General features: G+C 70.5%; 51 protein-coding genes and 4 pseudogenes (1 of these 55 running past the window's edge). 33 read left to right on the top strand and 22 right to left on the bottom strand.

Going from position 1 to position 56,651, the window contains the following annotated elements; genetic code table 11:
- The 5 genes from AB0B14_RS34195 to AB0B14_RS34175 all read left to right on the top strand — a co-directional run.
- Positions 1-328: the final stretch of a dipeptide ABC transporter ATP-binding protein gene (locus AB0B14_RS34195; RefSeq protein ID WP_357067776.1), read on the top strand. It extends 683 nt beyond the left edge of the window; the window shows 328 of its 1,011 coding nt (coding positions 684-1,011); its start codon lies off the left edge, out of view; the stop codon is at positions 326-328.
- On the top strand, positions 325-1,332 hold the full coding sequence (locus tag AB0B14_RS34190) for an ABC transporter permease (protein ID WP_357067778.1): 1,008 nt from the start codon (positions 325-327) through the stop codon (positions 1,330-1,332). Before AB0B14_RS34195 ends, AB0B14_RS34190 begins: the two co-directional genes overlap by 4 nt.
- Positions 1,333-1,342: 10 nt before the next feature.
- The gene (locus AB0B14_RS34185) at positions 1,343-2,329 is read left to right on the top strand and encodes an ABC transporter permease (RefSeq protein WP_357526204.1); all 987 of its coding nucleotides are present in this window, start codon (positions 1,343-1,345) and stop codon (positions 2,327-2,329) included.
- Between the two features lie 141 nt (positions 2,330-2,470).
- Entirely contained in the window at positions 2,471-4,213 is a 1,743-nt protein-coding gene (locus AB0B14_RS34180) for an ABC transporter substrate-binding protein (RefSeq protein ID WP_357526202.1), read from the top strand.
- Positions 4,214-4,484: 271 nt separating this feature from the next.
- A complete protein-coding gene (locus AB0B14_RS34175; RefSeq protein ID WP_357067784.1) occupies positions 4,485-4,856 on the top strand; it encodes a DUF805 domain-containing protein in 372 nt (123 codons plus the stop codon).
- 247 nt (positions 4,857-5,103) lie between these two features.
- On the opposite strand, the gene AB0B14_RS34170 is transcribed toward AB0B14_RS34175, so the two are convergent.
- The gene (locus tag AB0B14_RS34170; RefSeq protein WP_357526200.1) at positions 5,104-5,910 is read right to left on the bottom strand and encodes a class I SAM-dependent methyltransferase; all 807 of its coding nucleotides are present in this window, start codon (positions 5,908-5,910) and stop codon (positions 5,104-5,106) included.
- Entirely contained in the window at positions 5,910-7,115 is a 1,206-nt protein-coding gene (locus AB0B14_RS34165; protein ID WP_357526198.1) for an NYN domain-containing protein, read from the bottom strand. Before AB0B14_RS34165 ends, AB0B14_RS34170 begins: the two co-directional genes overlap by 1 nt.
- Before the next feature lie 159 nt (positions 7,116-7,274).
- Here AB0B14_RS34165 and AB0B14_RS34160 point away from each other — a divergent pair, with 159 nt between their 5' ends.
- Together AB0B14_RS34160 and AB0B14_RS34155 are read left to right on the top strand one after the other, a co-directional pair.
- Entirely contained in the window at positions 7,275-8,246 is a 972-nt protein-coding gene (locus tag AB0B14_RS34160) for a histidine kinase (RefSeq protein ID WP_357526196.1), read from the top strand.
- Positions 8,243-8,887: a response regulator transcription factor gene (locus tag AB0B14_RS34155; RefSeq protein ID WP_357526194.1), complete on the top strand. Its 645-nt coding sequence runs from the start codon at positions 8,243-8,245 to the stop codon at positions 8,885-8,887. Before AB0B14_RS34160 ends, AB0B14_RS34155 begins: the two co-directional genes overlap by 4 nt.
- Positions 8,888-8,977: 90 nt before the next feature.
- Here AB0B14_RS34155 and AB0B14_RS34150 read toward each other — a convergent pair whose 3' ends face one another.
- Positions 8,978-9,352, bottom strand: a complete 375-nt coding sequence (locus tag AB0B14_RS34150; RefSeq protein ID WP_357067792.1) for a helix-turn-helix domain-containing protein — start codon at positions 9,350-9,352, stop codon at positions 8,978-8,980.
- Positions 9,353-9,437: 85 nt separating this feature from the next.
- Between AB0B14_RS34150 and AB0B14_RS34145 the strand changes: the two genes are divergently transcribed.
- Positions 9,438-10,091: an NAD(P)-binding domain-containing protein gene (locus AB0B14_RS34145; RefSeq protein ID WP_357526192.1), complete on the top strand. Its 654-nt coding sequence runs from the start codon at positions 9,438-9,440 to the stop codon at positions 10,089-10,091.
- Positions 10,092-10,175: 84 nt separating this feature from the next.
- Here AB0B14_RS34145 and AB0B14_RS34140 read toward each other — a convergent pair whose 3' ends face one another.
- Complete coding sequence (locus AB0B14_RS34140) at positions 10,176-10,538, bottom strand: helix-turn-helix domain-containing protein (protein ID WP_357067796.1); 363 nt, start codon at positions 10,536-10,538, stop codon at positions 10,176-10,178.
- 108 nt (positions 10,539-10,646) lie between these two features.
- On the opposite strand from AB0B14_RS34140, the gene AB0B14_RS34135 reads away from it, so the two are divergent.
- Complete coding sequence (locus AB0B14_RS34135; protein WP_357526190.1) at positions 10,647-11,486, top strand: NAD(P)H-binding protein; 840 nt, start codon at positions 10,647-10,649, stop codon at positions 11,484-11,486.
- A gap of 153 nt (positions 11,487-11,639) precedes the next feature.
- Here AB0B14_RS34135 and AB0B14_RS34130 read toward each other — a convergent pair whose 3' ends face one another.
- The 3 genes from AB0B14_RS34130 to AB0B14_RS34120 form a co-directional block, all read right to left on the bottom strand.
- A complete protein-coding gene (locus tag AB0B14_RS34130) occupies positions 11,640-12,146 on the bottom strand; it encodes a CPBP family intramembrane glutamic endopeptidase (RefSeq protein ID WP_357526188.1) in 507 nt (168 codons plus the stop codon).
- A 21-nt stretch (positions 12,147-12,167) separates the two neighbouring features.
- Complete coding sequence (locus tag AB0B14_RS34125; RefSeq protein WP_357526186.1) at positions 12,168-12,524, bottom strand: hypothetical protein; 357 nt, start codon at positions 12,522-12,524, stop codon at positions 12,168-12,170.
- A 217-nt stretch (positions 12,525-12,741) separates the two neighbouring features.
- Entirely contained in the window at positions 12,742-13,671 is a 930-nt protein-coding gene (locus AB0B14_RS34120) for a helix-turn-helix transcriptional regulator (RefSeq protein WP_357067802.1), read from the bottom strand.
- Here AB0B14_RS34120 and AB0B14_RS34115 point away from each other — a divergent pair.
- The 4 genes and pseudogenes from AB0B14_RS34115 to AB0B14_RS34100 form a co-directional block, all read left to right on the top strand.
- Entirely contained in the window at positions 13,661-14,083 is a 423-nt protein-coding gene (locus AB0B14_RS34115) for a hypothetical protein (RefSeq protein WP_357526183.1), read from the top strand. The two genes, AB0B14_RS34120 and AB0B14_RS34115, sit on opposite strands and share 11 nt — an antisense overlap.
- A complete protein-coding gene (locus AB0B14_RS34110; RefSeq protein WP_357526181.1) occupies positions 14,080-15,117 on the top strand; it encodes an NAD(P)-dependent alcohol dehydrogenase in 1,038 nt (345 codons plus the stop codon). The genes AB0B14_RS34115 and AB0B14_RS34110 overlap by 4 nt, the downstream gene beginning before the upstream one ends.
- An 88-nt stretch (positions 15,118-15,205) precedes the next feature.
- Positions 15,206-15,850: an alpha/beta hydrolase gene (locus tag AB0B14_RS34105; RefSeq protein WP_357067808.1), complete on the top strand. Its 645-nt coding sequence runs from the start codon at positions 15,206-15,208 to the stop codon at positions 15,848-15,850.
- Between the two features lie 114 nt (positions 15,851-15,964).
- Positions 15,965-16,510 (top strand): annotated as a pseudogene (locus tag AB0B14_RS34100) (ATP-binding protein); the annotation flags it as partial.
- A gap of 76 nt (positions 16,511-16,586) precedes the next feature.
- Here AB0B14_RS34100 and AB0B14_RS34095 read toward each other — a convergent pair.
- The 3 genes from AB0B14_RS34095 to AB0B14_RS34085 form a co-directional block, all read right to left on the bottom strand.
- Entirely contained in the window at positions 16,587-16,793 is a 207-nt protein-coding gene (locus tag AB0B14_RS34095; protein WP_357526179.1) for a hypothetical protein, read from the bottom strand.
- Positions 16,794-16,962: 169 nt separating this feature from the next.
- A complete protein-coding gene (locus AB0B14_RS34090) occupies positions 16,963-17,517 on the bottom strand; it encodes a hypothetical protein (RefSeq protein WP_357526177.1) in 555 nt (184 codons plus the stop codon).
- Positions 17,518-17,576: 59 nt separating this feature from the next.
- Complete coding sequence (locus tag AB0B14_RS34085; RefSeq protein WP_357526175.1) at positions 17,577-18,044, bottom strand: nuclear transport factor 2 family protein; 468 nt, start codon at positions 18,042-18,044, stop codon at positions 17,577-17,579.
- A gap of 289 nt (positions 18,045-18,333) precedes the next feature.
- Between AB0B14_RS34085 and AB0B14_RS34080 the strand changes: the two are divergent.
- A pseudogene (locus tag AB0B14_RS34080) lies at positions 18,334-18,915 on the top strand (transcriptional regulator); the annotation flags it as partial.
- Between the two features lie 100 nt (positions 18,916-19,015).
- On the opposite strand, the gene AB0B14_RS34075 reads toward AB0B14_RS34080, so the two are convergent.
- Together AB0B14_RS34075 and AB0B14_RS34070 are read right to left on the bottom strand one after the other, a co-directional pair.
- The gene (locus AB0B14_RS34075) at positions 19,016-19,603 is read right to left on the bottom strand and encodes a hypothetical protein (protein WP_357526173.1); all 588 of its coding nucleotides are present in this window, start codon (positions 19,601-19,603) and stop codon (positions 19,016-19,018) included.
- Positions 19,600-22,356 carry an ATP-binding protein gene (locus AB0B14_RS34070; RefSeq protein WP_357526171.1) on the bottom strand — a complete coding sequence of 919 codons (2,757 nt, stop codon included), beginning with the start codon at positions 22,354-22,356 and terminating at the stop codon, positions 19,600-19,602. Before AB0B14_RS34070 ends, AB0B14_RS34075 begins: the two co-directional genes overlap by 4 nt.
- 404 nt (positions 22,357-22,760) lie before the next feature.
- Here AB0B14_RS34070 and AB0B14_RS34065 point away from each other — a divergent pair.
- Both AB0B14_RS34065 and AB0B14_RS34060 read left to right on the top strand, forming a co-directional pair.
- Positions 22,761-22,892: pseudogene (locus AB0B14_RS34065) on the top strand (transcriptional regulator); the annotation flags it as partial.
- A 369-nt stretch (positions 22,893-23,261) separates the two neighbouring features.
- Positions 23,262-23,405, top strand: a pseudogene (locus AB0B14_RS34060) (helix-turn-helix transcriptional regulator); the annotation flags it as partial.
- A 131-nt stretch (positions 23,406-23,536) separates the two neighbouring features.
- Here AB0B14_RS34060 and AB0B14_RS34055 read toward each other — a convergent pair.
- The gene (locus AB0B14_RS34055; RefSeq protein WP_357526169.1) at positions 23,537-23,992 is read right to left on the bottom strand and encodes an SgcJ/EcaC family oxidoreductase; all 456 of its coding nucleotides are present in this window, start codon (positions 23,990-23,992) and stop codon (positions 23,537-23,539) included.
- 117 nt (positions 23,993-24,109) lie between these two features.
- On the opposite strand from AB0B14_RS34055, the gene AB0B14_RS34050 reads away from it, so the two are divergent.
- Entirely contained in the window at positions 24,110-24,598 is a 489-nt protein-coding gene (locus AB0B14_RS34050; RefSeq protein WP_357067823.1) for a MarR family transcriptional regulator, read from the top strand.
- Between the two features lie 63 nt (positions 24,599-24,661).
- On the opposite strand, the gene AB0B14_RS34045 is transcribed toward AB0B14_RS34050, so the two are convergent.
- From AB0B14_RS34045 to AB0B14_RS34025, 5 genes are all read right to left on the bottom strand, one after another.
- Positions 24,662-25,648 (bottom strand): MerR family transcriptional regulator, encoded by a 987-nt coding sequence (locus AB0B14_RS34045; RefSeq protein ID WP_357067825.1) that lies wholly within the window; start codon positions 25,646-25,648, stop codon positions 24,662-24,664.
- Positions 25,649-25,721: 73 nt separating this feature from the next.
- A complete protein-coding gene (locus AB0B14_RS34040; protein WP_357526216.1) occupies positions 25,722-25,805 on the bottom strand; it encodes a hypothetical protein in 84 nt (27 codons plus the stop codon).
- Between the two features lie 156 nt (positions 25,806-25,961).
- Entirely contained in the window at positions 25,962-26,186 is a 225-nt protein-coding gene (locus AB0B14_RS34035; protein WP_357526167.1) for a DUF1737 domain-containing protein, read from the bottom strand.
- Between the two features lie 60 nt (positions 26,187-26,246).
- Positions 26,247-27,167 (bottom strand): alpha/beta hydrolase, encoded by a 921-nt coding sequence (locus AB0B14_RS34030; RefSeq protein WP_357526165.1) that lies wholly within the window; start codon positions 27,165-27,167, stop codon positions 26,247-26,249.
- Positions 27,168-27,293: 126 nt separating this feature from the next.
- Entirely contained in the window at positions 27,294-29,438 is a 2,145-nt protein-coding gene (locus AB0B14_RS34025; RefSeq protein ID WP_357067829.1) for a prolyl oligopeptidase family serine peptidase, read from the bottom strand.
- 86 nt (positions 29,439-29,524) lie between these two features.
- Between AB0B14_RS34025 and mshB the strand changes: the two genes are divergently transcribed.
- From mshB to AB0B14_RS34010, 3 genes are all read left to right on the top strand, one after another.
- Positions 29,525-30,601, top strand: coding sequence for an N-acetyl-1-D-myo-inositol-2-amino-2-deoxy-alpha-D-glucopyranoside deacetylase (gene mshB, locus AB0B14_RS34020; RefSeq protein ID WP_357067831.1), 1,077 nt, complete (start codon positions 29,525-29,527; stop codon positions 30,599-30,601).
- Positions 30,602-30,615: 14 nt separating this feature from the next.
- Positions 30,616-31,065 (top strand): hypothetical protein, encoded by a 450-nt coding sequence (locus tag AB0B14_RS34015; RefSeq protein WP_357067833.1) that lies wholly within the window; start codon positions 30,616-30,618, stop codon positions 31,063-31,065.
- 65 nt (positions 31,066-31,130) lie between these two features.
- Positions 31,131-31,595, top strand: coding sequence for a hypothetical protein (locus AB0B14_RS34010; protein WP_357067835.1), 465 nt, complete (start codon positions 31,131-31,133; stop codon positions 31,593-31,595).
- A gap of 411 nt (positions 31,596-32,006) precedes the next feature.
- Here AB0B14_RS34010 and AB0B14_RS34005 read toward each other — a convergent pair whose 3' ends face one another.
- A complete protein-coding gene (locus AB0B14_RS34005) occupies positions 32,007-33,056 on the bottom strand; it encodes a GNAT family N-acetyltransferase (protein WP_357067837.1) in 1,050 nt (349 codons plus the stop codon).
- 79 nt (positions 33,057-33,135) lie between these two features.
- Between AB0B14_RS34005 and fdxA the strand changes: the two genes are divergently transcribed.
- Both fdxA and dapC read left to right on the top strand, forming a co-directional pair.
- The gene (gene fdxA, locus AB0B14_RS34000; RefSeq protein WP_091422126.1) at positions 33,136-33,462 is read left to right on the top strand and encodes a ferredoxin; all 327 of its coding nucleotides are present in this window, start codon (positions 33,136-33,138) and stop codon (positions 33,460-33,462) included.
- Entirely contained in the window at positions 33,459-34,568 is a 1,110-nt protein-coding gene (gene dapC / locus AB0B14_RS33995; protein ID WP_357067897.1) for a succinyldiaminopimelate transaminase, read from the top strand. The genes fdxA and dapC overlap by 4 nt, the downstream gene beginning before the upstream one ends.
- 44 nt (positions 34,569-34,612) lie before the next feature.
- On the opposite strand, the gene AB0B14_RS33990 is transcribed toward dapC, so the two are convergent.
- A complete protein-coding gene (locus AB0B14_RS33990) occupies positions 34,613-36,454 on the bottom strand; it encodes a M48 family metallopeptidase (RefSeq protein WP_357526163.1) in 1,842 nt (613 codons plus the stop codon).
- 252 nt (positions 36,455-36,706) lie between these two features.
- On the opposite strand from AB0B14_RS33990, the gene AB0B14_RS33985 reads away from it, so the two are divergent.
- From AB0B14_RS33985 to AB0B14_RS33975, 3 genes are read left to right on the top strand one after another with little or no spacing between them, the layout of a single operon-like run.
- Positions 36,707-37,726 carry a prephenate dehydrogenase/arogenate dehydrogenase family protein gene (locus tag AB0B14_RS33985; RefSeq protein ID WP_357067842.1) on the top strand — a complete coding sequence of 340 codons (1,020 nt, stop codon included), beginning with the start codon at positions 36,707-36,709 and terminating at the stop codon, positions 37,724-37,726.
- A gap of 10 nt (positions 37,727-37,736) precedes the next feature.
- Complete coding sequence (locus AB0B14_RS33980) at positions 37,737-38,384, top strand: SIMPL domain-containing protein (protein ID WP_357067844.1); 648 nt, start codon at positions 37,737-37,739, stop codon at positions 38,382-38,384.
- On the top strand, positions 38,384-39,046 hold the full coding sequence (locus AB0B14_RS33975; protein ID WP_357067846.1) for a nucleoside/nucleotide kinase family protein: 663 nt from the start codon (positions 38,384-38,386) through the stop codon (positions 39,044-39,046). The genes AB0B14_RS33980 and AB0B14_RS33975 overlap by 1 nt, the downstream gene beginning before the upstream one ends.
- Positions 39,047-39,085: 39 nt before the next feature.
- On the opposite strand, the gene AB0B14_RS33970 is transcribed toward AB0B14_RS33975, so the two are convergent.
- Entirely contained in the window at positions 39,086-39,643 is a 558-nt protein-coding gene (locus tag AB0B14_RS33970) for a sugar O-acetyltransferase (RefSeq protein ID WP_357067848.1), read from the bottom strand.
- A gap of 216 nt (positions 39,644-39,859) precedes the next feature.
- On the opposite strand from AB0B14_RS33970, the gene AB0B14_RS33965 reads away from it, so the two are divergent.
- Complete coding sequence (locus AB0B14_RS33965) at positions 39,860-43,141, top strand: S8 family serine peptidase (protein ID WP_357526214.1); 3,282 nt, start codon at positions 39,860-39,862, stop codon at positions 43,139-43,141.
- A gap of 51 nt (positions 43,142-43,192) precedes the next feature.
- Here AB0B14_RS33965 and dapD read toward each other — a convergent pair whose 3' ends face one another.
- Positions 43,193-44,152: a 2,3,4,5-tetrahydropyridine-2,6-dicarboxylate N-succinyltransferase gene (gene dapD / locus AB0B14_RS33960; RefSeq protein ID WP_357067850.1), complete on the bottom strand. Its 960-nt coding sequence runs from the start codon at positions 44,150-44,152 to the stop codon at positions 43,193-43,195.
- Between the two features lie 78 nt (positions 44,153-44,230).
- Here dapD and dapE point away from each other — a divergent pair, with 78 nt between their 5' ends.
- The 7 genes from dapE (at position 44,231) to AB0B14_RS33925 (ending at position 56,359) form a co-directional block, all read left to right on the top strand.
- Positions 44,231-45,304 (top strand): succinyl-diaminopimelate desuccinylase, encoded by a 1,074-nt coding sequence (gene dapE, locus AB0B14_RS33955; protein ID WP_357067852.1) that lies wholly within the window; start codon positions 44,231-44,233, stop codon positions 45,302-45,304.
- A 375-nt stretch (positions 45,305-45,679) separates the two neighbouring features.
- The gene (locus AB0B14_RS33950) at positions 45,680-46,543 is read left to right on the top strand and encodes a TIGR00730 family Rossman fold protein (protein WP_357067854.1); all 864 of its coding nucleotides are present in this window, start codon (positions 45,680-45,682) and stop codon (positions 46,541-46,543) included.
- A complete protein-coding gene (locus tag AB0B14_RS33945) occupies positions 46,543-47,088 on the top strand; it encodes a TIGR00730 family Rossman fold protein (protein WP_357067856.1) in 546 nt (181 codons plus the stop codon). Before AB0B14_RS33950 ends, AB0B14_RS33945 begins: the two co-directional genes overlap by 1 nt.
- Before the next feature lie 208 nt (positions 47,089-47,296).
- The gene (locus AB0B14_RS33940; protein ID WP_357526161.1) at positions 47,297-50,932 is read left to right on the top strand and encodes an ATP-dependent DNA helicase; all 3,636 of its coding nucleotides are present in this window, start codon (positions 47,297-47,299) and stop codon (positions 50,930-50,932) included.
- Between the two features lie 9 nt (positions 50,933-50,941).
- On the top strand, positions 50,942-54,391 hold the full coding sequence (locus tag AB0B14_RS33935; RefSeq protein WP_357526159.1) for a UvrD-helicase domain-containing protein: 3,450 nt from the start codon (positions 50,942-50,944) through the stop codon (positions 54,389-54,391).
- A 226-nt stretch (positions 54,392-54,617) separates the two neighbouring features.
- The gene (locus AB0B14_RS33930; RefSeq protein WP_101369720.1) at positions 54,618-54,821 is read left to right on the top strand and encodes a cold-shock protein; all 204 of its coding nucleotides are present in this window, start codon (positions 54,618-54,620) and stop codon (positions 54,819-54,821) included.
- Positions 54,822-55,045: 224 nt separating this feature from the next.
- Positions 55,046-56,359, top strand: coding sequence for a DEAD/DEAH box helicase (locus AB0B14_RS33925; protein WP_357066577.1), 1,314 nt, complete (start codon positions 55,046-55,048; stop codon positions 56,357-56,359).
- Positions 56,360-56,651 lie beyond the last annotated feature (292 nt).

Raw genomic sequence — 56,651 nt, 5'->3', positions numbered from 1 at the left:
GTATCTGGGCCGGATCGTGGAGATCGGCGACCGGGCGGACATCTACGAGCGTCCGCAGCACCCGTACACCCGGGCGTTGCTCTCGGCGATCCCGGACGTCACCCAGCTCGGCCCGGCGGGCCGGATCCGGCTCAGCGGCGACGTGCCCACTCCGCTGGACCCGCCGTCGGGCTGCCGCTTCCGCACCCGCTGCTGGAAGGCGCAGGACGTCTGCGCCACCGAGGAGCCCGCGCTGGTCCCGCGCGACGGCGGCCGGCAGGCCACCGCGTGTCACTTTCCCGAGGTTGCGGGGTCGATCACCCAGGTCGTCGAGGAGGTGCCGTCGTGAGCCTGTCCCCGGTGGAGGGTGTGGCGCTGGCCGAGATCGAGTCCGACCCGGACGCGACCACGCCCGCGGCGAAGGGTGTCGTCGGGCGTTCGCCAGGTCAGCTCGCCTGGCTGCGGCTGCGCCGGGACCGGACGGCGATGGTCAGCGGCGTACTCCTGGTGTTCTTCATGCTTGTGGGGTTGGCGGCTCCGCTGATCGAGATGGCCTACGGCGTGGGTCCGCGGGAGCAGTTCCAGAACCTGCTGGACGGCTTCGGCATGCCCCTGGGTTATGCCGGCGGGGTCACCGGGGAGCACTGGTTCGGCCTGGAGCCGGGGCTGGGGAGGGACATCTTCATCCGGCTGATCTACGGGCTGCGGACGTCGTTGTTCATCGCGTTCGCCGCCGCGTTGATCACCGCGACGATCGGGATCGTGCTCGGCGCGCTCGCGGGCTACCTCGGCGGCTGGCTCGACGCGGTGATCAACTGGATCACCGACCTGACCCTCGCGATGCCGTTCCTGATCATCGCGCTGGCCCTCACCCCCACCATCACGCTGCGGTTCTACGGCGAGCGGGGGCAGGTGTCGTCCGCCTTCGGGGTGGGCGTGCTGATCGCCGTGTTCGCCATCTTCGGCTGGACCAGCACGGCACGGCTGGTTCGCGGGCAGGTGATCGCGCTGCGCGAGCGCGAGTTCGTGGAGGCGGCCAAGGCCAGCGGGGCCGGGCTGGGGCACATCATCTTCCGGCAACTGCTGCCAAACATCTGGGCGCCGATCCTGGTCTCGTTCTCGCTGGCGGTCCCGCAGTTCATCACCAGCGAGGCGGCGCTGTCGTTCATCGGTGTCGGCCTCAGCGACGAGACCCCGAGCTTCGGTCGGATGATCTACGACAGTCTGGACTTCCTCCAGACCGACCCGGCCTACGTGTTCTTCCCGGGCATCATGATCTTCGCGCTGGTGTTCGCCTTCAACCTCTTCGGCGACGCGTTGCGGGACGCGCTCGACCCGAAGTCGTCCCGGTAGGGGTGGGCTCATGTTCCGGTTCCTGATCAAGCGGCTCTTCTCGGCCACGCTGACCCTCTTCGCGGTGAGCGTGCTGACCTTCCTGATGTTCTTCGCCCTGCCCCGCGACCCGGTCAGCAGCATCTGCTCGAAGAACTGCAACCCGGAGCGGCTGGAGCGGGTCCGCGACGACCTGGGTCTCAACGACCCGCTGGTCAGCCAGTACGCCGGTTACATGAAGGGCATCGTCACCGGCCGCGACCTCGGCAGCGCCCAGGGTGGCCGGTGTGACGCGCCGTGCCTGGGCTGGTCGTACGTCAGCAACGAGGCCGTCTCGGACACCATCGCCCGGGTGCTGCCGGTGACGCTGAGCATCGTGATCCCGGCGGCCATCCTCTGGTTGCTGCTCGGGGTGGGCCTCGGCATGGTCTCCGCGTTGCGGCGCGGCACCTGGCTCGACCGGGCGGCCATCGGGTTCTCGCTGACCGGTGCGTCGTTGCAGCTCTACTTCGTGGGCGCGGTGCTGCTGCTGGTCTTCGTCTACAACCTGCGGTTGCTGCCGGTGCCCAGCTACACCTCGATCTTCGACAACCCGGCGAAGTGGGCAAGTGGGCTGGTGCTGGCCTGGGTGGCGCTGGCCTTCCTCTTCTCGGCCATCTACGCCCGGCTGTCCCGGGCGCAGATGCTGGAGACCCTGTCCGAGGACTTCGTCCGGACCGCGCGGGCCAAGGGCCTGGCCAAACCCACGGTGTACGGGCGACACGCGCTGCGCGCGGCGATCACCCCGGTGGTGACCATCGCCGGCCTGGACGTGGGCGGGGCGCTGGGCGGGACGGTGATCACCGAGACGACGTTCGGCATCCAGGGGCTGGGGCGTACGGCGGTCGACGCGGTGCGCGCGGGGGACCTGCCCACCATCATGGCGACAGTGCTGATCGCGGCCGTCTTCGTGGTGCTGGCGAACGTGCTTGTCGACCTGCTCTACGCGGCCATCGACCCACGGGTGCGGTTGCGCTGAGCCAGATGTGAAGCGCGTGGTCGGTGGCGAAATTTATCGACAACTGTTACACAACTTGTAGTTTTTCTTCCTTACGATCCTCGGGACGTCGGCGGTTCTCGCCCCGACGAAACGCACGGCACATGGGTGAAGGGGGTATTCATGAGACCACGCGTGGTGGCCGCCGCGGGCGGCGCGATCGCTCTGGTGGTGGCATTGGGTGCGTGCTCGAAGAACACGGGCGAGGGCACCACCGTGGACACCGACCGGCAGCAGACCGGGGTCATCGCGACCGACCCCAAGGACTCGCAGGGGCCGGCGGCCGAGGTGAGCGGCGCGGCGAAGGGCGGCACGTTCACCATCATCCGGGAGTCGCCGATCTCCCACCTGGACCCGCAGCGGACGTACTCGTTCGCCGGTCTGATGACCAACCCGCTCTTCGCGCGCTACCTGACCACCTGGAAGGACGACGGCAAGGGCGGCCTGGTCCTGGTGGGCGACCTGGCCGAGACGCCGGGCAAGAACGTCAACAACGACTGCAAGGTCTGGGAATTCACGATCAAGGACGGGGTGAAGTTCGAGGACGGCCGACCGATCACCGCCAAGGAGATCGCGTACGGCATCGCCCGCTCCTTCGACCCGGACCTGTCCGGCGGCCCGACCTACATCCAGGAGTGGCTGGCCGACACCCCGCAGTTCGACACCAAGTGGGACTTCAAGAAGAACAAGACGTCGCTGCCGCCCGGCCTGAGCACGCCGGACGCCAAGACGCTGCGCTTCGAGTTCGCCAAGCCGCGCTGTGACCTGCCGTTCGCGGTCTCGCTGCCGACCACCGCGCCGCTGCCCGCCGACAAGGACACCGGCGTCGACCTGGACAAGCAGCCGTTCTCGTCCGGCCCGTACAAGGTCGCCAAGAACCAGGTCGGCGTGCAGATCACCCTGGACCGCAACCCCAACTGGGACCCGAAGACCGACCCGGTCCGGCACCAGTACCCGGACCAGTTCGTCTGGAGCTTCGGCCCGACCGCGGACGCCGCCAACAACCGGGTGATCGCCGACAACGGCGCCGACCAGAGCGCGCTCGCCTTCAACACCGTGCCCGCCTCGCTGGTCGCCAAGGTGGCCGGTGACGCCGCGCTCAAGCCCCGGACGATTCTCTCGCCGACCCCGAGCGCCAACCAGCTCGTCATCAACAACCAGCGGGTCACCGACCTGAAGGTCCGCCAGGCCCTCAACTACGCCATCGACCGTGAGGGCTTCATCAAGGCGATGGGTGGACAGACCGTCGCCGCGCCGCTGACCACCCTGATGCCGTCGGCCACCATCGGCTACAAGGCGTACGACGCGTACCCGGCGGGCGCCAACGGCAACGTCGACAAGGCCAAGGAACTGCTCGGCGGAAAGACGCCCGAGCTGGTCCTCGGTGTCGCCGACAACTCGACCGAGCAGCAGCAGGGCGCCCAGCTCAAGGCCAACCTGGAGCGCGCCGGCTTCAAGATCACGCTGCGGAACATCTCCGACGACGCGAAGCTCGACGAGATCAAGAAGAAGGACAACCCCTGGGACCTGTACATCGGTAACTGGGCGGCGGACTGGCCGAGCGGGGCGTCGATCCTGCCGGTGCTCTACGACGGCCGCACCATCAAGGCCGAGGGCAACAGCAACCAGTCCTACTTCAACGACCCGACGATCAACGCCGAGATGGACCGCATCCAGGCCATGCCCGCCGCCGACCAGGGCCCGGAGTGGGCCAAGCTCGACGAGCGGATCATGAAGGAGCACGCACCGGTGGTGCCGCTCTTCGTCGACGTGGCCTACAACGTGCACGGGTCCAAGGCCGGCGGGATCTTCATCTCCAGCGTCTTCGGCTACCCGTCGTTCGTGAACGCGTACGTGAAGCCGTAGGTCGAACCCCAGGCCAGAAGGGCCCCCTCCCGACAGTGTCGTCGGGCGGGGGCCCTTCTGTTCTTGCCGGGCAGATCGCTTGGCGATCCCGCATCGCCCCCTGTGTGCACGGGTCGACACGACAGGCACCTTGCCGGCCCGGACAAGCGGTGGACAGCGGCAGATACGTGCGAAGAAGATCGTGCCTAATTAGCCGTTGACCCCGCGACATCGATCTGTTTGGCTGCCCTCGCGATGACCTTGAGAACCCCTCAAATAACGGGAGATAGTTGTGTCCTTCGGTGCCGCAATCAAATCGGTTCTTAGCCAGTACGTCGGCTTCTCGGGTCGGGCCCGCCGGTCTGAGTACTGGTGGTTCGCCCTGTTCACCCTGCTTGTCAGCATTGTCGCCGCCATCCTGGACAGCGCGCTGGGATTGACCTTCGAGGGCTCGTCGACCGGCGTCATCGGTCTTATCGCCTCGCTGGTGCTGCTGCTGCCGTCGCTGGCGGTCGCGGTGCGACGCCTGCACGACACCGACCGGACGGGGTGGTGGTTGCTGATCGCCCTGGTGCCGATCGTGGGCGCCATCGTCCTGATCGTGTTCTTTGTTATGGACAGCACGCCCGGATCGAACCGCTTCGGCCCCAGCCCCAAGGGCTGACCGCTGGTCCCCGCCCAGCAACGGATGAACATCCCGAACGCGTACGTCAGGCCGTAGCTCGATCACAGGCAGGCAAGGGTCCCTTCCCGACATTACTGACGGGAAGGGGCCCCTTCCGTTGTTTGCGGAACAGCAGGAGGAAGTCCAGCTCCAGGAGGAGCAGGCGACCAACGCGACCTGAAGGTGGAGCACGTCGGCAAGCGGCAGTTCCCGGTCAGGCTCGGCATGGTTCCCAGATCCGCTCGCGTCATGCTGTCGCCGCCGATGCCGGTGCGGCCGTCACGAGTAGATACTCGAGTTCCAGCCGGAAGCGGTCGCCGTCGGCCACTCCACGGTCACCGACGAACGAGCGCAGGTCGGCGCGCAATGCGTCCCACCGGGACTCCGCCCTGAGTCGATCCCGTTCGGCGACGACGTGTCCGGCGGTGTCGATCAACAGGTTGGTCGCCGCGTCGGCGCTGGGAAAGCCCAAGCCCAACCGGTGAACGGCCGCCGACGTGATCCGCAGATCGGCGGCTGCCAGGTACCGATCGAGCAGCTCGCGGTCGCCCCACCGGCTCGGCGGGGCGCCTCCGGCCGGGGGCGGCGGTAGGTAGCCGCCCAGGACCTGGCCCATGGCCGGCATCAGACTGCCCGGTGTCCAGGCCGCCAGCAGGACCCGGCCGGACGGGGCACACACCCGGCTCAGCTCTCGGGCCGCCGCATCATGGTCGTTCGCGTACATCACCCCGAAGACGGACAGGACCACGTCGGCCGAGTCGTCCGGAAGGGGCAACCGGCTCGCGTCACCAACCCGCCAGTCGATCGCCAGGCCGGCATCCGCGGCCCGCCGCCGGGCCAACTCCACAAGGGCCGGTTCCAGATCGACCCCGACGGTACGGGCTCCGCGCTGTGCGGCAAGTACCGCCGCGTTGCCCGTACCGGTGGCCACATCGACCACCCGGTCATCGGGCCGTATCGCGGCGGCTTCCACCACCGCTTCGGCGACCGGCGCCAACAGTCGTGCCATGGCCGGATAGTCACCGGCCGCCCACGTGGTCACCGCTGCACTCATCACGCCTCCCTCGTCGCGGAAGGCGCCCTTGGATCCGATGGTTGCGGGTGAGCGTGGCGGACCCGGTCCGTCGCAGCGCCTCTCACTCCGGGCATCGCCGACCGTAGATGGTCGGAGTCAGCTCCGGCAACCCCGCCGTCCGGCTCGCAGTGTGGGCAGGTGCCGCGCCGGCGGAGGTGGTAGGTGACGGTGGCCGCGCCGAGCGCGACGCCCCAGAGCACCCAGGGCACGCTGGGAAGACGCAGGCCCCACCCCTCGTGGATGTCGAGGTCCCAGAGCATCATCAGCCCGGCCGGGACGAGGACGACGGCGACGAGGGACGCCGGAACGATCGCGAGTGCCGGCGGCACCGGTCTTCCGGCCTTGAACCAGATCCACCGGGGGTAGACCTCGCCCCACCGGCTGACCAGACCGTGCGTGAGCACGCCACCCAGCATCGAGGCGATGGCGCAGCCCAGCCCGATCCAGAGCATGCCGTCGGTGTCCTGCATCATCGTGAGAAAGTCCCGGCTGATGCCCAGAGGGTGGCCGAAGAACCAGGCCACTCTGGTGATCTCGTAGGGCAGCGGCGCCAGGCAGGCGATCACGACAGCCCAACGCCCCCACCGCAGCAGCGTCTGCGGGGATGGTCCGTCGCCGGTCGACCCGTGCCGACGGCCGCAGTGCTGGCATGCCGCACGCCTGCGGCGTTGGTAGGCCAGCGTGGCCACGGCCCACAGCAGCCCACCCGCGAACAGGATGATCAGGTTGTTTCGGTGCCAGTACAGGATGTCACCGATGCCGCCCTGCGGGCCGGGCACGCCGGTGAAGGCGAACACCAGCAGCAGTGGGGCGAACGCCAGCACGGCGATCATGGTGTAGTCCGGGATGAGCATGGTGAGGCTGGCCGCCGCGATCCAGCCGAACGCGATCATCGCCGCCGACTGACGGCGAGAACCAGCGCCTCGCGCCATCGCCAGCCCGACCACAGCACCGAGCAGGCCGAGCGCCGCCATGAGTGGCGCGCTGACGTCCACCGGGACGCCCTCCAGAATCGAGCCCGTCCTGTGGTCGTCGTCGACCGGCGCGAACGGGAACCCGTCACCGCCGGCCGTCCAGTACACGCCGAGCATGGCGTACGCCAGTGACCAGCCGGCCGCCGCGTACCCCGACCACGTCGGCCAGCGCTGCCACCACCTGATCCCGTTCTTTACCCCTTCAGACATGTCACTCCCCGTGAGAGCGCGGCGTCCGATCGCCGCTGCCTCACCAGCCTTGGCCACGCCGGGTGTACGCCACCATCTGCCGACGGGGCGAGGTGGAGCACGACCGCGGCGCTGTCCTACGCCGATCGTCATACGGCGATGCCCACCTAGGATCAGGTGATGATGCGACGGCACCTTGGCCGGATCAGCATGGCGGCCAGCGTCTGCACGCTGGGCGTGACGTTCGTGAGCGACCTCGGCGGTCCTTTCTTCCTGGTGATGGCCACCCTCGCGGTGCTGTTGGCCATCGCGGTGCGGTGGGGACCACACCGGCACATCGCTCCTGCTGCCGGGCTCGCCGGGGTGGCGATGGCCCTGGTCCTCTGGTCGTTCACCGACGGCATGGCCACCGCGGAACGGATCGGCGCGGCAGCGGTCTGGACGACACCGGCACTTGTCGCGGTCGTCGGCGGTGGCTACCCACGGCTGATGCTGCACCGGCGGGCACTGGCCGTGGAGCAGGCCCAGCGTGCTCAGCGCCTACAGATGGCGCGTGACCTGCACGATTTCGTCGCCCACGACATCAGCGGGATCGTGGCGCAGGCCCAGGCGGCCCGCTTCGTCGCGGCCAGCCAGCCGGAGGCGGCCGGTCCGGCCCTGGAGCGTATCGAGGCCGCGGGTCTGGCGGCGCTGGCCACCATGGATCAGGTGGTCGGCATGCTGCACGGACCTGATGCCGGCACCGTTCGGCCGCTGCCCACACTGGACGACCTGCCGGGCCTGGTGGATCGGTTCCGCGCGGCGGGTCACCTCGACGCGCGCCTCGTCCAGGATCTCGCATCGGGCGAGGTGTCCCGCGACAGCGCCGCTGTGGCGTACCGGATCGTGGTCGAGGCCCTGACCAACGTCCGGCGGCACGCGTCGACGTCGACCCGGGTCGACGTGTCGGTGACCCGCGATGCCGCCGGCATCACGGTGCGGGTCCACAACGACACGCCGCTGCCGCCACCCCGCCAGCGGCGCGACAGGCACGGCGGGAGGGGCCTCGCCGGCCTCCGGGAGCAGGTCGCCGCACGTGGCGGCACGCTGTCGGCCGGCCCATGCGAGCGTGGCTGGGAAGTCGTCGCCGTCATCCCGTCGGTGCCGGCATGAACAGCACCCGCGTCCTGCTCGCCGACGACCAGCCGGACGTACGCAGCGGCTTCCGCCTCGTTCTGGACTCCCAGCCCGACATCACGGTCATCGGCGAGGCCGTCGACGGGACCGCGGCCCTGGCCCTGGCGAACAGGCTGCGGCCGGACGTCGTGCTCACCGACATCCGGATGCCCGGCATCGACGGCCTGGAACTGACCCGGCTGCTCACCGCTGCGGGCATGCGGGTGGTCGTGGTCACCACCTTCGACCTCGACGAGTACGTGGACGCCGCACTGCGCAACGGCGCCTGCGGTTTCCTGCTCAAACGATCAGGGCCAACGCTGCTGGTCGAGGGAGTCCGTGCGGCGATGGCTGGTGACGCCCTGATCAGCCCCCAGGTCACCATCCGGCTGCTGCGAGCGGCGACAAAGGCCGACCAACCCCCGCTGCCCAACCCCCTGACACACCGCGAGATCGACATCGTACGGCTTGTCGCCCAGGGTCTGACCAACGCGCAGATCGGAGCCGAACTGTTCATCTCCGCCGGCACCGCGAAGACCCACGTCGCGAACATCCAGGCGAAACTGGGGCTCCACAACCGGGTGGGCATCGCGGCCTGGGCATGGCGAGCTGGTCTGGCCGATCCGCACGCCGGATAGGTCGAGAGCCGATACGCGTCACCGCCTGGCAGGCGCCGAAGAGGGCACCAGCACAACCGAGGGCAACAGCAACCAGTCCTACGGGCAGGGTTACGCCAGGCGCATCTGTTCCTGCGCCTCGAAGAGCTCGTCGCCGTAGCGGGTGATCCATTCGGCGAGTGCGCGCATCGGGCCGTCGGCGAAGGTCCGACCGAGAGGTGTCAACGCGTAGTCGACCCTGGGAGGCGACTCGGCGTATGACGTCCGCTCGATCAGGCCGTTGGTGACGAGCCGGTGGAGTGCCTCGGTGAGCGCCTTGTCGCTGATGCCGCCGATCATCGTCCGGAGAGCGCGGCGACGTTGCGGGCCGGCGGCGAGAGCGGCCAGAATCACCGGATCCCAGACATGCGTGAACAGGTCAGTTCCCATTCGCAACCGGCAGTCCGCCACGAAATCCACACAGTCGCCGTCCGTCTGAGGAGACATTCGGTCATCGTGTCACGGCCGATACGCACCTGGTGGTGCGCAACGACCCGATCGGTTCGCATCGAATTTCCTAGAGTCTGACGTCATGCGTATCGGAATTCTCGGCACCGGAACCCTCGCCACGGCGCTGGCCACCGGCTGGACCCGGGCCGGACATGACATCAGCATCGGCGGCCGCTCGCCGGAGCGCGCGGAGATCGCGGCGAAGGCATCCGGAGGTCGTGCTAGGCGGCTACCCGACGTGGTCGCGGACGCCGACGCCGTCCTGCTCTCCGTGCACTGGGAGGGCATCGCCGACATCCTCCCGGCGGCCGGCGCACCCGCCGGGTCGCTCGCCGGCAAGCCGCTCATTGATCCGACCAACGCGGTCGAGCATGGCATCGGTGTGCTGCGGACGCGATCCGGACGCGCGATTGCGCAGCACGTCGCCGAACTCGCCCCCGGCGCTCACGTGGTCAAGGCGTTCCATCTGTTCCCATCGACGCGGTGGACGGCACCCGCGTTGACACCGGCAACTGTCGCGATGTGCGGGGACGACCCCGGAGCGCTGGAGATCGTCGGCTCGCTCGTACGCGACGTCGGAGGCGTTCCTGCCGTACTTGGCGGGCTGGACCGGGCACGGCAGCTGGAGGAGGTCGCCGGGTTCGTCATCGGGCTTGCGTTCGCCGGTGTCGATCCGCAGTCGGCGATCCCGACGGTTCCGTCATCGAGAGCAGACGAAACTCCTCAACAGCCATGAGTCCGGACTTCCGCTTATCGGCCAGCTGCGGACAGGGGTCATGGCCTCTCGGGCCACCACCGCCATGAGCTGGCCGGCGTAGGCTCATCGTTCTGCGTCGTAGGCGTGCCGTGCACGCTCCACCTCGCCGAGGTGGGTGTCGGCCCAGGTGGACAGGTGCGCGAAGAGCGGACCGAGGCTGGCACCCAGCTCGGTGATCTCGTATTCGACCCGGGGTGGCACCTCGGCGTGGTAGGTGCGCGTCACCAGCCCGTCGCGTTCGAGTTGGCGGAGCCGTTGCGTGAGCACCTTCGGGGTGATGCTGGTCAGCCGGCGCTCCAGCTCCACGAATCGCTGCCGACCGTACTCGTGCAGAGCCCACAAAATCGGTGTGGTCCATCGGCTGAACACGATGTCGACGACCGGCGCGACCGGGCAGGCCAGCTCGGGGTTCGCTGACCGTTGCATGTGGCCTCCGTCATAGATCCAATACTATCCTCTAGGTACCTACTATATCGACGCTACTAACGTCTCCTCCAGCCGCGCGAACGACGCGGTCGATCTGGAGGTTGAGACATGTTCGTCGTGACAGGCGCCACCGGGAACGTCGGTCGGAAGCTGTTGTCGATCCTCGCGGCGTCGGGTGTCGCGGCGACGGCGGTGTCCCGTGCACGACGCCCGGTCGTCGTACCGGACGGGGTGCGCCACCATCGCGCGGACCTGGAGCGGCCGGACAGCCTGGGGCCGGCGCTCGCTGGCGCCGAAGCGCTGTTCCTGCTCGTGGAGGGCGCCGGGGCGCATCTCAACATGCCCGAGATCCTGCGGGTCACCACGGCCGCCGGTGTGAAGCGCATCGTGCTGCAATCCTCGCAGGCGGTCGGTACCAGGCCGGCGGCGGCGTCGCACGCACCCCTGCACGCCATCGAAGACCTTGTACGTCGGTCCGGCCTCGGCTGGACGATCCTGCGCCCTGGCGGTTTCGCCTCCAACGCCCTCGCCTGGGCCGGACCGGTTCGCAACCAACGGACGGTGGCCGCACCGTTCGGCGAGGTCGGTCTGCCGGTGATCGACCCCGACGACATCGCCGAGGTGGCGGCTGTCGCCCTTCGCGACGCCACCCACGCCGGCCGCACGTATGAGCTGACCGGTCCGGCGCTGAGCACACCACGTGAACGGGTCGCCGATCTCGCTACCGCGCTCGGCGAACCGATCAACTTTCTCGAGCAGACGCCGGACGAGGCCCGCGAACAGATGCTGCGTTTCATGCCACCACCGGTGGTCGAGGGGACGCTGGCGATCGTGGGCACGCCGACCGCACGGGAGCAGCGGATCAGCCCGGACGTGTCGGAGGTGCTGGGCCGATCGCCACGCCCCTTCGCCGCGTGGGCCGCGCGCAACATCGACTCCTTTCGCTGACGTGCCACGCCCTTGAACCGTCCTTTCCCTCGGACCGATGACCGGCCAGCCATGATCGGCTGTCCGGTCATCGTCAGAGTCATGAGCGTGCACGTGATCGAGGGGGAACGACGCAGAGCACCCCTGTCATCCAGAGCGTGCGGATCATTCCGGTCACGCGTGGTGTCTCGAGGAGGACCATGTCGATACGTCTTGAGGCTTGGCAGACGGCTGGTGTGTCGGGCGTTGTGGCACGGCCCGGTACCGCCCGCTGAGCAGAATCCAGCCGGCCACCGCTGCCATGGGGGCGGTCATCAGCATCGTGGCCGCAATAGCATCGAATGTTTCACCCAGCAGGGTGCCGGTCAGCAGCGACAGGGTCATGTTGTTTCCGGCGTGCGCAACGCTTGTGGTCCAGATGCTGCCGCTGCGCAGCCGCAGCCAGGCAAGGATGATCTCTTGGCACAGGAATGACACCGTCCAGACCAGCAGGCCCAGGGTCACGTTGCTGAACTCGATGTAGCCGAGGAAGGGCAGCGGATAGTGCCAGATCGCCCAGATCAGGCCGGTGGCCAGGGTGGCGGCCAGCGGTCGTCCGGGAAAGATCCGCAGCCGCAGGTAGCTGGTCCAGCCGAACTCCTCGCCCCAGTAGAGCGGGGCCAGTAGCGGTACGAGGAGCATCAGGACAGTCAGGAAGGCCCACTACGGCAGGCCAGGTACCAGATCGTTCACCGGTGCCAGGGTCGGCCGCCACAGCCCCAGGGCCGCTGCGATGCCGACGGCGGCGGCGGCGAATGCCAGCGGTCCGAGCCAGGCCGCAAGGTAGTGGGGCCAAGCCGCGCGCAGTCGCAGCGCCATCCCGGCGTCGGTGAAACCTTCGCGTGTGACCCAGCGGCGAACAATGAAGGCAGCGGCGGCGGGCGCGATCCAGGCGAGGGAGAGGATCTGCACGAGCGGATTTGCCAGCGAGAAGCCCTGCAGGTAGAGCGTGATCTCGACAGTCCAGGTTGCGCCAAAGGTGATGAGTAGGAACGTTCCCACTCCCTTGAATCTCGACATGTCGCCAGGCAACCATTCCACCGAACGAAAACCACTACCCCCAGTTATCGGAACGGCGTAGGGCTAGGTATACCTCGCCCGTAGCGTTAGCCCCAGAGGAGACTGGGGGCACCGCGGACTACCGTGCTGGCCGCCCCGGCCAGACAGTGCCGTAGGGGCCCTCGGCCGGCGTCGGTTTCTGGCCAGCCTCCTCGGATCGGCGCTGGCGGAGTGTTACCTACCACCTGACGAGGTCGGCTAGCGCTGCGCTGGTGGCTTCGTCGGCCGGGAGGAATGCTTCCAGGCGGAGTTCGGCGATGGTGACGTCGGTGGCGGTGCCGAAGTGGGTGAGTGTGGTGATGAGCCGCAGTTCCCGGCTGTCCGGGTTGCTTGTGCGCAGATGCATTGGCACCGCGAACCCGAGGTGATGTGGCGAGAGTTGCCGTGGCCGCGGAGGTGCCAGGTCGACGAGTTCCTCGGCGAGGCGCTGGAGCCGGTCGCTCGGGTTGCGGACGCTTTCAGCTCGGACGCTGTCGATGATGTGCCAGGCCCATTCGTCGAGGTTGACGATGCGGGGTGCGAGACCGCAGGGGTGCAGCAGGACTCGGGGGACGCTCACCGGTGGAGTGAGCAGGTGTGGGTCCACTCCGCGAGTGATCATCTGGAAGCCGGCGTTGGCGGAGATGAGGTCGCCGTGCCGGTCGACGATCACGGCCGGGTACGGCAGGTGGCCCTGCAGGACGCGCTCGAGGGCGGCTCGGACCGGCGCCAGTTGGGGGTCGTCCAGTTCACGCTGTGGGTACGCGGGCGCGAATCCGGCGGCGAGGAGCAGCCCGTTGCGTTCACGGATCGGCACCTCCAGCGATTCGGCCAGCCGTATGATCATCGCCCGGCCAGGCATTGAGCGTCCGCTCTCAATGAAGCTGACGTGCCGTTGCGTGGTGCCGGCCCGCACCGCCAGTTCGAGTTGGCTGACGCGTCGTCGGGTGCGCCATGTGCGTAACGCACCTGCGAGTCCGCCGCTCGCGGATTCGGTGATCATTCTTTCTGTGTACCGGGTGCCGGGCCGGTTGGCGATTCCCTCCGGGGAATTGTCGCGGCGCATCCGGTACAGAACAGTCGTGGTCGCAACGATCATCCACGACCGAAGGATCAGCATGGCTGACATCGACCTGAAGAACCTCACTGACCGCTACGTCGCGGTGTGGAACGAACCCGACCCGGAACGCCGACGAGCCGCCGTCCGCGAGCTGTGGTCCACCGACGGGGTCCATGTCCTGCAGGCGCCTCAGGAAATGCGACAGGCCGCCAAGGGCCTGGGGTTCGGTCGCCTCGTCCTGGAGGCGCGTGGGCACGACGAGCTTCAGGTGCGAGTGACACGCGCGTACGAGGAGTTCGTCGCACCGGGCACCTTCGTGTTCCGTTGCCGTGGGGATGCGGAACGGCTCCACGACATGGTCAAGTTTCGCTGGGAGATGGTGCCTCGCGACGGTGGCGACGTGGGCGGTGTCGGGCTGGAGATCCTTGTGCTCGGCACGGACGGGTGCATCGTCAGCGACTACCAGTTCATCGAGAGATGACCGCGATGAATGTGCTGCCCCCTTCCGTGCGCAGCTACCGTGTGAACAGCGGCGATGGCATTGCTGGCCTGAAGCTGCGTACCCACGAACCGCCCACGCCAGGTGTCGGCGAGGTCGCGGTCGCGGTCCACGCCGTCTCGCTCAGCTTCCGCGACCTGCTGGTGCTGCGGGGGCAGTACGTGCTGCCGGTCAAATCGGACGTCATCCCGGTCGGCGACGGTGCCGGGCAGGTGATTGCCGTGGGGCCAGGTGTCCAACTGGTGCGACCGGGTGACCGGGTCACCGCCGCGCTGTTCCCGCAATGGTTGGACGGCCCCCTGGAACCGTCATACCTGCCACAACTGGGAGGCTCCCTCGACGGCATGCTCACCGAACTCGCCGTCCTGCCGGAGCAAGCCCTCGTCCCGGTCCCCGAACACCTCTCCTACGCCGAAGCCGCGACGCTGCCGTGCGCCGCCGTCACCGCATGGAACGCGCTGACCGGGGACGGTCCCGGGATCCAGCCCGGACACACGGTATTGACCACCGGATCGGGCGGCGTATCACTGTCCGCTGTGCAACTGGCCAAGCTTCTCGGTGCGAGGGTGATCGCCACAACCGGCCAGGTGGAAAAGGAGCGGCGCCTTCGTGACCTGGGCGCTGACGAGGTCGTCAACTATCGGGCCGTTCCCGACTGGCATACCGTGGTCCGCGACATCACCGGCGGGCGAGGGGTCGACCGGGTCGTCGACACTGCCGGCTCACTGGAGCAGTCACTGAAGTCGCTTGCCGTCAACGGGCACGTCGCGTTCGTCGGGTCCCTCTCGGGTGACTGGCCACCACTCGACCCTCGCCTGCTGTTCGGTGTCGCCGCGACGGTCCGGGCGCTGGCGGTCGGAAGTCACGCCCAGTTCACCCAGCTGAACGAGATCATCACCGCGCACCAGCTTCGGCCCGTCACCAGTCGCGCGTTCCCGTTCGAGGAAGCCGGCGCGGCGTTTCGGCACTACGAGTCGGCCAGCCCATTCGGAAAGGTCATCATCGAAGTCCGATAGTCGGTGCGCGTGGCGGCGAAATCCGCCCCGCACGTCTGTCGGCGAATCGGTGAGCTGGATGTCGTACCCGTGCGTCAGGCTTCGGGGCATGGCGACTTTCGTTCTGATCCACGGCGGCGGGGGCAGCGCCTGGGACTGGCATCTCCTTGTCCCCGAGCTGACCAGGCGCGGCCACGACGTGGTGGTCCCGGAGCTGCCGATCGAGGACAGCTCGGCGGGGTTCACCGAGTTCTGCCAGACGGTCGTCGACGCGATCGGCGACCGGCGCGACCTCGTGGTCGTCGGGCACTCGTACGGTGCGTTCACCGCGCCGCTGATTGCCGACAAGCTGCCGGTGCGGCTGATCGTCCTGCTCACACCGATGGTCCCGAAGCCCGGTGAGAGGCCCGGTGACTGGTGGGCCAACACCGGTTACCGCGGCACGGAAGGGCTCAGCGAGGAGCAGCAGTTCTACAACGGCGTGCCCGCCGACATCGTCGCGGCGGCACCCGCACACAGCCGGGGCCAGGTCAGCGCGGAAGGGGACGAGCCGTGGCCCCTGGACACCTGGCCAGAGGTGCCGACGAGGGTGCTCATCGCACGCGAGGACCGGTTCTTCCCGGCGGACTTCCAGCGCCGGGTGGCCGCCGACCGACTAGGCGTCGTCCCGGACGAGATGGACGGCGGCCACGCAGTGGCGCTCAGCCACCCGACGCAACTCGCCGACCGTCTGACCGCGTACCCGCTGCCCTGAGGGGCGGGGCCACGGCCGTCCCGGTCGGAACGAGCATCTCAGGGCGACGGAGCTGGTTGCGACCTCCCGGCGGCGTGAGCGGCTGTCAGCGATGATGGGGCGTTCGGGCGGAAGCGGGTGATGATGAGGCAACCAACACTGTTCCTGACCGTCGGGCTCCCCTGCACGGGGAAGACCACAGCCGCTCGGCGGATCGAGGCCGAGCAGAGAGCACTTCGACTCACCAAGGACGAGTGGGTGAAGGCTCTCTACGGGCAGGAGAATCCGCCATCGGCTCAGGACGTGATCGAAGGACGGCTCATCCAGATCGGGCTGCGCGCCCTCGACCTCGGCAACAACGTCGTGATCGACTTCGGCCTCTGGAGTCGGGACGAGCGCTCCGCGCTGCGGCAGGCAGCAGCGGACCTCGGCGCGACGGTGGAGCTGCGCTACTTCGCACTCACCCCAGCCGAGCAGCGCAGACGACTCGATCAGCGCCAGGCCGAAGCGCCACACACGACCTGGCCCATGTCCGACGAGGAACTCGCCGAGTGGGCTGCCAGCATCGAGATCCCGACGCCGGGCGAGCTTGACGGCAGCGAACCCATCGATGACCCACCGGCTGGATTCGCGACCTGGGACGAGTGGCGCACACACCGCTGGCCGCCGTCGGTCTCTTGACGCCCGCTCCTCGCAGCGGCGGCAGATCAGTGGATCTGACCCGGTCCGTCGCCCACACGTACCTCATCTGTCCTGGTCAGCGGTCTTCCAGTGCGTCGGCCTGCCTGCGTAGCTCTGCCGCGAGGTCGTCCCAATCGGGACCGTGCAGGTACAGGCTGGCGGCCGCCTCGCGCATGAGCGCCGGCTGGTTCGGCCGCTGCAGGAGCACAAGCCGGTAAGCCAGATTGCGGACCCAGACCGGCAGAAATCCGTCGGCCAGGTTCGGGCAGAGTTCCCGCAGCATCGCGAGGATGGCTTCCGCGTCCGCGAAGGTCAGTTCTTCGACGAAGTACTGCTCCTGGTGGTCCGGTCCACACTGCGACGCGGACCGGTACTCGTCGCCGTAGAGGCACCGGGCATGCTCGGTCAGGGTGCTCTGTGCATGACCGCAGAGCCTACGTCTGGGATGGGCCTCAGCCAGGCGGGAAGTTCCACCGTGTGGGTAGACGGCCGTCGCACAGGGCGCAGGTGAAGTCGTCGTCGCGCACGATGTTCCGCTCGCCGCAGGTGGGACATCGGCGGAAGATGACCTTGTCGGTGAAGGTGCCAGGATGAGGTACGCCCAGGCGGTCGAGTGCCCTGGTCACTGCGGGCCAGGAGTCCGGATCGGGGCAGTATCCAGTCGACTGATTGGTCACCTCGACAACGCGCCAGCCGGTCTCCGTGGGAGCGAACCTGATCTCCCCGGCGGCGAGGACATCCTGACCCTCGGCAAGGACGACGTGTTCGCTTCGACGGGGCGCCAGCCTGAGCGTGCCGTCGAGAGCAACGACGAACGTGAAGGGCTCGATGACGTCTTCGCGATCTCGCTGGGCGAGCCAGCCGTCGAGCGAGGCAGTTGTGTCGACGGCAACGACGTCGACGACCGCGGCCCCGTGGTCATTCAGCTCCGCCGGACCGACGTAGCGGTACCGTCCGATCTGCCCCACCGCCGGACGGTACCCATCAGACGCCGGGCGGCTCCACACGTTTTGATTGCACCGCGTCGTCACTGTGGGAGGGCTGTCGGTGGAGCAGCCGGAGGGAATCAGGGCTGGGCTGCACCGTCAATCGTGGTGCTTTCCTGCGGACGAAGCGCGGTCAGCAGACTGTCGAGTTGACCCCAGGCCCGCGCACTGGAGATGTGGTCGATGTAGTCACGGGACTCGATGATGAGCCCGTCGCGGATGCGCATCACGAAGACACACGGCACCCGGAACGTCTCGCCTGTCTCGTCGACCCGCCCCTGGTAGGCGAACTCGGCGACGATCACCTCCGGGTCGGCGGTTTCATGGATCGTCACGTCGACCGGCTTACGCTTCAGCGTCCGGGCGACCGGAGGTGGCGCGGTGAAGTGCTCGTGCAGCTCACTGCGGCTGAGCAGCGCAGGCGGGTCGAGCGGGTGGAACGGATGCGTGACATGGGTTTCTTCGGCGTACAGGTCAGCCAAGTCTTCGTACGGACCGTCGCAGACACCGTTCACCAGCCGGAGGAAGGTTTCGCGTGGGCTGCTCATGCCGGGCTTCCTTCGAATCGGTGAATGCCACTTGGTGCATGTCGGGGACTACATCCGGGAATGGCTGGCGTCCCAACGACGGCACCCTACCGACTCAGCCCCGATCTGACTGTCCCGAAGTGCTCTCGTCGGCCGTATCGGGTGCGTTGTCATCGGCAATGAGTGTGCGGCGACGATCCGGCAGGCGCCGCCGGGTGGGTAGCACCTTGGCCGGGTGGGGTGGCCATGGACGACGTGTCCTACTCGGGCGACCTGTTGTACTTGTCGAGCGTCGCCTTGGACGTGGAAGCAGACGCGGGCGTGGGACTCGCTCACCCAGGGCGACTACCGGCGGGCGATGGACCTGTCGCGGCAGGCGCAGCGGGTTGCTCCTCGGGGTAGTTCGGCGTACATCCAGGCGACCGCCCAGGAGGCGCGGGTGTGGGCGCGGTTGGCTGACGTGCGGCGGACGCGTGCGGCGCTGGATCGTCTGGAGCGGTTGACGGCGAACCTGCCAGTGCCGGAGCGGGCCGAGCACCACTACCGGTACGACCCGACGAAGGCATTGGCGTACACCGCCACCACGCTGGCATGGGCGGGGGAACCCGGCTGCCGAGCAGATGGCCCGGGCTGCCTTGGCGGAACTGGATCCGCGCGGCGATGGCGGTGCCCGGCCACGGCGCTCTGCTTCCGCCCGTCTGGATCTCGCCATGGCACTGTTGGCCGCCGGCCAGCCGGACGAGGCCAGTGTCGTCGCCGCCGACGAGGTCCGGTCGGGGCGGGTGGTGTCCTCGAACTGGTGGCGGGCGCGGGAAGTGCTCCGGCGGTCGAGCAAACCGGGACGGCGGAGGCGGCAGCGTTTCGTGAGGTGTACGAGGCGTACCGCCCGTGACTCGATAGCGGGCGGCACGCGCGATCAGCGGACACCCGCCTGCTTGTTCAGCGCATTGCGGCATATCCGGTTACTCGGCGACGACGATGATCTCGTGGCCCTATGCCTTAATGGAAGGAATAATTAACTCCGTCCCGCACCACCACATCATGGCGACCGTTACCGCGATGAAGGCCACGATATAGGTCTCGTACCACCGGTAAAAGTTTCGGAGTCTTGGCGGGGCCCGGAACTCCGGGTGGAGGACCTCAGACAACAACTGGCATTCTTCCTGGCGGTAGTCGAGCCAGGTCAGAACGCCTACGATCACCACCAGGACGGTGAAAGCGGCGATAACAGTCACCAGCCACATGAGAGCGAGAATGCTCGCTCTGGCAGTCTCCGATGTAATGCCCCAGTCGGTGTGGCGAACGAAGATCGCCAACGCTGCTCCGATGAGTGCGGTGGCGAGCGTCTGATAGATGCCAAGAAAGCGGTGAACATTCTCGTTCGCGGCCTGGATCTGCTGCAGTATGTAGCGGTACCGTTCCAACTGGAACTGAACCTGAACGGCCTCGCTTTCCGGGCTCCGGCCCCAGAACATTGCCGGGGGCAAGCGCTCACCGGACTGCCGCGCCACCGGGCGCGAGCCGGCGCGCCGCGCCGCTGGTAGCCGTGCGAAGCTTGCTAGCCGAGGTGGTCGGTTCATGCGTCAACCGCCAGTGCCAGCTGCGACACAACATCTGGGCGCTTCAACTGCACCATTTCTACCAGCTCGGCACCGCCCCCGACGAGCGGCACAGGACACCGCACATCGCCGTCCTCGTCCAGGTGCATCGGTTCCATCAGATCGAGCAGCTCAGCCAGATCAAGGCGCCAAATCTCCGCGATGGTGCGGACCACAATACCGATCGCTCCGTAATTGCCGCTGTCGTACCACCAGCTACGGGCGTTCCACTTTGGTCCCTGAAGCTCTGTGTCAGCGAAGCGTTCGTCCTTGGGGCGTGGCAGCACCTCTTCCGGGTAGAGCCAGTCGGAGTAGAAGCTAACGACCAAACAGTCCCGAGGGAACTGCAACTCGCCCCCGCTGTAGGAAATGAACCACGGGGTATCATCCAGCCTGTGATGCACGTAGAATCGGTCGTCGACCAGGAGTACGCAACTGCGGTCTTCCAGCCACAGTCGCAAGCCTGCTACGTCAAGTGCTCTGTCATTCGACAGCGCACAAGGCAGTTGTGGTGCCACCGCCCCCAACGCCCTTCCCAGGTTCCCTATCATTTGTCGCTGTGCCGAACTCATCGGTGAGCTTCGCCTAACCCTCTCGGCCTGCGACTCCGCCCACTGGGTCAGCTGCTGGGGATTGGCTTCCGGAAACGACCGAAGCCGATCCGCAGTGAGAGGGTTGCCGACGAAGACGCCCATGGTCTCCCGAAGAGTATCGGACCGCAGGCCACCGACGTAAACGTGCGAAAAGCAGGCTATCCAATAACCCGCCCCGCTGATATCCTCCCACATCGACGTCATCATGGCCCTGCCGATCACGCGCCCCTGCTCGTCACGGATCTCCTCCGCACGGTCGAGGAAACGTTGGCGGTAGATATCGAGCCCGAGTCGTTGCCCGTAGGTGTCATCGGGTCGGTGATAGATACGCTCGAACAACTCTGAGTTCGAGATCGTCACCCAGTCATTAGCGTGAACCAAGCGAACTGGCACCGGGTCATCCGGGCCTTGCACATCGATATGTACGCGAGCCAGCGCGCACATCGGCAGCACCATCGCATGCAGGTATTCCGTGTGAGTTAGGCGTTGGCTCGCGTTACGAAACAGGCCATTTGTCGACCGCGGATCAAGCCTGAGTCGCACTCGTATTACAGTTCCGGGCTGCCGGAGCCATTCAGCGCGTTCGGCTGCACGCAGCAATGGTCTCACCGATGCGCCGTTGCTGAATTCAAGGACATGCGTGTCGCGTGCGGCTTCTTCCAGCGCCAGGCTGCGGACGATCACCTCGTCAGCGATCATGAAGACCGAGAAGAAGCCGATGCCGAAGCGGCCGGTGGGCTGGAAACGGCTTAATTCCGGGTACTCGATCAATGAATCGGCGGATCGCCAGCGGGAGAAGCCGAAGTCTGTCAGCGCCGACACCATCGTGTCGGGTTGCATACCGATTCCTTGGTCCGCGACCGTCAGCCACCATGAACCGCCTTCCATTGCAAGCATGATGGTGACGGCACCAGGTGGCGTGCCCTCACGGGCGGAGCGAGCTAGCGTCGCATCAGAAGCATTGGCGACCAGTTCACGCATGGCCACATCCGGCCGATTCCCATACAGTTTCTCACCACCGAGATTGCCGACAACCTTATTGACATCAGTGACCCTGACGCGTGCATCGATGGGACGCCACCTGTCGGTCTGCAAGTGGTTGGCAAGTCGATCGGGAGAGTCGGCCCCAGCGACCGACCGGGCACGGAAACGTGGACGCTTCAAGTCGGCGCAAAGTGCGTCGACACGGCGCAACTCGCCGTCGATCATCTGGATCGTCTCGTAGGCCAGCCACCAGGCAGGTGCTTCTGCACCAGCGAAGCGCCGAGTCGACGTGTAAACGAGCCGGTCGTCATCCAACTGCGGACGAGTCAGTCGCTCCTGGAAGACCCAGTGATCCTCAGCGATGCCAGTCGGACGCCGAAACGCGTGCACATAGCTCGGGGCGCGCCGGCTGTCGATGTGCGCGGCGTCAGCTAAACGCAGGACACAGGCGATCTTTAGTGGGTCCACGGTCCAGGCTGGCGGATGGTCGGGCCGGGAACCTTGCACCCGGTCCAGATTCCGTAAGCGATCCACGTCCCACCAGTGACTCTCGGCGATCTCGCCGATCAGGCTGCCATAGTCGAGTCGAAGGCTTAGGTCGGACAAGAGGTAGTTGTCGCTGCCGTCTGACGCTGTGAAGGGCGTCCGCAGCAACTGCTGGGCTCGCTCGGCGTGGCGCCGACGCAATAGCTCGACGAGCGCCTGCTTTTGCGCCACATCGGCGGCAGCCGCCGGATCAGCAGCGGGCTCCAGGTTCTGTAGCCGCTCTGTCGCGATGGTCAGGAGACCAGGATAGGCAGGATCAGCGATTACTTGATCTACGCCGCCTGGATAGGCGCACAGCCCCATCCCGAGATCGTGCATCAGGAAGGTGCCGCCGAGGACGAAAGCTTCGGCGGGATTGATGGGAAAGTCTTCCCCGCAGACGATAGAGGCGGTATCCCACAGGGCGTCAATGTGGGAGATGGAGTGGTCGGTGAACATTGGCATCGAGAGCACGATCTCGTTGGCGAGCGGCGCCACTGCCGACCGAAACTGTTGATACGCCGCGCGCAACCCCGTCCGGTGCGCTGCCCAGTTGTCCCCTGGAACTTCACCGAGCGTTCGCCGCCAAAGCGGCGAATGCTCGTAAGACACCTGATCTGAAGGGTTGATCATAATGGAAGCTCCTTGGCGCACCGTGTGGGCTGACGGCAACATCCGATCTTCGACATCTCGTACCAGGGCAAGATGGGTAACTAATTGGGGACTTTGCCGGCTACCGACCGGCCGGGTGTCGCGATGCCTGCTCCGGATTGCGTATTTTGGGCTGGTGGCGGTTATGGCATCCCGCGTCCGGGATTGCCCGCTTGAACCACCGGATAGTACTGAGCTACGTACCCCAATTCACGACGCGAGTCGGGAACCGGACGCGAGGAGCGGCAGGGGTTGCCATCACATCACATCTCCCGGGTCGCACGGATGCCTCTCGAGTGGCGCGGACGGTCGCAGCGGGCGCGTCGCATTCCACCCGCGGCCCTGGACGCCTCTGGCCGCTTGAGTATCGACGCCCAGCGCACTCACTGCGAGACCAGGCGCCTGCCTGGCTGCGACAGCAGCGGTATGCCCGTGACATGGTCCAGTCAATCTCCGAGCGGCGTCGGCGGGCGATGTCCAAGGAACTTGCCGAACTGGCCGCCCTGGTTGGCGCGTAGTCGCCCGGGGCGTACGACTTCCTCCGGATTCCGTCTGACCTGGTCTTTCGTGTACCTGGCCGCCCTTCCCTCACCAAGTGAGCAGGTGGCTACAGGGCGTGATCGAGCGGCGGATGTTGCCATCGGTCCTGCTGCGATCCGCGCCCCTCAGTCTTGCGGCAACGGTAGTTCACTCCAGAGCACCGCAGCCGCGACTCCCAGGGAGGTCGCAGGTGGGCCGTACGCAGCCCGAATTGGCACAGGGCCGGGGCGAACAGATCGACGCTGACGAACGCGAAGAGGCGAAACGTCGGTTGCTCGCGCAGGCTGCGGCGGAGCGGATACCGGTGGACGAGACGACTCGGGCCGTGCCGGATCGGCGGTGGCGTGATGGACGGTGAGCCGGTGCCGATCGGTCGTCGGGTGGCGTACCTGCGGGTGCGGCGGAGGTTGTCGCAACAGTCGTTCGCGGATCGGTTGGGGAAGTCGAAGAGCTGGGTGGAAAAGGTTGAGCGTGGGGTTCGGTCCCTGGATCCGCCACCGGCCACCCGCACGGGAGGTGGTCGCCCAGGTCGCCCGGGACCCGGACGCCCCAGCCACGATCACCCACTCGCCATCGGCCTCGGGGTGCTGTGAGCGTGGTCGTGAACGTCCGGCCGCACGGCTTACGCTGGCGCCGCCGGGCGGGTGCCGGGAGCGAAGCGGAACTGCACTGCCTCCATCAGTGAGCGCCGGCGGGTGTTGTGGAAGGCAGCGACCCGCCAGCCCTCTGGTTGGCGTACCAGGGTGTAGGTCTGGATTTTGGCGAGGGCGGGCCGGCGGCGGCCCTTGTAGGTGTCGCCCCGGCCGACCACGACCGCGATGTCGGGGCCGAGGAACGTGGTGCTGAGAGTTTCCGAGGCCATCCGGGTGCCCTTGGTGAAGGCACGGAACAGGGCACGGTGGCCCTCGGTGATGTCGGCCCGGCCGCGGTAGAGGGTGCCGACGAATGTCACGTACGACGCGTCCTCGGTGAAGGAGCGCCCGAACGCGTCGGCGTCGGCGGCGTCCCAGGCGCGCGCGATCGCGTCCATGACCTCGGCGATCGCCGCCAGGTCGGTGCCGCGGTCGGAGTGGCTCATCGGTTTTCCTTCCGGGTTGTCGCCGCCGATGCCTATATTGGCTTCGTGCAGACAGAGGTTGCGCGCATGCAATATCTGCACGCATGCAGAGATTAGCGCAGAAGGAGCCGTCCCGCCATGACCGACGCCACGCCACCGCCCGGTCTTCCCGAGGGCGCCCATGAGTCGTTCCGGCGCTACCTCGACGCGGTCACCGCGCACACGCAGGCCGCTGCGGACGCGGCAGGGCTGCACAGCACCGACTGGGCGGCACTCAGCGTCCTGAATCTTGCCGGCCGGCTGGCCTCCGGCGAGCTGGCCGAGCGCACCGGGTTGACCACCGGCGCGACCACCCGGCTGATCGACAGGCTGGAACGGGCAGGGCACGTACGGCGAACCGCCGACCCGGCCGACCGGCGACGGGTGCTTGTGGAACCCGTGCCCACGCTCGACGTGGACACCATCGTCGGCCCGGCCCGGCAGCGGCTGGGCGAGCTGTTCCAGCAGTACCGGCCAGAGGAGTTGGCGGTGCTGTTCGACTATTTCGACCGCGCTGCTGATGCGCTACTCACCGCCACGCGCGAGGTGCGCGCACGGGCGGCCGACCGCGGCGGCCCTCCGTCCTGACCACGCCGGTGGCGAGGATCCGGCACCAGTGCCAGGCAGGGGAGAGCGGGCGGATGTCGCCGGTCAGGGGGCCGGTACGACGGACGCGCGCAGTGCCGCGGCCAGCCACTCGTACGGGAATCGCTCCGGCGGTACGTCGTTCACGGCGGTGACCAGCTCCACGTAGGTGTCGAATGGTCCCTCCGGCGGCATGCGGTCCCACTCCGCGCCCTTGCGCATCTGGTCCGCGGCCTGGATCCGAAACTCGGGTGTGTCCGGTATCCCGGGGCTGTCCGGTGTCGCGAAGATGCCGGTCAGCCACCCCATCCACGCCTCGGCGATCTCCCGCCCCCTGGGTGAGTCCGGCGGCACCTGCTCGCGCGCCGCGTCCAGCACCGGCTGGCCGATCGCCGCGCCCGCTTCCAGGGCGTCCAACATCGGCGACGAGGTCATCAGCGGCCCGGCGCCGGTGGTGCACGCCTCGTGCAGCTCACGGCGCACGGCCTGCCGGACCTCGGTGTCCCGGACCAGCTCGGCCAGCTCGATCCACGCCTCCAACTGGGCCGCGGTGGGATGGTCGGGCAGCTGCGGTCGGGCCGCCCGCCACCAGTCGACCATCCGCTCCGGCGGCTCCCAGCCGGTGGTGACCTCGGCCCAGAACTCGTCGATCAGTCGATCGCGTTCCTCGTCCGGCATGCCGACCAGCTTGTGCATCAGCGTGACCTGCTCGGCAGTGGAGTCCTGCCGCAGGATGGCCGACAGCACCGCCCGCCGGCTGCGCAGGCGTGCCTCCTGCCGGGCCAGCAGGGACAGGTGGGTGGCGGCCAGTTCGCGCAGTGTCGCCTCGCCGGCCAGCACCCGCCGGATCTCGTCCAGGCCGGCGTCGAGTTCCCGAAGCGTCCGAACCAGTTCCAGCCGGGCGATGGCCGCCACGTCGTACAGGCGGTGGCCGGCCGGGGTGCTGGCGGCCGGCGTGACGACACCGGCGTCCGCGTAGTACCGGACGGCGCTGACGCTCAGGCCGGTCCGCCGGGCGACATCCCCGATGGGGTACAGCTCGTCTCTGTCCACGACGCCCACTATGCGATCTCAAGCGGCTTGAGATGCAAGCCCCGTGGCGCGACAGCCGAGCTTCCACCGCGGATCAGGGGACGATCACCACGCCGCCGCGTACGCCGCCGTGGGCCAGCCGCTCGTGAGCTGCCGCCGCGTCGGCGAAGGGGTACACGTCAGCGACCCGGAGCGGGATGTCGCCGCTGGTCGCCAGGAACTGTTCCCGGTCATGATCGCGATCAAGAGCTGGGCGGAGACGCACATGGATCGCGTCTTCGAAGCCCGGGCCCAATACGACGCAGGCCCCTGAGAACCTGCGACGCCGGTCACGTCAGAGTTCGCCGCGACGTGTCCGCTCAGCGGGCGCCTCGGAGCCGGCAGAGCGCGACAGCACCAATGCTTGAGCGGCGATGACGCGTTCGCCGTCGAAGGTCAGCGCCGGTGACCCATGCAGCTGATAGCCCTGATCGAGAAGCGCGCTGACGCGGGCGCAGAATTCAGCGTCATCGGGCCCGGTGATGAGGCGGTAGCGCAGCGGCCTCGTGAAATCCGACACCGCCGCATCATCCCTGCTGACGGATCGGTCCGGCGCGCGGGCGTCGAGCTGTCCCGGCGCTCAGGAACGGCCGATGGAGCGGTCCAGGAAGTCGTGGATCATCGGCGCGGCGACGTCGAGCTTGTCCTCCAGCAGGAAGTGGCCGGTGTCGAGCAGGTGGAACTCGGCCGACGGCAGGTCCTTGCGATAGGGGTGGGCGCCAGCGGCCGGGAAGACCGGGTCGTTCTGGCCCCAGATGATCAGCGTCGGCGGCTGGTGGTCGCGGAAGAAGGCGTGGAACTCCGGGTATAACGTGACGTTGCTGCCGTAGTCGTAGAACAGATCAAGCTGGATGTCCGCGTTGCCGGGGCGGGCGAGCTGCGCGTCGTCGTGGGCCCACCGGTCGGGGTCGAGCCGGCTGAGGTCCTTCACCCCCGCCGTGTACTGCTGCTTGACCGTGTCGGGGTTGAGGATGAACGCGATGGCCTGGCGGCGCTCGTCGGTCTTCTCGGCCCAGTAGGCCTTGATCGGATCCCAGAATGCGCTCAGGCCCTCTTCGTACGCGTTGCCGTTCTGCACGATGAGCGCGCTGACCCGTTCGGGCCCCTTGAGGGCCAGCCGATAACCGGTCGGTGCCCCGTAGTCGAAGCAGTAGAGCGCGTACCGATCCACGCCGAGCTGGCCGAGCAGCCCCTCCATCAGGTCGGCGAAGTTGGCGAACGTGTAGTCGAACGACGACCGGTCCGGGCTGGCGCTGTGGCCGAAACCCGGGAAGTCCGGTGCGATCACCCGGTACCGGTCCGCGAGCAGCGGGATCAGATGGCGGAACTGCGAGGACGCCGTGGGAAATCCGTGCAGCAGCAGAAGGACGGGACCGTCGGCCGGACCGGCCTCGCGATAGAAGATGTCGATTCCGTTCACGGTCGTCGTGCGAAAGTGCGTGACCGGAAACTCGCCTTCCTGAACGGCGGCGACCGACGGTTTCTGCGCAATGCCCACCATGATGGAGTCCTTTCGGCACAAGGGAAAGCGGTGCCACCCTGGGGAATCGCTCTGCCGGGTCCCGCTTCGGTCAGCATGGCATGCGACCGGGGCGCGGTATGCCGAAACCGTTTATCGAATGCTGCGTCAAAGCAGATGGGTACGGAGGAAATCAAGCTCCAGCGGAAGCAGTCGCTCGGCGGTGCCGTTCGCGGCCAGGTGGGTGGCCCCGGTCAGCGGCAGCACGGCGTGCGGGCGGCCGGTGCTCAGCAGGGCCGCGGAGAGTCGCAGCGTGTGCGCGGCCACCACGTTGTCGTCGGCCAGGCCGTGCACCAGCAGTAACGGGCGGGTCTGGTTCGGGCCAGTGATCGGCTCGGCGGCCAACTCGACGAGCGAGTGGTGCGCGTAGACGTCCGTGCCGTCCTCCGGTAACCCCAGATAACGCTCGGTGTACGCGGTGTCGTACAGCGCCCAGTCGGTCACCGGCGCACCCGCGATCCCGCACCGGAACAGCTCCGGGTGGCGCAGCACCGCCAACCCGGCCAGCCACCCGCCGAACGACCAACCACGCACCCCCACCCGCCCCATGTCCAGGTCGGGGTGCTTCCCGGCGAGCGCGGTCAGGGCGTCGATCTGGTCGGTGAGGACCACGTCGGCCACCCGCCGGTGGATCGCCTTCTCGAACGACGGGGCCACTCCCGGCGTACCCCGGTTGTCGATGGTGACCACCGCGAACCCGGCATCGGCCCACCACTGCCGCTCCAGCCACGCGGCCCGCGCCGCCACGACCTCCTGGTGCCCCGGCCCGCCGTAGATGTCCAGCAGCACCGGCAGCCGTCGGCCCGTCACGTGGTTGTCCGGGTAGAGCACCGCCGCCGGCAACCGTCGGTCGGTCACCCGTTCCAGCAGCGGCAACGGCGAATACGGCGGGGTGGCGGCCAACGACCGCAACTCGGCGAGCTCCTGGTCGCCGCGCCGGATCGTCCACCGCACCCCGGCGTGGTCCAGTGACGCGACCCCGACGGCCAGCACGTCACCGCCCACGGCAGCGGTGTGCCAACCCGAGTCGGTGGTGATCCGGCGCGCGTCCACCCCACCGCCGATGGTGGTGCGGATCCGGAACAGATGCCGCTCGCTCGGCTCACCATCGCTGGCCTCGACCAGCAGATCGGCCGGGCCGGAACCGGCCGACAGGCGACCCACCACCCGCCGCACGTACAGCGACGGCGGAGTGAGCAGGGTGCCGTCGGCGAACAGGCACCGTGCGTCGTACCCGTCGTGTGCCAACTCCCCGCCGACCAGCACCCGGCCGTCCGGCAGGTGCGCCGGGGTGCCGGCGATCGGCTCGACCCAGCGCGGATCGGCCAGCTCGGCGTGCACCTGCGTCTCACCCGTACGGGGGTCGACCGCCAGCACCAGCCCGTGCTGCTGCGAACGGCGCAGCACAGTGATCAACGGGCTGCCCTCGACCCAGTTGACCGAGGTCAGGTACGGGTAGGTCTCCCGGTCCCAGTGCACGTCGACCCAGCCGTCATCGAGGTCCAGCAGGTGCAGGCTGACCTCCGCGTTCGGGCCACCAGCCCGGGGGTACGCGACGGCGGTCGGCGGGCTGCCCGGCTGGGCCGGGTCGTGCAGGTGCCAGCGGTCCAGGCGGGACTCGTCGACCCGGGCCGCGAGCACCGAGCGCCCGTCCGGCGCCCACCAGTAGCCACGGAACCGGCCGAACTCCTCCGCCGCGATGTGCTCGGCCAACCCCCAGCTCACCCCGGCGTCCTCGCCGGCCAGCAGGGTGTCGGTGCCGTCCGTCTCGATCACCCGCAGCTCACCCCGGCGCACACCCTCGCCCGCGTCGGTCACGTACGCCAACCGTTGCCCGGTCGGGTCCGGACGTGGGTCCAGCACCGGGCCGACGGCGGCCACCTCCACCACGTCGCCGTGCACCAGATCCGCCCGGAACAACCGCCCGGCCAGCGCGAACACCGCGATCCGACCGGCGGCGTCCAGCGCGTACGAGCCGATGCCGGCGGCGCTGAGCCGCAGCCGCTCGCGCAGCGCGCGTTCGCCAGGTGAGAGCGACCGGACGTCTCCGCCCTCGCCCAGCAGGGTCGCCGGGTCGGCGACCAGGCGTTCCTCGGCGGTGGCCACGTCCAGCAGCCAGAGCGCGTCCGCCGGATCCTCCGGCCCGGCCGAGCGCAGGAAGATCACCCGGGAGCCGTCCTCAGCCACGGAGACAGCGCGCGGCGCGCCGTGGCTGAACCGGCGGGTGCGGGCGGCCAGCTCCGGAAAGTCCACAGACCAGATCGTAGAGCCGTACGCGAGGTGATGTGGCCGACCTGGGCGGACGCGTCAGCGTCGGCGGGCCCTGACTGCCGGTTAGAGTGACCGTCGTGACGACGCTGCCCGACCGCCGCCTGTTGCTGGTCCACGCGCACCCCGACGACGAGTCGATCGGCACCGGCTCGACGATGGCCCACTACGCCGCCAACGGCGCCCACGTCACGCTGGTGACCTGCACCCTCGGCGAGGAGGGCGAGATCCACGTCCCGGCGCTGGCCCAACTCGCCGCCGCCGAGGCCGACCAGCTCGGCGGGTACCGGATCGCCGAGCTGGCCGCCGCCTGCGCCGCGCTCGGCGTCAGCGACCACCGCTTCCTGGGCGGGGCCGGCCGCTACCGCGACTCGGGAATGATGGGGCTCGAAACCAACGACCACCCCCGCGCTTTCTGGCAGGCCGACCTCGACGAGGCCGCCGGGCACCTGGTGGAGATCATGCGGGAGGTACGCCCGCAGGTGCTGATCACGTACGACCCGGACGGCTTCTACGGCCACCCCGACCACATCCAGGCCCACCGGGTGGCGATGCGCGCTGTCGAGTTGGCCGCCGCCGAGGGCTGCGCCCCGCTGAAGGTCTACTGGACCGCCCTGCCGCTCAGCGTCCTGGAAGCCGGCATGGCGCACTTCGCGGAGTCCTCCGACAACCCGTTCGGCGGCATCGCGGACATCGCCGACCTGCCCTTCGGCACTCCGGACGCCCAGATCGCCGCCCGGATCGACGGCACCGACGAGCACACGGCCAAGGAGGCCGCGATGCGGGCGCACGCCACCCAGATCCCGGCCACCTCCTGGCTCTACTCGATCGCCGGTAACTTCGGCGGTGAGTTCATGGGCGTGGAGTTCTTCACCCTCGCGGTCGGCGAGAAGGGCCCGGGCTCCGGGCCGTACGGCTGGGAGGACGACCTCTTCGCCGGGCTCCCCGAGGAGACCGCACCGACCCGGTCTGCGGTCGGGGCTGGTGTGGGCGGGTCTGTGGTTGGGGCTGGTACGGATCGGTCTGCGGCTGGTGCGGTCCGGTCTGCGGCTGGTGCGGGCCGGTCTACGGCCGGGGCTGGTGCGGATCGGTCTTCGGTCGAGGACGCCCCGGACCGGTCTTCGGTCTCGGCGGCGGGTCTTCGGTGACTCTGCCCGCGTCGATGACGGTTCTGGACGACCAGGATGCCCCGCCCCCGGCGGGGCCGCCGCCGCGACTGCTGGACCTGGGCCTGCGGGTGGCCGGTGCGATCGTCGTAGTGGTCGCCGGAGTGCTGAGCGGGGTGCTCGAACTGCTGCTCGCCACGGTCCGCGTCGGTGGGCAGTTGATCGGCGTCTCGGCACTCCTCGCCGTCGGCGCCAACATCGCGCTGAGCTGGTTCGCGTACGCGGCGGTCGGCCGCAGGTGGGCGGTTGCGCTGCCGGCGGTGCCGTGGTTTGCGCTGATGGTGGTAGCCGCCATCCGGACCAACGAGGGTGACCTGCTGCTGGCCGGCGACAACTGGGTCGGCCTCGCCATGATCGTGGCCGGTGCGATGACCTTCGCGGTGATGGGCTTCCGGCAGATTCTCGCCCCGCCCGCCACGCTCGGGCTGATGACGCCACCCAGGTAAGGGTGGTAGATATTCCAGCCAGGGATCTGAGCCCCGCGACGGGGCGTACGGCAGGAGGGCTGGCGATGGACAGACGGTGGCGCGATATCGGTGTGCTCGTGGCAGCACTGTTCGCGGTCAACGTGGTCGCCCGGCTGATCATCCGGCTCGGCTTCGAGGATGACGACACCGTCGCCGACCGGGTGTCGCTGGCGATGTTCGCGGTGATCGGGCTGACCCTGGCCGTGGTCGCCTTCCGCTGGGGTCGTCGCCGGCCACTCGCGGACTGGGCGGCCGACATGGCCCTCGTGGTGCTCGCGGCAATGGTGTTGACCGTGCTGGTCGGGCCCCTCCTGATCGGTCACAACCCGTTCGACGGGGGCGCGCCGACGTTCTTCGCCCAGATCTGGCTGTACCTGCTCGCCGCCAGCGCCGGCGTGCTGATCGGCTACCTGGTGCTCACCGCGCTGGGGCGTGACTACCGCTCCTGGCAGCTCAAGCGGTACGCCGAGGTCAAAGCCGCCAAACCCCGCCGCGTCGTCCGCCGCTGACCCGCCCGAACGCACCACTCGGGTGAGTGGGCCGTGCGTCGTCGGGGCAGTGGGGTTCGTAGTTGGCGTGCCTCCGGGCTTGTGCGGGCGTGCACTGTCGGGCTCGCGGCTTGATCAACTCGGTTTTCATGAAGTCGGGCTGTCCCGGGCGAGCGGATGCCCCGACTTCCTGTTGATCAACTCGGATTTCGTCAAATCGGGGCGTCCTGGGCAGGTAGATGCCGCGATTTCCTGAAAGTCGAGTCGATCACGGTGCCGGGCTGGCCGCGTGCCGGGCTGGCCGCGTGCCGGGCTGGCCACGTGTCGGGCTGGCCACGTGTCGGCGGGCCACGTGCCAGGCTGGCCGCGTGCCGGCTCGCCGCGTGTGGCTGGCCCGCACGTTTGCGGGTTCGCCCTGCGTTCCGGTCGGGGTCAGTGCGGGGCGACTCGGGTCAGGTAGGTGTGGTGCGTGGTGAAGCCCAGCCGCCGGTAGAGCGCGACCGCCGCGGTGTTGTGCTGCTCGACCTGGAGGAACGCGTGCGTCGCACCGGCCGACACGCCCCAGGCGGCCAACTCGTGGATCACCCGACTGGCCAGTCCCTGACGGCGGGCCACCGGCAACACCTCGATCAGGCTGAGGCCCAGCCAACGCCCCTGGCCGGTCACCGTGCCTCGGCCGACCGCCACCAGTGTGCCGTCGTCGTACACGTGGGCGAAGCGAACCTGGCCCACGGCGGTGAGCACGTGCCGGGCGGCGTCCGGCAGGCCGCCCTTGCGGCCGGCCGCGACGGCCAGCCACTCCGCGCTCGGCGCGGCGGCCAGCTCGACGACCGCACTGTTCCACCGATCGGCATCCGCAACGGTGGTGCCGGGCTGGTCGGTGTGCTGACCGGCGGTTGCGGGGGTATGGCGGGCGACCGGCGCGTTGCCGGGCGGTGAGCTGGCCGCTGGCGCCGGTAGGGGGAGCGGGGCGGTCTGGACCAGGACCGGCGGGCGGGCGGCCCAGCCGCGGGTGTCCAACTCGGCGCCGACCGGGGCGGCGAGTGGCAGTGGCGTGTTGATGATGGGTGGTTGGCCCTGTTCGGAGTACCAGCGTTCGACCGCGTCCACGGCGGCGGGCAGCGGCCGGTCAGGGTCGCCGATCGGCAGCGCCGAGTTGGCCCGCCCGGTCCAGCCGTCGGCGGCGCGGAGCAGCCAGTCACCGAGTTGGCCCCGGGTCGGTGCCGGCCAGGCCTCGTCGGCGGCCCGTTCCAGTGCCACGACCGCCGCGGCGGTTGGCCGGCGGGTGGGTGGCACCCGCTTGGCGCGGTGGACCTGTGCCACCGGGACCCGCAGTTGGCCCTGCGCGGTGGAGAGCGTGAGATGAGTCTCGCTCAGCTCGACCAGCTCGCCGAGGGCGTCGGAGAAGAGCGGGCGGCCTTCGCGAATCCCCACAATCCGGCGGACTACGATTCGGTGTCCCACATCCTGCTGTCGGAGCACGATCGACCCCCTCCCCGGCGAGATACTAGGCTCTTACTGTCGCGGGTGATCGCGGCGTGTCTTGCGGAGGAGAAGACCGGTGACCTACATCATCGCCGAGCCGTGCGTGGATGTGCTCGACAAGGCATGCATCGAGGAATGCCCGGTCGACTGCATTTACGAGGGCAATCGGATGCTCTACATCCACCCCGACGAGTGCGTCGACTGTGGTGCCTGTGAGCCGGTCTGCCCGGTGGAGGCGATCTTCTACGAGGACGACGTCCCGGAGCAGTGGAAGGACTACACCGGCGCCAACTACGAGTTCTTCGAGGAGCTGGGCTCGCCCGGCGGCGCCTCGAAGATCGGCAAGGTGGAGAAGGACGCCACCTTCGTCGCCGCGCAGCCGCCGCGCGGCGAGGGCCACTGAACCGGCCCGCGCCGGTCTCGTCGCGACTGCCCGAGTTCACCTGGGACACCCTGGACGCCGCGGCCACGCTGGCCGCGGCGCATCCGGAGGGCCTGATCAACCTCTCCATGGGTACGCCGGTCGACCCGGTGCCCGAGGTGATCCGGCGGGCGTTGGCTGACGCGTCCGATGCTCCCGGTTACCCGCTGACCGCCGGCACGCAGGCGTTGCGGGCCGCGATCGCGGCGTGGGTGTCCCGGGCCTGTGGTGCCGGGGTCGACGGTCTCGGTGTGCTGCCGACCATCGGCTCCAAGGAGATGGTCGCCTGGCTGCCGACCCTGCTCGGCATCGGCTCGGGTGACGTGGTGGTGGTGCCGTCGATCGCGTACCCCACCTACGAGGACGGTGCCCGGTTGGCCGGCGCGACTGTCGTGCGCACCGACTCGCTCACCTCGCTGGGGCCGACCCCGCGGGTCCGCCTGGTGTGGGTCAACTCGCCCGGCAACCCGACGGGTCGGGTGCTGCCCGCGGCGCATCTGCGCAAGGTGGTCGACTGGGCTCGGGAACGCGGGGCGGTGGTCGCCAGCGACGAGTGCTACCTGCCGCTCGGCTGGTCGGCCGATCCGGTTTCGGTGCTGTCGCCGCAGGTCAGCGGTGGCAGCTATGCCGGGCTGCTCGCCCTGCACTCGCTGTCCAAGCGGTCCAACCTCGCCGGCTACCGGGCCGGCTTCGTCGCCGGTGACCCGGCGCTCGTCGCCGAGCTGCTGAAGGTGCGCAAACACGCGGGGATGATCGTGCCCGCGCCGGTGCAGGCGGCCATGGTGGCGGCACTGGAGGACGAGCGACACGCCGAGGAACAGCGGGAGCGTTACCGCGCCCGGCGGGAGGTGCTGGCCGCCGCGTTCACCGGTGCCGGGTTCACCGTCGAGCACTCCGAGGCGGGTCTCTACCTCTGGTTGACCCGAGGTGAGGACTGCTGGCAGACCGTCGACTGGCTGGCTCGGCGCGGCATCCTGGTCGCCGCCGGCGCCTTCTACGGTCCCGGCGGCCAACAGCACGTACGGGCGGCGCTGACCGAGTCCGACGAGCACATCGCCGGGGTTGCGGCCCGCCTCGCCCAGGCCTGATCGCGCTCCGGGCGGTCGAGCCGTCGGCCCGACCGCCCGGACGGTCAGTCGGCGATCTGACGGAAGACCCGCAGCAGGGTGTTCCGGCTCTGCTTCTCCAGCAGTTCGCTGCCCATCAGCTCCTGCAGGGCGACCACCCGGCCGTCGTGCAGGGTCACCTCGGCCTTGAGCGGCACCTCCCGCTTGACGTCCACGGCGGCGATCTCCTCGTAGGGCAGGAACGTGTGCCCGGCCACCAGCTCCGCCATCGGCACCGAGCCGACGAGCGCGCGTAGCCGCTTCTCGCCCTGGCTGGCCTTGCCGGGGTTGCTGATCAGGACCAGCCCTCGGTCGAGGATGAGCACGTCGTGCTCCGTACCGTCGATCTTGATGTTGGCCAGTGCGCCGATCAGGCCGGCGTCCCGCCCGGAGACCCGGTCCTCCACCACCGTCGCGCCGGCGGGGTCGACGCCCAGCTCGACCAAGCGGGCCAACGCCACGTCCAGGCTCTGCGGCGCGACTGCCAACTTGGCGATTTCGGCGAGGTCCCACGGCTGCCCCTGCGGCCCGACGAGCTGCGCCGGACCGGACCAGGAGAGCTGCCAGTGCGCCTGACCGGAGCGGACGGCCGCGTTGTCGAGCAGCGTCTCCATCGGCCCGGCGAACTGGGCCGCGGCCTCCTCGCGGGTCGCGTCGTCGAAGAACTGCTCGGCGAACTCCCCCAACCGACCGGAGCGGACCAGGTCCAGCACCGTCGTGAGGCCCGGCTGGGAAACGCCGGTGAACCGCCCCGCGGCCCGGTAGATGCCGTCCGCCCGCTGTTGCACGCCGGCCGCGACCGCCGCGGCGATGAACTGCGCCCAGGGCAACACCTGGCGGCGGCCGTGGTCGACGACGAGCCCCTGCAACTGCCGTCCGGCGGTGGCGATGTCGGCGAGCAGCAGCGTGGCGGGCCGCTCGTCCGGCGCGATCGCTACGGCCGGCAGGGCCGCCATCGCGCCGACCCGGACGCCGATCGGCGGGTGGGTGTCCCACGGGGAGGGAGCCCGGTCGGGGACGTTCTCCCGCATCTCGGCGATCTCGTCCCGCCGGCCGTGCAGCAGTTGACCGAAGCCGCCGAAGAGGTCGTCCGGCGCCAGCTCGGCGGACCAGCCCGGCTCGACGTACCGACGCATGAAGAAGCCCCAGGCCGCGTCGAGCGCCGGCAGCGTACGCAGCGCGGAGGCCGCGGCGTCGTGCCCGGCCAGCAGCACCGAGGAGCGGTCGGCCTCCAGCTCCTGCCGCCGGGACGCGGCGTTGTCCACCATCAGGTAGAGCTTCGCGTAGCCCTTGAAGACCCAGCCGATCGGGTTACGCGGGCTGATCTGCTCCAGCGTCTCCGCGATCGCCAACCGACCCCGGTAGGCCACCCCGCCGAGGCGGGTGTGCTTGCCGGAGTAGTGGCCCAGCTCGTGCGCGAGGACCGAACGCAGCTGGTCGGTCCGCATCGCCTGGAGCAGCGGCAGCCCGACGTACAGGGTGCGCCGTCCGCCGACCAGGCCGAGCAGTTTGCTCTGCTCGGCGACCGCCGCGTTCACCTCCGGCACCAGCCGGATCTCGTCCGGGGCGCGGGTGCCGACCGCGGTGGCCAGCTCGCGCACGGCGGCCCAGAGGCCCGGCGCCTCGCGGTCGGTGAGGATCAGGCCGGGTGCCGGCTCGTTCTTCGTACGGATCGCGCGCCACAACCCGACGGCCACCGCGCCCAGCGCGATGACCAGGGGCAGCAGCAGCTTCCCGGTGACGATCCCGTTGGTGTGATCGAACAGCCAGACGCCGAGCGCGACGACGGCGGCGAGCTGGAGGAGCGCGACGACGTAGAAGCCGATCAACATGACCACCGAGGCGAGCGCCCGGTATGTCGCGGACATTTCGTTTCCTTCCCGCTGTAGCCCGCGTCGACGTGGCGGGCGGCGGAGCGGACCGTACGACGCTGATCTGAACCGGACAACCCCCTTCCGGTCGGCCTCGGTCAGATCTACGATCTTGCGGCTCGTGACCGGGTACGCGCTGGGCGTCGAGGACTGAGCGGCGGGCGGGCCGGCCTCGGACGATATCCTCGGCCGGACCCGGTCGGGGCCGTGTCGGCCCCGCACCCCCAGCAGGAACGTCGAGGTGTGCGGATGGTGGACAGGCCCGGCGCGCGGGTGCGGGCGGCGGTGGTCGGCACCGGTCTGATCGGAGGCTCGGTGCTGCTCCGGATGCACGCCGCGGGCGTCGACGTGACCGGGTGGGACCCGGACGAGGCCACCCGCCGGGAGGCTCGCCGGATCGGCGTACCCGCTCCGGACCGGCTGGTCGAGGCGGTGGCCGACCGGGACGTGGTCTTCCTCTGCGGGCCGTTGCCCACCCTGCCGGCGACCCTCGTCGAGGTGGCGGCGATGACCGGTGAGCGGTGTGTGCTGACCGACGTCGGCAGCACCAAGGAGGAGGTGGCGGCGTTCGCCACCGCACAGGGGCTGACGCACCGGTTCGTGCCCGGCCACCCGATGGCCGGCACCGACCGGGCGGGTCTGACGGCTGCGGGGCCGGACCTGCTCACCGGCGCCGCCTGGGTCCTGTGCCCGACGGCCGGGGCGGCCACGGCCGCGTTCCGCCGGCTGGCCGAGCTGCTGGTGGACCTCTTCGAGGCCCGGGTGGTGCCGATGTCCCCGACGGAGCACGACTCGGCCGCCGCCCTCGCCTCACACGTGCCGCACCTGCTGGCCGGCGCGCTGGCCGGTGCCGTGCAGCGGGCGCCACTGCGCGACGCGATCCTCGCGCTCGCCGCGGGCAGCTTCTCCGACGGCACCCGGGTCGCCGGCACCCCCGCCGAGCGGACCGCGAACATGCTGCTCGGTAACCGGGACCGGGTGCTGCGCGAGCTGACCGAGGTCACCGCGTTCCTGGACGACCTGACCGCCGCGCTGCGTGCCGGCGACGCACCGACGCTCACCGCACGCTACGACGAGGCGCGTACCTCCCGCCTGGCGCTGCGCGACCGCCGGTTCGACGCGTACGACAGGCAGTTCCCCCTCGGCGGTGACCACACCGCCGAGGTGTCCTGGCTGCACGAGTTGGGGGCGGCCGGCGGTCATCTGACCGGTCTGCGAGTCGGCGTCGAGACCGTCTCCTACGCGGCGCGGCGGCCCGCGGCTGACTAGGCTGAGGGGCATGGCGGCGGACAGTCCGGTGGTGCAGGTGCGCGGCGAGGCGTACCGGGAGGTGCCGCCCGAGCTGGCCCGGTTCGCGGTCACCGCGACCGCGCGGGACCGGGATCGGGAAACCACCCTGACCAGGCTGGCCGAGCGTGCCGCCGCCATCCGGGTGCTGCTGGACGGCTCCGGGCCGGCGGTGGCACGGCGGGAGACCGGCGACCTGCGGGTGCGACCGGAGACCCGTCGCTCGGGCGAGCGGGTCGTCGCCTGGCACGGCAGCGTGACCACCACGGTCACCGTCACCGACTTCACCGCCCTCGGCGAGCTGATGCTCCGGTTGGCCGACCAGGATCAGGTCGAGGTGGCCGGGCCCTGGTGGGAGCTTCGCCCGGACAGCCCCGCCCACCGCGAGGCCCGGCACGCCGCGATCCGGGACGCGCTGGTGCGGGCCCGGGAGTACGCCGAGGCGCTCGGTGCCCAGGTCACCTCGTTGCTCGAGCTGGCCGACGCCGGGCCGGCCGACCGGCCGATGTTCGCCCGCGCGGCGTTCGCCGGGAGCGGCGCGGGCGGTGGCCCACCAGAGCTGGAGTTGGACCCGCAGCCGCAGACCGTCCAGGCGGCCGTGCAGGCGCGGTTCACGATCAGCACGCCGGTCCTCGACTGATGCCACCGGCTCTGGTGCTGTCCGTCGACGCGTTGGTGCATCGCGCGCTGGCGTTGGCCGAGGCGGGCCCGCGACAGTTGCTGGGCATCGCCGGCGCGCCGGGGGCCGGGAAGTCCACGCTGGCCGAGCAGGTCGTGGCGGCCGTGGGGTCGACCGCCAGGCTGGTGCCGATGGACGGCTTCCACCTGGCGCAGACGCAGCTGGTCCGGTTGGGTCGCGCGGAGCGCAAGGGCGCGGTGGACACCTTCGACGCCAACGGGTTCGTCTCGTTGCTGCGCCGGTTGCGTCGGTTGGAGCCCACCTCGGTGTACGCGCCGGAGTTCCGCCGGGAGTTGGAGGAGCCGGTGGCCGGGGCGATCGAGGTGCCGCCGTCGGTCCGGCTGGTGGTGACGGAGGGCAACTATTTGCTCCTGCCGGACTTCCCGTGGCAGGAGGTGCGCACGCTGCTGCACGAGGCGTGGTTCCTCGATCTGGACGCCGACCTGCGCCAGCGTCGGTTGACCGCCCGACACGAGGCGTTCGGGCGGTCGCCGGAGCAGGCACGCGAGTGGGCGCTGGGCAGTGACGAGGCCAACGCGGCCCTGATCACCCCCACCGCCGACCGGGCCGACCTGGTGGTCCGCCTGCCTGAGCCGCCGGCCGCCTGCCCGCCGCCCGTCTGACCCGCCGGCCGCCTGGACGGGCGGCCGGCGTTGGCGCGGTCAGCCCAGTTCGCGGACCGGCCGGGCGGGGTTGCCGACCGCGACCACGTTGGCGGGCAGGTCCCGGGTCACCACCGCGCCCGCGCCGACGACGGTGTTGGCGCCGATCGACACCCCGGCCAGCACGATGGCGCCGCCGCCGAGCCAGACGTTGTCGTCGAGGGTGATCGGTTTGGCGGCCTCCCACTTGTCGCGGCGCGGCCCGGGCTCCACCGGGTGAGTCGGCGTGAGTAGTTGCACGTTCGGTCCGATCTGGACGTCCGCGCCGATGGTGATCGGCGCGACGTCGAGGAAGACCGCGTGGTAGTTGACGAAGCTGCGCGGGCCGATCCGGATCTGCCAGCCGTAGTCGCAGTAGAACGGCGGGCGGATCCAGGTGTCGTCGCCCAGGTCGCCGAGCAACTCACGCAGTGCCCCCAGCCGCGCCCGCGGATCCGCAGCGGAGCTGGTGTTGAAGCGCTCCATCAGCCGGGCGGCCCGGTCCAGGTCGGCGATGATCTCGGGGTCGTCGGCGAGGTAGGGCTCACCGGCGAGCATCCGGTCCTTCATGGAGGTCACCCGGTCGATGATGCCCGTCGACCCTGCCGTGGGTTGGCAGGTCCGTCATATTTTCGACCCTTTTTTTGTATACCGGGTATGCAATACTGGCGGCGGTCTATGCACGTCTCATGGATATAAACGTCCACGAAGGAGGAACCGTTGCATCGACGCAGCAGAATTTCCATCGCCGTCACCGCCGTCGCAGCTCTCGTGCTGGGCACACCGGTGACCGCGATGGCCAGCCCACCCACCACCACGTCCGCCCCCGACGCCGCCCCGCGTACCGCGACCGGCACCGCCACCCCGAAGACGGTCACCCTGCTCACCGGCGACCGGGTCACCGTCTCCGCGTCCGGGTCCGCCGCCGTCCGCCCCGGCCCCGACCGTGCGCATCTGCGCTTCCTCACCAGCCGCGAGCGCGGTCAGCTCACCGTGCTGCCGGAGGACGCCCTGCCGCTGATCCGCGCCGGCCGGGTCGACCGGCGACTGTTCGACGTGACCGGGCTGATCGCCGCCGGCTACGACGACGCCCGCCGCGACAACCTGCCGCTGCTGGTGGCGTACGGCTCGACCGGCACCGCCCGGCGTGCCCCGGCGGCTCTGCCCGGCACGCGGGTGACCCGCGACCTGCCGGCGATTCACGGCGCCGCCCTGACCACCGACAAGTCCGCCCTCGGCGCGGTCTGGGCGACCGTCGCCACCGGCCCCGCTGGGGCCCGCCTCGACGCGGCGGGGGGCGTCGAGCGGATCTGGCTGGACGGCCGCCGCAAGGTGTCCCTCGACCACAGCGTGCCGCAGATCGGCGCGCCCGCCGCCTGGGCGGCCGGGTTCACCGGCAAGGGAGTGTCAGTCGCGGTGCTGGATACCGGCGTCGACGCGACCCACCCGGACCTGGCCGGCAAGGTGGCCGAGGCGCGCAACTTCACCGAGGCCGCCGACGCTCGGGACACGGTCGGCCACGGCACCCACGTGGCCTCGACCATCGCGGGCACCGGCGCGGCCTCCGGCGGCAAGTACCGGGGTGTGGCGCCCGACGCGACGCTGCTGGACGGCAAGGTCTGCGAAGACCAGGGCTGCCCCGACTCGGCGATCCTCGCCGGCATGCAGTGGGCCGCGGTGGAGAAGAAGGCCGCCGTGATCAACATGAGCCTCGGCGGCTGGGACACCCCGGAGGTCGACCCGCTGGAGGAGGCGGTGCAGACCCTGACGGCGCAGACCGGCACGCTGTTCGTCCTCGCCGCCGGCAACGACGGCGCAGACGGCTCGGTCGGCTCCCCGGCCTCCGCGGACGCCGGGCTCGCCGTGGGCGCGGTGGACCGCAACGACGACCTGGCCGACTTCTCCAGCCGGGGCCCCCGGGTCGGCGACGACGCGCTGAAGCCGGACATCACCGCGCCCGGCGTCGACATCGTCGCCGCACGGTCCGCCAACGGTGTCATCGGCGAGCCGGTGGGGGACCGCTACGTCACGATCTCCGGCACCTCGATGGCCACTCCGCACGTGGCCGGGTCGGCCGCGCTGCTGGCCCAGCAGCACCCGGGATGGCGGGCCGACCGGCTCAAGGCCACCCTGATGGCCGCCGCCAAGCCGCATCCGGACCAGACCGCCTACCAGCAGGGCGCCGGGCGGGTCGACGTCGCACACGCGATCACCCAGCAGATCACCAGCGACCCGGTGAGCGTCTCGTTCGGGCGTACGCTCTGGCCGCACAGTGACGACACCCCGATCACCCGCACGGTGACCTGGCGCAACGACGGTCCGGCCCCCATCACGGTGGACCTGAGCGTCGAGGGCGCCGGCCCCGGCGGTCGCGCGCTGCCGGCCGGCCTGTTCGCCCTGGGTGCCAACCAGCTCACCGTGCCGGCGGGCGGCACCGCCGCCACGACCGTCACCGCGGACACCCGGCTCGGCGACGCCGACGGCTACTGGACCGGACGGATCGTGGCCCGCTCCGGTGCGGCGGTCGCGGTCACCCCGCTGGCCGTGAACCGGGAGGTGGAGAGCTACACGCTCACCGTGGAGCACCTGAACCGCGCCGGTGCCCGCACCCCGGACCACTGGACCCTGCTGGTCGGGATGGACACCTTCGGCACCTGGGACCTCGTCAGCTCGGACGGGGTGGCCACCGTGCGGCTGCCCAAGGGGCACTACGGCCTCAGCGGCCTGGTCTACGAGCCCGGCCCGGAGGACGAGCCGCGCGGGATGTCCCTGTTGACGCAACCCGTACTGACCGTCGAAGGGGACACCCGGATCGTCGTGGACGCCCGCCAGGCCAAGCCGGTACGGACCACCATTCCGGACCGGACGGCGGCCCCGGAGCTGATCGACGTCAGCGGCAACTTCACCGCCGACGACGGCAGCGGGTACACCGTTGGACTCTGGACGGACACGTTCACCGACCTGGCCAGCGGCAACATCGGCAAGTCGGTCTCCGCCGACCGGTTCGTGGCCACCGTCAGCAGCCAGTGGATCAAGCCGGACACGGCCAACAGCCCCTACCTGTACGCGCTGGCCGAAGCGATCCCGGGCCGCATGCCCACCGGGTTGATCCGCGACTACACCCGACGGGACCTGGCCACCGTCGTGCACCGGTTCCGCGGCGGCGACCCGGGCACCGAGGCCGAGCGGCTGGTGTACCCCGTGCTGGAGTACAACGTCGGCGGCGCCGCCCTGGTCCTGCCCACCACAGTGCCCGGCCAGCGGGTCGAGCACTACAACACCAAGAACGTGAAGTGGGAGTCCGAGATCTACTTCGGAACGCGGGACGAGGACGGCTGGTTGAACGCGAACGCCGCGCTCTTCTCCACCCCCACCGCGTACCGGGCCGGGCGGACGGTGACGGAGACCTGGAACCAGGCCCCGTACGGACCGTCCTTCCCGAACCCGAAATGGCCGCACCAGAGCGTCACCCGGGAGGGTGACACCATCCTGGTCGACGTGCCGCTGTTCAGCGACGCGGCCGGGCACCCGGGCGGCTCGTTGAGCGACAGTGAGGCAACCACGCTCTGGCGCAACGGCAAGCTGGTCGGCGAGAACGAGTACGCCGGCTACGGACAGTTCGCCGTGCCGCCGGGCGCGGCGGACTACCGGCTCGTCACGTCGTTGAAGCGAAGCTTCACCGACCTGAGCACCGAGGTCGAATCCAGTTGGACCTTCCGGTCGCGGCACGTCGCCGGTGACACGCCGGCCCGGCTGCCCCTGTCGGTGGTGCGTTTCGCGCCGCCGCTGCGGGTCGACAACAGCGCGCCGGCCGGTCGGGACTTCGTCGTCCCGGTGCGGGTGCAACGGCAGCCCGGCGCGCCGGCCGCTCGGGTGGAGAAGATCAACGTCGACGTCTCCTACGACGGCGGGAAGACCTGGGGCAGGGCGAAGCTGGTCCGGACCTCCGCCAACGGCTGGTCGGCCACGTTGCGGCATCCGGCCGGCACCGGCCACGTGTCGCTGCGGGCCACCGCCCAGGACACCGCGGGTAACACGGTGACCGAAAAGATCATCCAGGCGTACCGGTTGCGCTGAGGCGTACCCCGTCCGGGTCCGCGGCCGAGCGCCGCGGACCCGGCGGGTTCGTCAGTCGTTGGCGTGCAGGGCGGCGTTCAGCTCGATGCCCCGGCCGGTACGCGGCCGGGCCTCCAGCGCCCCGGTCACCGAGTTGCGCCAGAACAGCAGGCCGTCGACGCCGGACAACTCCCGGCCCTTGACCACCCGGCCGTCCGGGAGAGTGATCTTCGACGCGGCGGTGATGTAGCAGCCGGCCTCGACCACACAGTCGTCACCGAGTGAGATCCCGACGCCGGCGTTCGCCCCGACCAGGCTGCGCTCGCCGATGCTGACCCGGTCGGTGCCGCCGCCGGAGAGGGTGCCCATGATGGAAGCGCCGCCGCCGATGTCGGAGCCGTCACCGACCAGCACACCCTGCACGATCCGCCCCTCGACCATCGAGGTGCCGACGGTGCCGGCGTTGAAGTTCACGAAACCCTCGTGCATCACCGTGGTGCCGGCGGCCAGGTGGGCGCCCAGCCGGACCCTGTCCGCGTCGGCGATCCGCACCCCGGAAGGCACCACGTAGTCGGTCATCCGGGGGAACTTGTCCACCCCGTACACCGCCAGGTGGCGGCCGGCCGCACGCTCGATCACCCGCAGCTCGTCCACCCGCTCCGGTGGGCACGGCCCGGCGGACGTCCAGGCCACGTTGGCCAGCTTGCCGAAGATGCCGTCGAGGTTGAGCTGGTTGGGTCGCACCAGGCGGTGCGAGAGCAGGTGCAACCGGAGGTACGCGTCGGGGGCGTCCTTGATCGGGTCGTCGAGCGAGCCGATCACGGTGACCACCTGGACGGTACGCAGACCGGGCAGGGGCCGGTCGCCGAGCGCCGCCGGCGGCAGGTCGAGCACGTCCGACTTGTCCTCACCGGCGACCAGCGGCAGCTCACCCAGGCCCAGCTTGCCGGTCGGGTACCAGGTGTCGAGCACCTGCTCATCTGCCGTGACCGTGGCCAGGCCAATGCCCCAGGCGGAATCTGCGGACGTCACTGTTGCACCTCTCGGTCGTGGCCGGGCCGGCCTCAGCTCACTCCTCGCACGGACAGACCTGAAGGTACCGTGCGAACCATGGAGAACCCGCTGACCCCCGAGGTCCTCGCCGATCCGGTGCAGCTGACCCGCGCTCTGGTCGACATAGAGTCCGTATCCCTGAACGAGAAGGTGATCGCCGACTGCGTCGAGGAGGTGCTGCGGGGCGTACCGCACCTGACCACCCACCGGCACGGCAACACCGTGATGGCGCGTACCGACCTCGGTCGGTCGCAGCGCGTCGTGTTGGCCGGGCACCTCGACACGGTGCCCCTGAACAACAACTTCCCGTCGACCATGCGCGGCGACCTGATGTACGGCTGCGGCACCTCCGACATGAAGTCCGGCACCGCGTACGCGCTGCACCTGGCGGTCACGCTGCCCGAGCCGCGCTACGACGTGACGTACTTCTTCTACGAGGCCGAGGAGATCGAGTCGCGGTACAACGGGCTCAACCTGGTGGGCCAGGCGTACCCGGAGTGGCTGGAGGCGGACTTCGCGGTGCTGCTGGAGCCGACGTACGGCATCGTCGAGGCGGGCTGTCAGGGCACCATGCGGGCCATCGTGACGACGACGGGGGAGCGGGCGCACGCGGCGCGCTCCTGGCACGGCGTGAACGCCATCCACGCGGCCACCGAGGTGCTGCGGCGTCTCCAGACGTACGAGGCGCGCCGGGTCACCATCGAGGGCTGCGACTACCGCGAGGGCATGAACGCGGTACGGATCATCGGCGGGGTCGCCGGCAACGTGATCCCCGATCGCTGCGAGATCGAGGTCAACTACCGGTACGCGCCGGACCGCGACCCGGCAGCCGCGGAGGCGCACCTGCGGGAGGTGTTCGCTGGCTTCGACCTGGCGGTGACCGACGCGATGGCCGGTGCGGCCCCGGGCCTACAGGCGGCTCCGGCGCAGGAGTTCCTGGCGGCGGTGGGCGCGGCGCCGATCGGCAAGCTGGGCTGGACGGACGTGGCCCGGTTCGCGGCCATGGGCATCCCCGCGCTGAACTTCGGCCCGGGCGACCCCAACCTCGCCCACCACAAGGACGAGCACGTCGAGATCAGCAAGATCCGGGACGGCGCGGCAACCCTGCACCGCTGGCTGGCCCCGGCCTGACGCCGGCCGCCGGCCGGGGTTGCCCCGGTGATCAAGAGGTTTGCGTCAGCCGGGCCCGTTGTCGGCGACGCAAACCTCTTGATCAGCTCCCGAGGGGGTGGAGGCTGCGGGGGAGACGAGGGCGGGGTCCTGCGCTCTGCTGCGGCGGCGTTCAGCCACCACGTCTCGGATCCGTCGCTGCATCTGGCGACGGATCCGGATCATCTCGCTGTTACTGATCACGCTGTCTCCTCCCCCGAAGGCGCGCGCCGGGCATACCCGGTATGTGAATAGTAAGACGTACGGGGAAGCGGAATAGTTGCCCATGATCCCGAACTATTTCTCGGCGTCCCCGCCCCGCACACCTGCGCGGTGCCGCTCCACTACGGTTGCCCCATGAGCCAGAGCAACGGGCGGGAGGCCGGTCGCGGTCCAGGGCAGGAGCGACACCGGGGCGCGGTCACGCTGCGCCGAGGGTCGATCCCGAGCAGCACCGCCGACCAACGCCTGCTGGATTCGCGTGGGCGCGGCGACTGGAAGACCAAGGACGCCTGGCGCGCGCTGCGCATCCTCTCCGAGTTCGTCGAGGGTTTCGACACCCTCGCCGACCTGCCGCCAGCGGTCAGCGTGTTCGGCTCCGCACGCAGCGGCCCGGCCAGCGCCGAGTGCCGGTTGGCCGAGCAACTGGGCGGCTCCCTCGCCCGGGCCGGCTACGCGGTGATCACCGGGGGTGGGCCGGGGGTGATGGAGGCGGCCAACCGCGGCGCCAGTGAGGCAGGTGGGCTCTCCGTCGGGCTCGGCATCGAGCTTCCGTTCGAGCAGGGCCTCAACGAGTGGGTCGACCTGGCCATCGACTTCCGCTACTTCTTCGCCCGCAAGACGATGTTCGTCAAGTACGCGCAGGCGTTCGTCGTGCTGCCCGGTGGGTTCGGCACCATGGACGAGCTGTTCGAGGCGCTCACCCTGGTGCAGACCGGCAAGGTCACCCGGTTCCCGGTGGTGCTGATGGGTGTCGCCTACTGGCAGGGCCTGCTCGACTGGATGCGCGACACGATGGCCGCCGACGGCAAGATCGGGCCGGTCGACCTGGACCTGATCTGTCTCACCGACGACGTCGACGCCGCGGTCCGGTACATCGTCGAGGCGGAGGCCGCACTCTCCGTGGAGCAGGAGGCGGTCCGCGACGAGGCCGTCGCCCGTACCGGTGCGGACCAGCAGGCCGCCGCCGCGCAGGCCGCCGACCAGCCACGGGACAACTGATGGCCGCGATCTGCGTCTTCTGCGCCTCCTCCCGCACGCTGGACCAGCGCTGGCTGGACCTGGCCACCGAGACCGGTGTGGAGCTGGCCCGACGCGGTCACACGCTGGTCAGCGGCGGCGGCTGCGTCGGCATGATGGGCGCGCTGGCGGACGGCGCCCGCTCCGCCGGTGGGCGCACCCTGGGGGTGATCCCACAGTCGCTCGTCGATCTGGAGGTCGCCGACCTGGCCTCGGACGAGCTGCTGGTGACCGACTCGATGGCCAGCCGCAAGACCCTGATGATCGACAAGTCGGACGCGTTCCTCACCCTGCCCGGCGGGCTGGGCACCCTGGACGAGCTGTTCGAGGTCTGGACCACCGCGACCCTTGCCCTGCACACCAAGCCGATGGTGCTGATCGACACCGACGGCTTCTACCGCCCCCTGCTGGACTGGCTGGACGGCCTGGCCGACCAGACCTTCCTCAAGACCGCCGGCCGCAACCTCCTGCAGGTAACCACCACAGTCCCCGAAGCCCTGAACGCCCTAGAGTCCCACCTAACCTGACCTTCCCCCTGCCCCCGGCCCCGGCCCCCGGCCCCCTGCCCCACTCGGCCCGCCGTCCTCGCCCCTCTGCGGTGATCATGGAGTTATAGCCCCGACACGCCGAGCAGCCGGGCAATAACTCCATGATCAACGCGGGGGGGCGCGGGGGGAGGGCTCCCGGGGGGTGGGGGAGTGGGGGGGTGTCGTATGGGTCTGATGGGATGAGCTGATGCAGGCGTACCGGTTGGTGCGGCGGTCCGGAGGGCCGCCGCGGGGGGACGGGGCGACGCCTGACAGCGCTTCCGTGCCCGCCAGCGGCGGCACGTCCGGGGGCGGTGTCGGCGTGTCGGCGGGGCCCGATCGCGGGGCCGGGTCCGAGCTGACGGTCGGCGGCACCGGCTGGCGGGTCGACGCGGTGCAGGCCGAGGTGGTCGGGCACACCGACGGGCCGATGCTCGTGCTCGGCGGGCCGGGCACCGGCAAGACCAGCACCCTGGTCGAGGCGGTCGCCGCCCGGGTGACCGAGGGGGTCGACCCGGAACGGATCCTGGTGCTGACCTTCGGCCGTCGCGGGGCCACCGCCCTGCGCCAGCGCATCGAGGCCCGGGTCGCGCAGGACGGCCACCGGGTGCTGCGCGAGCCGCTGGTGCGCACCTTCCCGGCGTACGCCTTCGGTCTGCTGCGCCGCGCCGCCGCCGAACGAGGCGAGCCCTCGCCCCGGCTGCTGACCGGCCCCGAGCAGGATCTGATCATCCGCGAGCTGTTGGACGTGGTGGGCGAGGAGCCCGAGGACGACCCGGTCGGTTGGCCGACCGACCTGCGCCCGGCCCTGCGGACGCGGGCCTTCGCCGGCCAACTGCGCGACCTGCTCATGCGGGCCGCCGAGCGCGGCGTGGGCCCGGTGGAGCTGGCCCGGCTGGGTGCGAGGCTCGGCCGCGCCGACTGGCCGGCCGCCGCCCGCTTCCTGCGGGAGTACGTCGCCGTGCTCGCGCTGCGCGACGTCAGCAACCGGGGCTCCATCGCGTACGACCCGGCGGAGCTGGTCCGGGCGGCCACCGGGCTGCTGCGCGACGACGAGGAGTTGCTGGCCGCCGAGCGCCGTCGGCTCGCCCACGTGTACATCGACGAGTTGGCCGACACCGACCCCGCCCAACTGGAGCTGCTCTCGGTGATCGCGGGCGGAGGCAAGTCGCTCGTCGCGTTCGCCGACCCGGACTCCTCCACGTACGCCTTCCGGGGCGCCGACCCGGCCGGGGTGACCACGTTCGCGCACCGATTCCGGACCGCCTCCGGCGCGCCGGCCGCGCAGGTGCTGCTGACCACGTCGTACCGGGCCGGGCCGGGTCTGCTCGCGGCGATCGCCCGGCTGGGGCGCCGGCTGCGTGGCCCGGCCGCGCACCGTCGGCTGCACCCGCTGCCGGACGCGCCGCCCGGGACGGTCGAGGTGCACACGTTTCGCTCGGCGACAAGTGAGGCCGCCTGGTTGGCCCACGCGCTGCGCTCGGCCCACCTGCTCGACGGCGTGCCCTGGTCGCGGATGGCGGTGCTGGTGCGGTCCACCGCCCTGCAACTGCCCACTCTGCGACGGGCGCTGCACGCTGCCGGCGTGCCGACAGTGGTGCACGGCGAGGACCTGCCCCTGCACCTGCAACCGGCGGTCGCGCCGCTGCTGCTTCTGCTGCGCTGCGCGCTCGAACCGGACCGACTCGACGAGGAATCCGCGGTCGCGCTGCTGCACTCGCCGCTCGGCGGGGCCGACCCGCTGGCCGAGCGGCGGCTGCGGCAGGGCCTGCGCGCCCTCGCGCTGGCCGGCGGTGACCGCCGCCCCTCCGGGGAGCTGATCGTCGAGGCATTGCGCGACCCGGAGGAACTGGCCGACATCGAGCGCCGCTGGGCCGAGCCGGCGCAGGCGGTGGCCGGGCTGTTGGCCATTGCCCGCGAGGCCGCCGCCCGGCCGGGGTCGACCGCCGAGGACGTGCTCTGGGCCGTGTGGAGTGCCAGTGGTCTCGCCGAACGCTGGGCGGGTGCGATCAACCAGGGGCGGCCGGCGGCCGGCGAGGGGGACCTGGCCCGGCGGCGGCGGGCCGAGGCGGCCGACCGCGACCTCGACGCCGTGCTCGTGCTCTTCGACGCGGCGGCCCGGTTCACCGACCGGCTGCCCGGCGCCCGCACCGAGGTCTTCCTCGACCACGTGCTCGCCCAGGATCTGCCGGCCGACACCATCGCGCCGACCGCCGACCGGGGCGCGGCGGTGCGCCTGCTCACCGCGCACGCCGCGAAGGGCCTGGAATGGGACCTGGTCGCGGTGGCCGGCGTGCAGGAGGGCATCTGGCCGGACCTGCGACTGCGGGGCAGTCTGCTCGGCTCGGAGCGGCTGGTCGACGTGCTGGCCGGCCGGTCCGTCGACGGCGCCACCAGGGCGAACGTGGTGGGCCAGACCTCGGCCTTGCTGGACGAGGAACGCCGGCTCTTCCACGTCGCGATCAGCCGGGCCCGGCATCGGCTGCTGGTCAGCGCCGTGGCCTCGGCCGCCGTCGGCGGTGACGACCACGAGGAGCAGCCGAGCCGGTTCCTGCACGAGCTGGGCCCCTCCACGCCGCCCGCACCGCCGAGCGGTGCCGGACCGGCCGACCCGACCGCACCACCGGGTCCGCGCACCGCCCCGCAGGCCGGGGGCCCCGCCGGCAACTCACCAGACGTCACCGCCACCGCCGAAGGCGCGACCGGCGGCGGGACAAACGCTGCGACCGGCGGCGGGACGAGCGGCGCGAACGGCGGCGGATCCGACGGCACGACTGGCGGCGCGACCGAGGACGACGGTGAGCCGGACCGTCCCGGGGCACTGCCGGTGACCCGTCCGCCCCGGGCGCTCACTCTGCCGGCGTTGGTGGCCGAACTGCGTACCGCCATCACCGACCCGGCCGTTCCGGCGGCCCGGCGGCGCGCGGCGGCGGCCGAGCTGGCCCGGCTCGCCGCCGCCGGGGTGCCCGGTGCGCACCCGGACGACTGGTGGGGGTTGCGCGCGCTCTCCGACGACCGGCCGCTGGTCGACGACGGGGAGCCGGTGCGGGTCACCCCGTCGGCCATGGAGAGCGCACTACGGTGCAGCCTGCGGTGGTTGCTGGAACGGCACGGCGGCAGTGGCCCGACCAGCACGGCGCAGGGGGTGGGCAACCTGGTGCACGCCGCCGCGATGCTCGCCGAGGACGCCAGCGCCGACCGGGGTGCCCTGCTCGACTACGTGGCGGCCCGGTTCGACGCGATCGAGCTGGCCGCCCGCTGGATGGCCGGCCCAGAGCGGGACCGCGCCGAGGCGATGGTCGACAAGCTGCTGCGCTGGCTGGCCACCAACCCGCGTCGGTTGCTCGCCATCGAGCACGAGTTCGCGGTCCGTCTGGACGACCCGAATCGGCCCGTCGACCTGACCGGTCGGGTCGACCGGCTGGAGGTCGACGAGGCCGGCCGGCTGGTGGTGATCGACCTGAAGACCGGCAAGTCCACCGCGGTCACCGGCAGCGAGCTGGCCGAGCATCCGCAGCTCGGCGCGTACCAGGCGGCGGTGGAGGCGGGGGCGTTCGCCGAGTTCGGCGACGAGTCCGGCGGCGCGGCGCTGGTGCAGCTCGGCACCTCCGCGAAGGATGCCCGGGAACAGAACCAGCCGGCGGCGGGCGAGGGCCCGGCGGCCGGCTGGGCGACCGCGCTGGTCCGGCGCACCGCCGATACGATGGCAGCCGCCACGTTCGCCGCGGTGGCCAACTCGAAGTGCCGGGTCTGCCCGGTCCGCACCAGCTGCCCGGTCTCCGGGCAGGGGCGTCAGGTCGTCGAGCCGCCGACCGTCCGGCGCACCCGTGAGGGCGAGGAGTGAGAAGGCACCGTGAGCCAGCCCACCCTGTTCGGCGCGGGTCCCACGCCGGCGCCCCGGCTGGCGGACTCCGGCCCCCGGTACACGCCCGTGGAGTTGGCCAAGCTGCTGCGGTTGCCGGCGCCCACCCGGGAGCAGGCCGCGATCATCGCCGCCCCGGTGGAGCCGCTGCTGGTGGTCGCGGGAGCCGGGTCGGGCAAGACCGAGACGATGGCCGCGCGGGTGGTCTGGCTGGTGGCCAACTCGTACGTGCGCCCGGAGCAGATCCTCGGGCTGACCTTCACCCGTAAGGCGGCCGGCGAGTTGGCCCACCGGGTCCGTACCCGACTCGACCAGCTGATCCGCCGACTCGGCCGGCAGGGTCGGGACCCGCTGGACGATCCGCTCGCCGGTGAACCCACAGTCTCCACCTACCACTCCTACGCGGGGCGGATCGTCACCGAGCACGGGCTGCGGTCCGGCTACGAGCCGTCGACCCGGCTGCTCACCGAGGCGTCCCGCTGGCAGTTGGTCGACCTGCTGGTGCGCAACTACGACGGCGACATGTCCGAAGTGGACCGGATGCCGAGCACCATCACCGACGCGGTGCTGGCGCTCGCCGGGGAGCTGGACGAACACCTGGTCGCGCCGGACCAGCTGGCGGCCTGGACCGGTCGGTTCTTCGCCGAGGTGCAGTCCCGGCCGGGTCGGGTGTACGCCGACGTGCGCAAGGCGCTCACCCTCCAGCAGACCCGGCTGCGCCTGCTGCCGCTGGTGCGGGCGTACGCCCGGCGCAAGGAGGACTTCGAGGCGATGGACTTCGCCGACCAGCTCGCGCGGGCGGCCCGGGTGGCCCGCGATCACCCGGGGGTCGGCGAGATCGAGCGGGACCGTTTCCGGGCGGTGCTGCTCGACGAGTACCAGGACACCAGCCACGCCCAGGTGGTGCTGCTCAACGCCCTGTTCGGGGGTGGGCACCCGGTGACCGCGGTGGGCGACCCGTGCCAGTCGATCTACGGCTGGCGTGGTGCCAGCGCCGGCACCCTGGACCGGTTCCCCACCGAGTTCGCCCGCGCCGACGGTGAGCCGGCCCCGGCGCTGGGGCTCACCACGAGCTGGCGTAACCGTCCGGAGATCCTCCGGGTGGCGAACGCACTGTCGACTCCGTTGCGGGCGGCCGGCGCCCGGGTGCCGGAGCTGCGCTCGGCGCTGACCGTCCGGGACCCGATCCCACACCGCAGCCCCGGCGGTGCGGCCGGCGGCACGGTGCACTGCGCGCTGTTGCCCACGTACGCCGACGAGGCGGACTGGATCGCCGACAGCGTGCTGGCCGCCTGGCGGGGGGCGGCCCGGATGCCCGGCGCGGCCCCCGAGCACATCCCGGTGGCGCAGCGCCCGACCACCGCCGTGCTGGTCCGGGTCCGCAGCCAGATTCCGGCGATCGAGTCGGCGCTGCGCGAGCGCGGCCTACCGGTGGAGGTGGTGGGGCTCGGCGGCCTGTTGGACACTCCCGAGGTACGCGACGTGGTCTGCACGCTGCGGGTGCTGGCCGACCCGACCGACGGGGCGGCGCTGCTGCGGCTGCTCACCGGCGCCCGTTGGCGGATCGGCCCGCGTGACCTGGTGGCGTTGCACCGGCGGGCCCGAGCCATCGCCAACGCCCGCCGTCAGGTGGCCGCTGACGAGGCCGCGGAGATCAGTCCTGACCTGCTGGACGAGGCGACCCTGGTGGAGGCGTTGGCCGATCTCGGCCCGGCACAGGCGTACTCGGCGGAGGGCTTCGCGCGACTGCGCGCGTACGGCATGGAGCTGGCGCTGTTGCGGTACCGACTGGACCAGGCGCTGCCGGACCTGATCGCGGACATCGAGCGGACCATCGGCCTGGACGTGGAGGTCGCGGTGCGGGCCGGCCGCGACGGTGCCGGCGACGCCGGCCTGGCCCGGGGTCACCTGGACGCCCTCGGTGACGTGGCGGCCCGCTTCAGCGGGGAAACGCCGGGCGCGACGCTGTCCGGGTTCCTGTCCTACCTGACCGCCGCCGAGGACGAGGAGCGCGGTCTGGCGCCGGGCGAGGTCGAGGTGGTGGAGGGCGCGGTGCAGGTGGTGACCGCGCACGCCGCCAAGGGCCTGGAGTGGGACGTGGTGTCGGTGGCCGGACTGTGCCGTGGGTCGTGGCCGGGGCCGGTGCGCAACTCCGACCACTGGTTGGGCGGGCTCGGGGTGCTGCCGTTCCCGCTGCGGGGCGACGCCGACGGGTTGCCCGAGTTGGCGCTCGACGAGGCGGCCGACCAGCGGGCGGTGGCGCGGGCGGTGAACGACTTCACCGACGCCTGGCGGGCACACGACGAGCGCGAGGAACGCCGGCTGACGTACGTGGCGGTCACCCGGCCGCGCCGGCTGCTGCTGTGCTCCGGCTACTGGTGGGGGGACGGCACGAAGCGACCGCGCGGTCCGTCGGTCTTCCTGCGTGAGGTGTACGACGCCTGCCTCGACGGTGGGCCGGGGCACCTGATCGACGCGTGGGCGCCGGAGCCCACGCCGGACGCCACGAACCCCACGGCCGAGGTGGTGCTCCGCGCGGAGTGGCCGGCCGACCCGCTGGGTGGCCGCCGACCGGCGTTGGCCCAGGCCGCCGGGCTGGTGCGCCGCCTGATGACCGACGGCCCGACCACGGTGGCTGTCGGGCCGGTGGCTGTCGGTCCGGTGGTCACCGGTCCGGTGGCTGTCGGGCCGGACGGGTCGGTGGTCGCCGGGTCGGTCGTGCCGGTCGAGACGGAGGTCGACCCGGAGGTGGCGCGCTGGCAGCGCGAGGCGGATCTGTTGCTGGCCGAGCGGGCCGAGCTGACCCGGCTCTCCGGTGCCGTGGAGGTGGCCCTGCCCGGGCAGTTGAGCGTCACGCAACTGGTGGCGTTGCGGCGCGACCCGGCGGCGCTGGCCCGTACGCTGCGCCGCCCGGTGCCGGCCGAGCCGAACCCGTACGCCCGCCGAGGCACCGCCTTCCACGCCTGGCTGGAGCAGCGTTTCGGCGCGGACCGCCTCCTGGACCTGGACGAGCTGCCCGGTGCGGCCGACGCGGATGCCGCGCCCGACGAGGCGCTTGTCGAGCTTCAGGAGCGGTTCCTGGCCAGCGAGTGGGCCGACCGGGCGCCGGTGGAGGTGGAGGTGCCGTTCGCCACGGTGATCGGCGGCGTCGTGGTGCGGGGGCGGATGGACGCGGTGTTCGCCCGGCCGGGTGGGCGGTTCGACGTGGTCGACTGGAAGACCGGCGCGCAGCCCGTCGGGCCGGCGGCGGAGGTGGCCGCCGTGCAGTTGGCCGTGTACCGGTTGGCCTGGGCGGAGCTGGCCGGCGTGCCGGTGGACCGGGTGGGCGCGGCGTTCCACTACGTCCGGCACGGGGTGACGGTCCGCCCCGCGGATCTGCTGGACGTGACGGGGCTCACCGCCATGATCGCCCAGTTGCCCGAAGATTCCGCCCAACATTGACCGCTCGCGGGAAAACCATGGTATGTTGACCGGGTTGCAGTTTTGGTTACCAGAGACTCTGTGTGCGCCTGGCGGGATTGTGGCCCCAGGCGCTCTTTGTTGTGTCCGGAGTTCTCCGGGCGGGGCGACCAGAAGCGACAGGCGATTCGCGCATCCCCGCGCGGAGCGCTCCTCTTCGGGCACGCAACACGTGCGTGTCCGACGTTCCGTCAAGGAGACGAAACACATGGCTATTGGCACCGTGAAGTGGTTCAACGCTGACAAGGGCTTCGGCTTCATCACCCCGGACGGCGGCGGCGCTGACGTCTTCGCCCACTTCTCGGCGATCCAGTCCTCCGGCTACCGGAGCCTGGACGAGAACCAGCGGGTCGAGTTCGAGGTGACCCAGGGCCAGAAGGGCCCGCAGGCGGAGAACATCCGCCCGATCTGATCTTCGGATCGGTCAGCATTACCTGTCGCGCCCTCCGGGTGTGACGGTGACGGGACCGGCCCGCCCCGCCGTCGACCTGCGTAAGCAGGCGGCGGCCCGGCGGCGGGCCGGCCCGTACTCCAATCGGTTCGTGCTTGTGAGTCCTGGCTGCCTCTTCGCAGCCGGTGACAGCGCCGACGTCGGCGCCCTCCCTCGACACGTGCCGCGTCGAGGAAGGCTTCTGCGTGACCACAGTTATTCCGTCGTTCGCTCATACCGGTCTGGCACCGGGGCTGCTCACCGCGCTGACCGCGCAGGGCATCACCGAGCCGTTCCCGATCCAGACGGCGACGCTGCCCGACTCGCTCGCCGGCCGGGACGTGCTGGGCCGGGGTCGTACCGGCTCCGGCAAGACGCTCGCCTTCGGGCTCCCGCTGCTGTCCCGCACCGCCGGCCGTAAGGCCCGGCCGGGTCGCCCGCTGGCCCTGGTGCTGGTGCCGACCCGTGAGCTGGCCCAGCAGGTCACCACCGCACTGTCCCCGTACGCCCGCGCCGTCGGGCTGCGCTGCGCCACCGTCGTCGGCGGGTTGTCGTTGCAACGGCAGGCGGACGCCCTGCGGGCCGGCGCCGAGGTGGTCGTCGCCACCCCCGGCCGGCTGCACGACCTGATCAACCGTGGCGACGCCCGGCTGGACCAGGTCGAGATCACCGTGCTGGACGAGGCCGACCAGATGGCCGACATGGGCTTCCTGCCGCAGGTCACCAAGCTGCTGGAGCAGGTCGCGCCGCAGGGGCAGCGGATGCTCTTCTCCGCCACCCTGGACGGTGGCGTGGACCGGCTGGTCCGCCGCTTCCTGAGCAACCCGGTCACCCACTCGGTCGACCCGGGCACCGCCACGGTCACCGCGATGACCCACCACGTGCTGCACGTCGACGCCGTGGACAAGCCCGACGCGCTGACCCGGATCGCCGCCCGTGAGGGCCGCACCATCCTGTTCATGGGCACCAAGCACCGCGCCGACCGGCTCGCCCGGCAGTTGCTCTCCAAGGGTGTACGCGCGGCCGCGCTGCACGGTGGCAAGTCCCAGCCGCAGCGCACCCGCATCCTGGAGCAGTTCCGCAACGGCCAGGTGACCGCTCTGGTGGCCACCGACGTGGCGGCCCGGGGCATCCACGTCGACGGCCTGGACATGGTGGTCAACGTGGACCCGCCGACCGAGGCGAAGGACTACCTGCACCGGGGCGGCCGGACCGCGCGGGCCGGCGAGTCCGGTTCCGTGGTCACCCTGGTCCTGCCCGAGCAGCGCCGGGACGTGTCGCGGCTGATGGCGGTTGCCGGCATCCGGCCCGAGTCGGTCCAGGTGCGCCCTGGTGACGGGTCGTTGGCCCGGGTCACCGGTGCCCGTGAGCCGTCCGGTGTGCCGGTGACCATCGTCGCTCCGCCGGCGCCCGCCGGTCGGGTCCGCACCGGTGGCGCAACGGTCGCCGACGGTGCCGCCCGTCCGGCCCACCGCGCGTCGGGTCGGTCCCGCCGGCCGCGCCGCCCGCGTACCGTCTGATCTTTTGCGCTTCGACCGACCCGCCCCGCTTCGGCGTGGCGGGTCGGTCTGTCTGCGGCGGCCGGCGCCCGGCGGCCGGCGGCCGGCGGCCGGCGGGCGCGCGGCCGGCGGGGTGCGAGCGACCGCCGGGTGCGGGCGACCGACACCTCCTGACCGCCTTTGCTCTGCACCCCGATATGCACCGGTCACGGACCGTAGCCGTCGCATCCGCGGGTGCAGAGCAAAGACATCCCAGGTGCTTAGGTGTCAAGCAGTGGCGGTGTTGGGGTGATGTGTCCAGGCGGTGGTCTCG

Source organism: Micromonospora sp. NPDC049171 (assembly GCF_040648275.1).
Classification (GTDB): domain Bacteria; phylum Actinomycetota; class Actinomycetes; order Mycobacteriales; family Micromonosporaceae; genus Micromonospora.
Note: the sequence above shows the minus strand (reverse complement) of the source record. Positions and strands in the feature narration are given on the sequence as shown.

Excerpts from the sequence above, each read along its gene's own strand:
- AB0B14_RS34185 (WP_357526204.1), top strand. The coding sequence starts at position 1,343 with ATGTTCCGGTTCCTGATCAAGCGGCTCTTCTCGGCCACGCTGACCCTC.
- AB0B14_RS34180 (WP_357526202.1), top strand. The coding sequence starts at position 2,471 with ATGAGACCACGCGTGGTGGCCGCCGCGGGCGGCGCGATCGCTCTGGTG.
- AB0B14_RS34170 (WP_357526200.1), bottom strand. The coding sequence starts at position 5,910 with ATGAGTGCAGCGGTGACCACGTGGGCGGCCGGTGACTATCCGGCCATG.
- AB0B14_RS34165 (WP_357526198.1), bottom strand. The coding sequence starts at position 7,115 with ATGTCTGAAGGGGTAAAGAACGGGATCAGGTGGTGGCAGCGCTGGCCG.
- AB0B14_RS34160 (WP_357526196.1), top strand. The coding sequence starts at position 7,275 with ATGATGCGACGGCACCTTGGCCGGATCAGCATGGCGGCCAGCGTCTGC.
- AB0B14_RS34155 (WP_357526194.1), top strand. The coding sequence starts at position 8,243 with ATGAACAGCACCCGCGTCCTGCTCGCCGACGACCAGCCGGACGTACGC.
- AB0B14_RS34150 (WP_357067792.1), bottom strand. The coding sequence starts at position 9,352 with ATGTCTCCTCAGACGGACGGCGACTGTGTGGATTTCGTGGCGGACTGC.
- AB0B14_RS34145 (WP_357526192.1), top strand. The coding sequence starts at position 9,438 with ATGCGTATCGGAATTCTCGGCACCGGAACCCTCGCCACGGCGCTGGCC.
- AB0B14_RS34140 (WP_357067796.1), bottom strand. The coding sequence starts at position 10,538 with ATGCAACGGTCAGCGAACCCCGAGCTGGCCTGCCCGGTCGCGCCGGTC.
- AB0B14_RS34135 (WP_357526190.1), top strand. The coding sequence starts at position 10,647 with ATGTTCGTCGTGACAGGCGCCACCGGGAACGTCGGTCGGAAGCTGTTG.
- AB0B14_RS34130 (WP_357526188.1), bottom strand. The coding sequence starts at position 12,146 with ATGCTCCTCGTACCGCTACTGGCCCCGCTCTACTGGGGCGAGGAGTTC.
- AB0B14_RS34125 (WP_357526186.1), bottom strand. The coding sequence starts at position 12,524 with ATGTCGAGATTCAAGGGAGTGGGAACGTTCCTACTCATCACCTTTGGC.
- AB0B14_RS34115 (WP_357526183.1), top strand. The coding sequence starts at position 13,661 with ATGGCTGACATCGACCTGAAGAACCTCACTGACCGCTACGTCGCGGTG.
- AB0B14_RS34120 (WP_357067802.1), bottom strand. The coding sequence starts at position 13,671 with ATGTCAGCCATGCTGATCCTTCGGTCGTGGATGATCGTTGCGACCACG.
- AB0B14_RS34110 (WP_357526181.1), top strand. The coding sequence starts at position 14,080 with ATGACCGCGATGAATGTGCTGCCCCCTTCCGTGCGCAGCTACCGTGTG.
- AB0B14_RS34105 (WP_357067808.1), top strand. The coding sequence starts at position 15,206 with ATGGCGACTTTCGTTCTGATCCACGGCGGCGGGGGCAGCGCCTGGGAC.
- AB0B14_RS34095 (WP_357526179.1), bottom strand. The coding sequence starts at position 16,793 with ATGCTGCGGGAACTCTGCCCGAACCTGGCCGACGGATTTCTGCCGGTC.
- AB0B14_RS34085 (WP_357526175.1), bottom strand. The coding sequence starts at position 18,044 with ATGAGCAGCCCACGCGAAACCTTCCTCCGGCTGGTGAACGGTGTCTGC.
- AB0B14_RS34075 (WP_357526173.1), bottom strand. The coding sequence starts at position 19,603 with ATGAACCGACCACCTCGGCTAGCAAGCTTCGCACGGCTACCAGCGGCG.
- AB0B14_RS34070 (WP_357526171.1), bottom strand. The coding sequence starts at position 22,356 with ATGATCAACCCTTCAGATCAGGTGTCTTACGAGCATTCGCCGCTTTGG.
- AB0B14_RS34055 (WP_357526169.1), bottom strand. The coding sequence starts at position 23,992 with ATGAGCCACTCCGACCGCGGCACCGACCTGGCGGCGATCGCCGAGGTC.
- AB0B14_RS34050 (WP_357067823.1), top strand. The coding sequence starts at position 24,110 with ATGACCGACGCCACGCCACCGCCCGGTCTTCCCGAGGGCGCCCATGAG.
- AB0B14_RS34030 (WP_357526165.1), bottom strand. The coding sequence starts at position 27,167 with ATGGTGGGCATTGCGCAGAAACCGTCGGTCGCCGCCGTTCAGGAAGGC.
- AB0B14_RS34015 (WP_357067833.1), top strand. The coding sequence starts at position 30,616 with ATGACGGTTCTGGACGACCAGGATGCCCCGCCCCCGGCGGGGCCGCCG.
- AB0B14_RS34010 (WP_357067835.1), top strand. The coding sequence starts at position 31,131 with ATGGACAGACGGTGGCGCGATATCGGTGTGCTCGTGGCAGCACTGTTC.
- AB0B14_RS33990 (WP_357526163.1), bottom strand. The coding sequence starts at position 36,454 with ATGTCCGCGACATACCGGGCGCTCGCCTCGGTGGTCATGTTGATCGGC.
- AB0B14_RS33985 (WP_357067842.1), top strand. The coding sequence starts at position 36,707 with ATGGTGGACAGGCCCGGCGCGCGGGTGCGGGCGGCGGTGGTCGGCACC.
- AB0B14_RS33980 (WP_357067844.1), top strand. The coding sequence starts at position 37,737 with ATGGCGGCGGACAGTCCGGTGGTGCAGGTGCGCGGCGAGGCGTACCGG.
- AB0B14_RS33975 (WP_357067846.1), top strand. The coding sequence starts at position 38,384 with ATGCCACCGGCTCTGGTGCTGTCCGTCGACGCGTTGGTGCATCGCGCG.
- AB0B14_RS33965 (WP_357526214.1), top strand. The coding sequence starts at position 39,860 with ATGGCCAGCCCACCCACCACCACGTCCGCCCCCGACGCCGCCCCGCGT.
- dapE (WP_357067852.1), top strand. The coding sequence starts at position 44,231 with ATGGAGAACCCGCTGACCCCCGAGGTCCTCGCCGATCCGGTGCAGCTG.
- AB0B14_RS33950 (WP_357067854.1), top strand. The coding sequence starts at position 45,680 with ATGAGCCAGAGCAACGGGCGGGAGGCCGGTCGCGGTCCAGGGCAGGAG.
- AB0B14_RS33945 (WP_357067856.1), top strand. The coding sequence starts at position 46,543 with ATGGCCGCGATCTGCGTCTTCTGCGCCTCCTCCCGCACGCTGGACCAG.
- AB0B14_RS33940 (WP_357526161.1), top strand. The coding sequence starts at position 47,297 with ATGCAGGCGTACCGGTTGGTGCGGCGGTCCGGAGGGCCGCCGCGGGGG.
- AB0B14_RS33930 (WP_101369720.1), top strand. The coding sequence starts at position 54,618 with ATGGCTATTGGCACCGTGAAGTGGTTCAACGCTGACAAGGGCTTCGGC.